Genomic DNA, 57,671 nt, shown 5'->3' on the forward strand with positions numbered 1-57,671 from the left:
ACGCGAGATCGAAGACCAACTCTCGGAGAAAATCCTCTTCGGCGAGATCGGCCCCGGCCAAACCGTCTACGTCGACGTCGAAGGCTGGGACGGCGTCGAGGATCCGGACGGTTCGGATGCGGCGACGTTCGTATTCCGCGTCAAGAGCCAGGAGATTTCACTGACCTGATTCCGCCGGAAACCGCCGCGCGACACCGGAGGTGTTGCGCGGCTCAGGCGTGTCATGTGCCGGTGCGAATTCCGCGGGGCCGGAAATTAATCTTGATTCTTCGCACTTTTGGTAGGGCTCGTATCATTGCCCAGATCAGTTCAAAAACATATAGTTAAAGGCATCGTTCCAACTAGTTCCACAGACGCTGGAGGTGTCTGGATTGAGCGCCATCAAAGAGACGTACGAATCACTGAACTTAGAACCGAAGCCGATCCGTCCGCATATCCTCGCCGCCGCGACCGTGGCATTCGGTGAGGATTACTACGCGGCACGGAAGGAGACGATCAACCTCTCCGGCTTCGTCCAACTGAACAAGTGGCCGATGCCCGGGTTCGAGCACCGTGTCGACGAAAGGGGTTACGCGGAGTTCGAGACCGAGTTGATCTCGGCACCCGAGGTCGGTATCAAGGGCTTCAGCTACGAGTTGGACGACCGCATCCAGGTGCTGTCCAACCCGTTCCTGCCCAACACCGGTCACGTACGGCAGATCACGCCCGGCAAGAACTTCCCCGCGGAGTTCAACATTCGCCGGTTCGGCATCCTGGAGTCCAGCACGCTGCGGCTGGCACACCGCAACGTGATCGACATCTACGGTGTGGTCGACCATATTCCGCCGTTCAAGAAGCCGCTGACCGGCCCGTACCTCGGCAAGCCGCGCGGTGACGGTCCGTTCGACGTGATCGTGGGGCCCAACGTGGTCCGTGGCACCACCCTGCCCGAGGCGTGGTACCCCGCCAACGACGAGAACGAGCCGGTGGGCATCACGCCGAGCATGTTCTTCATGCCGAGCGCCGGGCCGTGCATCTCCATGCTTGTCGACCCGTCGATGATCATGCAGGTGTCGTTGGAGGGCCAAGCCAAACTGGAGGTGGGCGGCAAGGAAGTCACCGTCGACCTGGCCGGCGACTACAAGAACGCGGCGGGCACGGAGATCCTGCTGTTCGGACCGGAGAAGCACGACGAGGGCTCCGGTGTGCTGGCACAGATCTCGCGCGTCGCGATCTCCGGCCACTGTGCCGAGCTCGGCGGACGCGTGATGCTCAGAGTGAGCTTCCCGCGTGTGTCCGGTGGCACCCTCGGCGAAGGCAGCGAAGACAGCCTGAGCCGCATCCGCTACCCGAGCGAGCTGCACATCGACACCGAGTTCGAGCTGGTCACCCCCGAGGCGACGCTGTACGCGACGAACCCGGTGCACGTGTTCGGCAAGCTGTCGAGCATGGAGGCCACGGGGACCGAGCTGCAGATGAACGGCACGGACACCGCGCTGGTCACCACGGCGGACGAGGTCAAGGCCAGGCTGACGGGTATCAATCTGGTCATGCGTGATTCGTTTGTCGGCGAGCACGCCGCCGTCAACGTGTAGGTGGGCTCTTCCGAGCGGTCGTCGCTTGACGTCGGCCGCTCGGGCGAGTTCCCTAGAGTTATCAATAGCGAAAGCTCGGCCCTGCTGGTCCCTTACCGCGTCGCACGGGAGGGACCAGCACCCACGACCGGAGGCAGGCATTGTGGATCCACTGATCCTTCTCATGCATCAGGTGATGCTCGCCGACCGGCCGAGGATGAACGCTTACGACCAGGCGCTCGAGCGGGCCGTCGAGCCCGGCTCGATCGTGATCGACGTGGGCGCAGGCACTTTGGCGCTGTCGCTACTGGCGCTGAAACACGGTGCCGAGCATGTGTACGCGATCGAGGCGGACCCGGACATGGCGGCGGTGGCCGAACGCATCATCGTGACCAACGACCTGAAGGACCAGCTCACCCTGATCCAGGGTGACGCGCGCGCGGTCCGGCTACCGCGCAAGGCCGACGTCATCGTCTCGGAGATGATGGGCAATCTCGGCCCGGAAGAGAACATGATGCGCGTGCTGGACAGTGTCGCTCGCAAAAACCTGAAGCCGGGCGGCCGCATCATCCCGCGCGAGCTGACCACCACGCTCGCAGCCATCGAATTCGACAACGAAGGCTGGGGACTGTGGGGGCAGGATTTCCACGGCTTCCGACTGGACGCGGTGCAGGAATTCGCCGAGCCACACGCGCAATTGCACTTCTTCCAGCGGGAACCGCGGCTGCTCAGCGCTGCCGTGCCCCTCGCGGAGCGCGTGACCATGCCCATCACCCAGTCGGGAAACTTGCACGCCGTCATGGGTTTCTTCACCGCCGACCTCATCGATGGCATCTCGCTGTCGAACTTTCCGTCCTATCTCGGATGTAACTGGGCGGTGTGGATCTGGCCGCTGCGGCACACCCCGGTGAGCGACGGCGATGCAGTCCGGGCGACGGTGCACCGACCATCCGGCTCCGCCCGATCCCGGGTGGCCACCGAATGGCGGCTGGACTGCGCTATTGCCCGGGGAGGGGAGGGGTGATGCCGATTTCTGTCGGCACAGTGCGCGACATCCCCGTGCGGGCGCTGAAGCTGTGCGGCTTGACCTGGTCGGGGGATCTGCTCTGGTTCTCCGAAGGTGTGCTCAACCAGATCATCGCGATCGACCCGGCGACGGGCGCTGTGCAACACCGAATCCCCTGTGCGGCAGTCCGTTCCGATCTCACCACGATGGGCGGCCATCTGATCCAGGTCGTCGGTGAAGACCGCGTCTTGCGCGTGATCGACCCAGCGACCGGGGATACGGTCACCGAGTTGCCGAATCCCCGTCCAGGCGAAGGATTGTCCGGACTCGAGGCCGCCCAGCACGGCGTGTGGCTGGGCTACGAGAATCGAAAGTCGATCGATCTGCGCACGGCCGACGGGCTCCGGCTGGTCGACACCATTCCCGTGCACGCGGCACCCGCCGGCGTCACCGTCTCCGACGACTATCTCGCCTACGCCGACTACCACGGCGCCATGATCAACCTCGTCGACCTGGAGACGCGTCGCGAGGTCGCTTCGTACAACGTCGCCGGAAACCCGACCGGACTGACCTGGGACGGCAGCCGGATCTGGTACTGCGACCACACCACCTTGCAGCTGCGCGCGATCATGGTGCCCGGCATCAGTGCCCAATAGTCGGTGACACCCTCGTCGCGTCCAGCTCGTGCTGCAGGTCGGCGGGCAGCAACTGTTGCCGGAGCAGGCGCAGATAGCGTTCGGCGACAGGCTGATTCGCCGGTTTCGCGTCCAGCCACGCGCCGACCAGTCGTGCTCCCTCGATGTAGGTGACCGTGTACGCCCGCCACAGCGGGTCGGTCAGGAAGCTCACCATGTGCTCGGCTCGGTCACGGGGAAGCAGCAGCCAACGTTCGAGATAGTCGGTGACGTCGTCGGCATCGGCACCCCGGTCGTGCAGCATGATCGCCGCGTCCTGGCGAGCGGGCAACAGCCGCTGGACCAGGGCCCGCACCCGCTCGACGAGCGCACCGTCGCTGGGTATGCCTTCTGCGGCAAGGATTCTCGCGGTCCATTCGCCCCACCCCTGGCCGAGGACGGCCACGTGCGCGAGTTCGGCCGTACCTTCGGAGATCAGGCATTGCGGAGTATTCACCAGCGAGATGAGCTGTTCGGCGTGTCCGTGCTCGCGCACGAGCCCGGCCTCCTTGAGGCAATGATCGGTGTGGTGGCCGGGATACGCTTCGTGGGTCACCAGGATCGGCAGGGCCGCGATCGCGCGCCCGGCCTCGTCGTTGAGCGCGACCTCGGAACGGAAGCCGCCCAGATACCGGTTGAAGGCGTTCCAGGGCTTGCCGTGCACCACCTCGTACTCGACGCGCTCGCCGACCGGCAAGCCGAACAGCGGTTGTGCGAGCACACGCAGTTCGTCGGAGACGGCCTGGACGGCTTGTTGCAAGCGGGCCGGTGGAATGCGATTGCGCTCGTAGTACGCGTCGAGCCGCTCCCGCAGGCCGCCGCTGCCCGGTAACAGCTCGGCGATCGACGCGTGGGCGTTCGCATAGCACTCGGGATCGCCGATGGCGATGTCGACGTCGAAGTACTGCCGAATCTCGTCCAGGAACGGTATGTCCTTGCCGGACAGCCGGTTTGCCACACACTCCAGCGCCGTGAGCTGCGCCGACAGATACCGCTGCCGCGGGTCGGGCAGCCCCGAGTCGGCGAGTTCGGCCCGCAGCCGGGCGGCGTGCCGGGCCAGCTCGGTGGGGGCAGCGGGCGGTTCCTCGTTCACGCGCGCCGCGAGCCGGGGATCGCCGAACCAGCAGTCGACGAAACCGTCGATCAGTCTGCCCAGGCGCAAACCCAACAGCAGATACTCGCGGACTACCGGCTCGTAGGCCGGTCTGTCGGGATCGGGGACGCTCATTCGCCGGTTTCGAGCCAGAGGTTGGACAGGTCGAACCAGCGATCGATGGTCGGCATGGCGATCGCGTTGCGCACGCGCGCGCCCCGGATATGCGGGATGGTCGGTGCGTGCACCAGGATCGGCACGATGGCCGCGTCCCGCATCACCTGCAGATCCACCGCGTGCCACGCCGCGTGCGCGTCGGCCGGGTCGGTCGCCGAGAGCGCCTGCTCGATCATGCGGTCGACCTCCGGGTTGCTGTAGCACCCATAGTTGCCGGTGCCGCGAACTTCGTTGGTCTGCAACATCGGTTGCAGGAAGGCGCGCCCGTTGTTGCCGAACCAATCCGGGGTCCACGCCGGGGTCGACAGGTCCCAGGCGCCTGCCCGCGCGTTGGCCGGGTCCCGGAGGAACGGGTAGAAGTCGGCGTGCCCCAGCGCGACCAGACGCAGCGTGATACCGATCTTGGCGAGGTCGGTGGCCAGTGCGTCGGCGACTTCGGGGTTCGCGTCCACATCGCGATGCACGACCGTCAGCGTCAGGCCCTCCGGATAACCCGCGGCGGCGAGCAGCGCACGCGCCTTCACCGGGTCACCTCGATCGCCCGGTGTCGCATAGAGATCGAAGTCCTCGTAGCCGTAGTTGCCCGGTGGAATGGCGGAGTGGGCGGGCCACATCACCGTACCGACGCTCAACTTGTCGAAGATGTCGACCATCGTCGTTTTGTCGATCGCATAGGAGATCGCCTGGCGCACTTCGACTTTGCCCATGGCGCCGTCGGCGTTCGGGCTGACCGTGTTGAACACGACGTAGGGATTCAGCGCGTAGCCGAGGTTGTTGCCGGGATCGGTGGGGTTCTCGTCGTAGGTTTCGGTGACGGGGGAGGCCCAGGACAGGTCCGCGTGCCCGGCTCTGATCCGCTGGCCGACCTGCTCCGGTGTCGCCTTCTCCATGACGACCTCGACGCCGTCGAGATACTGATGCCGCACCGGGTCGGTGTCCTGGCGCCACACCGGATTTCGTGCCATGCGTAGTTCCGCGCCGTGGCGGTAGTGGGTCAGCCGGTAAGGCCCCAGCGACCGGACGTTTCGACGGAATTCGGGGCTGTCGGGGACGAACTCGTCGTACTCCGCCGGGGCGGGTGAGGCGAACATCATCGAGATGATGTGCACGAAGTCCAGTGCGGGCCGGATCAACTCGAACACCAGGGTCCGATCGTCGACCGCGGTGATCCCCGGGATGTCGCGGGAGTTCTGGAACCGTGCCAGCTCGGCCGGCGTCGGATTCCGTTGCGGCACAGCGGCGGCGTAGTCGTCGCAGTATTCCGCTACTCCCTTGATGGTGCTGGTGTAGTAGTGGATCGCGCCGGCCCGGAGCACGGGGTTGCACATTCGCTTGAACCCACGGACGAAGTCCGCTGCGGTCACCTCGCGCGGCGGTGTGGTGTCCCAAAGGACCCCTGGGCGCAGGCGAACGGTATAGGTCAGGTGGTCGCGACTGAGGCCGCCGTTGTCGATCGTGGGTACCTCGAGCGCGACATCGGGGACCGGCGTCACTTGGCTCCAGTCGCGCAGGTGCGCCACCGGGCGATAGGTGAACAGCTGGCGGGTGAACAGTCTGATGATCTGCCCGGACAGCATGTAGTAGGAGCTCGCCGGGTCGACATGGTCCATGCTTCCCGGTCCGTACAGGCGCAAGGTGCCGCCGTACCTTGGCTGATCACCGCTCATTGCCGACCTCCTGGTTCGGACCGTGCCGAAAGATCCTCTAGATCACTATATGTAATGGAAGTATACTTTGGGGCGGATGCGGAAAGGCGGTGTGGCAGTGCGGGAAACAACTACTCGAACTGCTAGCCCTACCGAGCAGCAGTCGCCCCGGCGCGGCGGCACGCTCACCATGGTCGGGGCCGGCGACGTCGACTATCTCGACCCCGCGCTGGCGTACCACACGGCCACCCGCGGCATCGTCCGTGGCTACACCCGGCAGCTGGTCGGCTACGTCGCGAGCCGCGACCGCGCGGAGGCGGGGAGGATCGTCGCGGACCTGGCGACCGAGGTGCCGACCGTGGCGAACGGCCGGATCAGCGCGGACGGCACCCGATACCGGTTCACCCTCGCCGAAAATCTGCGGTGGAGCACGCCCTGGGGCATCCGCCCGCTGGTCGCCGGCGATGTCGTGCGCGGGATCAAGCGACTGGCCCACCCGCTCGCAAGCAGTCCCGGCCTGGCCTACTACCTGAGCACCATCGACGGGATGACCGAGTTCCGGGACGCGATGGCGGCCGCGCCACGCGACGCCCTCGCGGAAACCATGGAGCACACCGAGATTCGCGGTGTGCGCGCCGAAGGGGACCGGGAGATCCGGTTCACCACTCGGTATCCCACCTCCGACTTCTTGAACATGCTCGCAGTGCCGTTCGCCACGCCCGCACCGGTCGAGTACCTGGATTTCGTGCCCGGCAGTCGGGAGTTCAACCGCGTCCTTGCCTCGAACGGCCCCTACCGGGTGGCGAATTACGTTCCGGGAGAACGGATCGTGCTCGAGCGCAACCCCGCGTGGGACCCGAATTCCGATCGTCTGCGGGCCGCCTATGTGGACAGCATCGTCGTTCGCGAGGGGATGTCCGAGCGTGCGGCCCATGAATTGGTGGCCAGCGGTACGGCCGAGATGCTGTGGGACATCCAGCCGCTCACCGAGGAACTCCCGCCGCTGCTGCGTAACCATGACCCGCGACTGGAGGTGTACCCCGCCGGATTGTTCAGTCCCTATCTGGTGATCAACTTCGACAGGCCCGTCATGGCCAGGCGGAAGGTTCGAGTCGCGTTGCAGTATGCGGTCGACAAGGCCGAGGTGTCGCGAGTATGGGGCGGTCCGCGGCTGAACGACATTGCCGACCAGATCCTTCCACCGCTGTGCACCGCGCACCGCGAATTCCGCCCGTACGCAACCGAGGGCGGCCGCGGCGATCCGGAGCTGGCCGCAAAGCTGCTCGCCGAGGCCGGTTATCCGGACGGGCTCGCGCTGAGGTTGGTCTACCGCGACCGCGACATCCACCCCGAGACGGCCGAGGTGGTCAAGGCGGCGATGGCTCGGGCCGGTATCCGCGTCGAGCTGGTCGGCGTCTCGATCAACGAACTGTTCGCGGACTACTTCTGCGCGTCGGGCACGCCCAGGAGCTGGGACATCGCCCTCACCGGCTGGGAACCGGACTGGTACGGCAACAACGCCAGAACGTATCTGCAGCCGCTGTTCGACAGCAGGGGCGTGGTCGACAGCAGGGGCGTGGTCGAGCACGGCGACTGGGGCTCGAACTTCGGCCGCTATCGCAGTGCGAAGGTCAACGAGTTGCTCGGCGCCGCACTCACTTCGGCCGACGAGGCGCGGTCCGGCGAACTGTTCCGCCGGATGGAGGCCGAGGTGCTGCACGACGCCGCCGTGGTGCCCATCCTCTTCGCGCACCAGTACTGGTTCCATGCGACGACCGTGCGGAACTGGCTGCCCTATCCGGTTCTCAACGGAGATCTGACCAACCTGTGGCTCGACGGAAAGTGACCCTCACATGCTCGAATGCCCCACAACGACACCCATCCACCGTTACGGTGAATCCGAACCACTACCGAAAGAGTTACCGAATCCCCCTTAGCGAACAGGAGACACCATGGTTGCGCCGCAGCCGATCCAACCACCGTCCGTTGACCTCGGCATGCTCATCCGCCGCCCACCGCACGACGTCTTCGAAGCCCTGGCCGACCCCTCGATAACGTCCAAATTCTGGTACACGAAGAGCAGTGGCCGGATGGCGGAGGGTGCCGAACTCACCTGGGAATGGGAAATGTACGGCGTGGCGCGCACGATTCGGGTTCAGAAGTTCGACCCCGACAGCAGTATTCAATTCACTTGGGACAATTACAATCCCGACGAGCCGACCACCGTCGAGTTCTCGTTCACACCATATGAGAACGACGCCACGTATCTGCATATCACCGAGAGCGGGTACGGCGGCGATCTCCAAAACCAGATCGACGGCGTCCGGGATTCGACGGCCGGATTCGCCTACCTGATCGCCGCTTTGAAGGCGGCGCTCGAACACGACGTCACGCTTCGGCTGGTGCTGGACGAGAATCCACCGAACCTGCGGCGGTAACGCGCAGGTGAGGTAGTACGGGTAACGGGTGACGTCGTGATGCGGTCGCGGCCGTGGTGCCGGGGCCGATCGATTCGAGGCCGGGCAGCCGACCACGATCAGCTATGCAGCAGCATCGAAGTCAAAAGGATGAGCACCATGGAATTCACCTACACGACACGCATTGCGACGACACCCGAGCAGCTGTGGGCAGGATTGACCGAACCGGAATTCACCCGCCGATATTGGTTCGGCGTCGCGATGCAATCCGACTGGCGCGTGGGTTCGCCGGTGAAATGGCAGAACATGGCGGAGGAGGAATTCCAGGATCTGGGTCAGGTCGTGCTGGCAGCGGACCCGCCTCGGCTGCTTTCCTACAGTTGGCACCTTCTGCAACCCGCGCACGCCCAACTCTTCGGCTGGACGGACGAGGAATTCGCCGAGTACGCCAAGGAACCGCGCACCAAGGTGACCTTCGAGATCGAACCCGAGAGCGACGGCACGGTGCGGCTGACGGTGACCCACGACGGCTTCGAACCGGGCAGCGTCATGTATAGGGCGATCAGCGGCCAACTCGAAGGCAGCGGTGGCTGGCCGGGGCTGATGAACAATCTCAAAGCCCTGTTGGAAACCGGAACGGTTCTCGCCACCGTGCCGTCGGCCGCCCACACCGCACGCGGCGACGAATAGCCCGCGCGGTCCGATTCAGAAGGTGGCGAACCGATGACCACTATTGCTCGACAGCCGGCTCTTACTCCCGGCGGTATGCCGCTACTCGGCCACGGGCTCGAGATGAAGCGGCGTCCAGGCGAACTGCTGCTCTCCTTGCAGTCCGGCGACCCGGTGACCGTGATCCGGCTCGGCCGCAGGCCGATGTATGTGATCAACGACGCCGACCTGATGCGGCAGGTCATGCGCGCGCCGGAGATATTCGCCAGGGGCGGCCCGATCGCCGAACGGTTCCGCGTGATGTTCGGTAACGGCCTCGGGATCTCGGACGGCGATTTCCATCGGCGCCAGCGCCGACTGCTCCAGCCGGCCTTCCATCGCAAGCGGATCGTGCATTACTCCTCGCTGATCAGCGGATTGACCGTGGCGACGATGGAGTCCTGGTCCGAGGGGGAGACCCTTCGGGTCGAGCGGGAGATGGACGAACTCGCCCTGGCCAATGTGACCCAGGTGATCTTCGCGCCGGGTACCGCGCTGGACCAGCGTCGATTCATGGACGCCACCGGAGCCGTACTCGGCGGACTCTTCCGGAAGATGACCGACACCACCGGTCTGCTGACGAAGCTGCCGACCGCGGCGAATCGTCGATACCGGGAGTCGGAGGAGTATCTGCGGCGGACCATTCACGAGACGATCCGGGCGGGGCGGTCTGACGGCGTCGACCGCGGCGATTTGTTGTCGATGATGCTGCTCGCCAGAGACGACGACGGCTCGCCGAGCATGAGCGATCAGCAGATCCACGACGAGGTGCTGACCTTCTTCATCGCGGGCAGCAACACCATCAGCAATACCTTGGCGTGGGCCTTTCACGAGATCGCCACCCATCCGGAGGTCGAGCGGCGGCTGCACGAGGAAGTGGACCGCGTGCTCGCCGGTCGGGCCGCCGAGTACGACGACGTCGCTGCGCTGGAATACACCCGCCGGGTGCTCACCGAAACGCTGCGTCTGCGCACCCAAGGCTTCTTCCAGACCAGGACGACGACGCGGGATACCGAGCTCGGCGGCTACCGCATACCGGCCGACGAGGTGGTGCTCTACAGCTTCTACGCGCTCAACCACAATCCCGAAATCTTTGCCGACCCAAAGGTATTCGATCCCGATCGTTGGTTGCCCGAGCGGGTGACCGGTGTCCAGCGCAATGCGTTCATGCCATTCGGGGCAGGTGTCCACGGCTGCATCGGTGAGTCGTTCTCCTGGGCGGAGTTGATTATCGTGCTCGCGACGATCGCCGCGCGCTGGCGGTTGGTCTCCGTGCCGGGACACCAGCCCAAGCCGAAACCGGCTGTCACGATGCCGGTGGACGCGCTGCCGATGACGGTGCACCGCAGGGGCGTCGCGACGGCCTAGATTTTATGCCGAAAGTCCGGCCGGATGCGCATCCGGCCGGACTTTCGGCATAAAATCTAGCGGCTACAGTTCACCGGCGATATGATTTCCCCGCGCGGCCGGGTCGTCGCTCAAATAGAATTCCCTGGAAGCCTGGATGTATTCGTCCGTGGTGACGTAACCGTCGCCGTCGGCGTCCAAGAGCGAGAATGCTTTGTTGGTCTCCTGCTCGGACATGCCGCCTTTGAGTTGGGCCGCCATCATTTCCGGCGCGGAAATGCGCCCGTCCTTGTCTTTGTCCGCAGCCGCGAACACCGCCATGCTGAACGGTATCGCCGACGATTCGACGAATTGCCGGAATTCCGGATGGTCGCCCCATGTCAGCCATTCGTCGATGGTTATCTTCTTTATTCCGTCGGCGTCCACCGAGCCGGGCATATCCCGGAACATGCGGAGGGCCTGCCGATGAATTTTGTCCCACTCCGCCGAGCGCGGCGGCAGATCGTATGTGTCGCACCACATCTGGGCCAGCGCCGTGACATCCAGTTCGTCCATGACACCGTCCTGGTCGACATCGTATGCGCCGAACAACTTGCGGAGTTTACTTATTCTGAGTGCGCTGGTCATCGCGTTATCTCCGTGTATTCGAACCGGATGCGGGAGTGCTGCCGATACTCGATCAGCTACCAAATGCTATCATCTTATATATCTATCTGACTACAGGAGGCCGGAGTGACGATCCCAGAGTCCGGAAATCACTGTGATGTAGTGATCGTCGGCGGTGGCGCGGCGGGTTTGAGCGCCGCTCTGATGCTCGCCCGTGCGCGGTACACGGTCGTTGTCGTGGACAGCGGCGAGCCGCGCAATGCCACCGCCACACACATGCACGGGTTCCTGACTCGGGACGGCATGCCGCCGGGGGACTTACTGGTAGCGGGTCGCGCGGAGGTGCGGCAGTACGGCGTCGAGTTCGTCACCGGCGTGGCGACGGCGGTGTCGGCGTCGGACGGCCGTGTCCGCGTGGACGTCGTCGATGCCGGCACCATTCACGGACGCCGCCTGCTCGTCGCGACCGGCCTCACCGATAATCTGCCCGAGATCCCCGGACTGGCTGACCGGTGGGGACAGGATGTGCTGAATTGTCCCTTCTGCCATGGCTGGGAGGTACGCGATCAGGTCATCGGCGTGCTGTCCACCACCCCGATGTCCATGCACCAGGCCATGCTGTTCCGGCAGTGGTCGGCGCAGCTTCGTTTCCTGTCGCACACCGGGCCGACGCTGACCGACAGCGAGGTCGAGGAGCTCGCCGCTCGCGATATCGCGATCATCCCCGGCGAGGTCGAGGCTTTGCAGATCACCAATGATCGTTTGAGCGGTGTTCGGTTGGCCACCGGTCAGGTCGTCGAGCTGCAGGCGCTCGTGTGCGGGCCACGATTCTCCGCGCGCGGTGACCTGCTCGCCCCGCTCGGGCTGACCCCGACCCCGCACCCGAGCGGGATCGGCGACTACATCGCCACCGACGCCACCGGCCGCACCGCGGTGCCGGGTGTCTGGGCTGCGGGAAACGTGGCCGATCCGGCCAAACAGCTGATCGGCGCCGCGGCGATGGGTGCCGAGGTCGCGGCCGCGATGATCGACGACCTGATCTCGGACGAGGTGCGCGGCGCCGTCGACGCCCGGCGGGCAGCCGAAGGCTCGCGGTAACAGCGGACTCCGTGTCGGCAGGCCCGGCACCGGCGGCTGCAGCAGCCACCGGCGCCAGCTGTGCTCACGAAGCCGGCGCGTATGTCCGTCGACGCTCGATGACGACGGAAACGAATGCGGTGGCCAGCGCGAGTAGCGCGATGATCACGCCGACCCAGATGACATCGGCGATCGCCGCGTGCGAAATAACGACGCCACCGATCGCCGGACCGATCGCATTGCCGATATTGAAGGCGGACATGACAATTGCGACGGCAAGGGTCGGCGCCGCCACCGCGAAACCGATCACGCGCGAGCTGAGCGCGGCGGTCATCGAGAACGCGCACACGCCGAGGATGGTGATCGCGGCGGCCGCCGCGATCCCATGGTGCACGACGGCCCGCAGCACCAGCAGCATGACGATCATCGCCACCAGACTGCCGATGACGTTCTTCATGGCGTTCAACTGCGCCAGCCGGCCGCCGAGGGTGTTGCCGACGAACAACCCGATACCGAACAGGAACAGCACGATCGGCACCTGATGCACGCTGATACCGCTGGCGTCGATGAGCAGCGGCTGAACGTAGGCGTACACGCTGAACAGGGCCGTCTCGAACAGCACGATGGTGGTGAGTGCGACGAAGACCCGAACCTGGACCAGCGACCGCAGTTCGCGGGCGACCAGCGTGCCCAGCCCGACCGCGGGACCGTGGTCGCGCGGCAACCTCGGCACGAACAATGCGACGAGGATGGCACCGATAGCGCTCATCACGCCGATCAGCACGAAGATGACCTGCCAGCTGAACAGGGCGCCGACCAGGCTGCCGAGCGGTACGCCCGCCACATTCGCCAGCGTCATGCCGCCGAGGATCACCGCGATCGCCTGTGGCATCCGCCCTGGACCGGCCAGGGCGACGGCCATCACCTGGGCAACGGTCAGTGCGGTCGCGCAGGCCATGGCCGCGATCAACCGCATGGTGAACATGAGACCGAAGACCGGGATCACCGTCAGTAGATCCGCGACGCAGAAGACGGTCACGGCTACCAGGAGCACGGTCTTGCGGTCCCGGCCGAGGGTCAGCACGGCCATCAAGGGCGCGCCGATCAGCATGCCGATCGCGAACGCCGTGATGAGCTGGCCGACCTGGGGCACGGAGACCCCGAGCGACCCTGCGATCTGATCGACCAGCCCGGATACGATGAATTCCGAAGTGCCCAGGGCGAATACGCTGGCCCCGAGGACGTACACGCCGATCGGTAGGCGTTTGGAGGTGCGGGGTTCCCCGGTGGTGTGATCTTCCTGCGTAGTCGCTTTGTGCAGCCGCCGTCGGATCTCGGACACGCCCGATCACACTCCTTTTCATATAGTTGTGCCCGACCTTACGGCTTCCGGCACACGATGAGGTAGTAACCGATCTTTTCGCGACAGAGTTCGAACATCGTCGTTATGCCGGATTCGAAGTTGTGAATCCGGTCCTTTCCGTAGGCCGCGATCAAGTCGGCCCGTTGTTCGGCGAATCGGTGCAAGAAGGCGTCGTAGAACGGGCGCGCGTTGGCGCTGCAATCGAGTTCCTCGAGCACCTCGAATCCGGTCGCGACGGCCGGTGCCACGGCGGCGCTCATGCTGGTCGGCGGGTTCGGCACGGTGTTCGCCCTGAGTACTTCCCGTTGGGCCGGCGTCACCTCCGCGATCAGGGGGTATTCCGAGTAGATGAATCGGCTGCCCGGCCGGAGCACTCGATATATCTCGCCGAGCCATTTGTCCTTGTCCGGCGAGTTGGGCACCGAATCGAAGGCGATGGCGGCGTCGAACTCGTCGTTCGAAAAGGGGAGAGCGGCGGCATCGGCCCAGGTGATGGCGATTTTGTCGGACAGGCCCGCGCGCGCGACACTGGCGGTCGCCTCCTGGACTTCCCAGCCGCTCACCGTGATGCCGGTGACCGAGATGCCGAGTCGCCCGGCCAGTTGAATGGCCGGTTCGGCCACACCGCAACCCACATCGAGGAGGTGCTGGCCGGGGTGCAGCGGTAGTCGTTCGGCGATCATCCGGGTGAGCCTGGTCATGGCTTCGAGGAATGGCGTGTCGTCCTGGTCGTCGTCCCAGTATCCGAGGTGCAGGTTGCCCCCGACGACCTGCACCAGTTCACCGACACCGTCGTAGTACTCGCCGACCTCGTCGGTGGTGTCGGTTGCTTTCTCGGCCATGATGACCTCCGCGTTCTCGGACCGCTGTTCGATTGAGGCCGCAGCGTTCGGTCGACGTCCGCGAAGGATGCTCAGCCCGCCCTGTGATGCCTACGGATTAAATACTACTATAATCTATAGTTAGTCGTGATCCATCGCAGCGGATTGTGGCTGCGTGTGGGCGAATTGATTTGGGGCCCGGCCTGATTCGGTAGCGCAATTCGCGCCTCGTGCCGAGCCCCCGTATTCTCCAGGGCGGTCCGCCGTCGGCCGCATCCTGCTGGGAAATGGGCAGGCGGCCCGCGAATCTCGTGGCGCTGGTCGGCCCGCGGCTACTCCGCGTTGGCTTTGAGGACGTCCAGCTGCATTTTCCAGCCGCCCTTGTTTTCCTCGGCCCGCTTCGCCCGCTCATCGTCGGGCAGGGCCAGTGCGGCGAAGCCGCTCTCGATCACCCGCAGGCGGGTACCGCCGTCGCGCTCGGCGAGCCGGAACTCCACCAGGGTGGAATTGCCGTCACCGGGCAGCGCGCCGGGGAAGGCGGACGCCCACCGATAGGAGGCGTAGTCCGGCGGCCGCACCGTCTCGACCCGGACGGGAAAATCACCGTACTTCGGGTCCTCGATCACTTCGAAATCGCCTTCGCGCCTGCGACTCTGACCGGATCTGTCACCGTCGCCGACCCACCAGCCCGGCTCGGTCACCAGCTCCCACACCCGTGCGGCGGAAGCGTTGATGTCCACCTCGTGCTCGATCTTGTCGGCTGTGATCATCGGGAATCTCCTCTCCGGGCGGCAATACTGTGTGCGGCAGGATGTTCGCTGTGGCGATGGAGTGCAGTCCTAAGGTAGCGCGTTCGGTGCTCTGCCGAGCGGGAATCGGCCGCTGCGGCAGGTAGTGCTCAATGTCTTAGCGTCGGAGGGCTTTTGCGACGCCGACCGACTTCGCACGGCGAGAACCGAGAAGGTTGTTCGTATCCTCGTGATGTCGACGGAGACAGCGTGCTGCACAGGGGCCGACGTCATGACGGGACGACAACCCCCGTGCAGGTCGCGGATCTCGTGGCCGGTGCGACCTCTTACAGATGGCCTGCCAGTTGAGTTCCCGCGGCTTCGAGGTTGTCGCTGCCGAAGAATTCACGAAGGGCCGCGTCGTGCTCATCGGTAGTGATGTACCCGTCGCCGTCGCCGTCGAGCGCTTGAAACATCTTCAACGCGTCGACCTGGCTGACGCCGGAGATCGACTGGAGGGTCATCCACTCGCTCAATGACACATTGCCGTCACCGTCTACATCGCCGAGTTCGAAGGTGAGCTGAGCAAGGGGAATGGCGACCTCGTCCACGAAACGGGGATCTTCGTGCGCGGCGATCCATTCCTCGGTATTGATTACCTTGTCGCCGTTGGCATCCGCGTGCCCCTGCAGGTCCTGCCACAGTCGGTTGGCTCGCTTGATGGTGCTCCGCCATTTGTCGGAGCCGGGTGGAATATGGAAAGCGTCGCACCATCTGTTGATCAATGCGTCGATGTCGGACTGATCGATCTTGCCGTCTCTATCGGCATCGTAGCGCTCGAAGTGCTTCGCGAATTTCTGCTGCTGGGCTTTCGTGACCATGGGATTCCCTATCTCATCCAGTCTGCCAGTGTGCGGACCTCTACTATCCCTACTTTACTGCCGGGTCGGCGGCTCTTCAAGAGGTAATTATAGTTTAGTGAAGTTACTTTGGCGGCCGTCGGCAGCGAAAGTGAAGCGGGCGCATGTCTGAGTGGCGCGAGGGGAATGCGCGCGAACTTCGGGCGGTCGGCAGGGCGAACGGAGGCGTTGGTGCTCGGCACCGGGCCGGCACCGAGCTGCGCTTCCTACCATCGAGCGAGCATGAAAACGACAGACAGCACCGCCGTCACCACGCCGATGGTCAGTTTCACGAAGACTTCGACGAAGAAAGCTTTCGTCGCTTCGCCGATGAGCAGTCTCGCTGGTAGACCGACGTCCGCGGAACGCTCGATGGCCAAGGATCTGATGGTTTCGATGCGCCAGCCCAACGTCGACAACGCCACCGCCGACACGAATGCCGCGAGCGAGCACAGCAGCAGCGATTTCTGATTCGGCGGAGCGGGGACTGCTCCGTAGGCCTCGGTGAACGCGTTCGCCGCCAACGACAGCACCACCGCGCTGGCCAGGTAGAAGGCGCCGGGATGGACCTGACCGAGACTGGCGCTGATCCTACGAATCATCGAGTACCCTCGCCGATTCCGCCTCGAACAACTCCACTTCACGCGCAAGTTCGCCCAGGGCAACCACGTCGCACCTGGCCTTCGCCGCCGCCTCCAGTTCGATCAGTTTCTCGGCTCGCCGGGTCAATGCGGTGCGGCTGTTCACCGTCGGGTCGCGGCGCTTGGTGCCGCTACCGCTACGCAGTTGCTCCGAGAGTTGCTGTAATCCATTGATGCGACGGCGTAATTCGGTCTGTGCGGCGAGGGAAATGGAGGCGACTTCGTTTCTGGCCATTTCCCGACGTTGCCGATCCGACCCGGCGAGTAGGTCACTCACCGTGTCGATCAGATCTGTGGTGCCGTAGCCCTCTCGGTCGACGTCGCCTTTTATGACGATGTCGCCGACGCCGTACCGGAGCAGGATGTTCTTGGCGATCGCACCTTTCAATCGAGAGCCCGTGACCACCGCGCGCGGCAGATCGGGTCTGTTCCGAAGGATGTAGGACAAGACTTCGTAACCGGAGTAGTCGTCCTCATCGGTGAGGTTGAGGTCGATGAGTGCGCAGTCCACCTCGGGATGTTGGAGTTCATCGATCGCCGCATCGACTCTGGTCACGTGTCGTACCTCATGGCCGCGAAGTACGCGCTGCACCGCCCGAGCGAATTTGAGATTGTCCTCGAGCAACAATACGATCGCCATCTACGCCCTCCTGCAGATAGGCAGAACAACCAGCAGAGTCGCGCCAGGCGCGCGGTCGATGTCAACCGTGATCTGGCCGCCCAGGTCTGTACATATTTCGCGGGCTCGGGCCAAGCCGAGGCCACGTCCTTCGCCCTTCTTCGAGAACCCCAGTTGGAAAACACCTGCGACGTCCTCGGGCTTGATCCCAGGGCCTTCATCCGACACGGCGATGGAGACAGACCTGCCGGACACCGTCGCGCTCACCCGCACACGCCCCTTGCAGTCCATCGCCTCGATGGCGTTGTAGAGCAGGTTCTCAAACAGTGCGGTGATATCGCCTTTGACGCCACGGACGAGAACGCCGGCGATGTCATCGATATCGAGCTCGATGATGCTGTCCGGAAATTCGAGGCCGAGCCGATTTCGCAGGGCGGTGAGCACGCCGCGCACGCTGATTCGGGCAACCTTCTGGGCACGATGAAGTTCTGCCGGAGCGCGGGCCAGCTCGGTGCAGCCTTCGGTGATGTCGTCGATCCACTGCTCGAGTTCGCCATCCAGTTTCACGCCACGCAGCTCTAATTCCTCGCGTATCGCATGAACGTCACGCAGAATCGGATCCACCGCTTTGCGTATTCGATGAGCGAAGTCACCGTTGAGGCGTAACCTGGTCGCCTCCGCCCTCGACTCGGCCGCCTCCTCCCGCCGCCTGCGAACTTCGGCTGCGAGTCGCGCGCTCGCCAGCACGGCCGAGGACAGAACGGGTAGCGCGTCTCGCTCGAGTTGGGTGAAAGTATGCGGGGCAGGCACCCGGATCAAATGCAGTCCCAGGAACACGCCTTCGGCGTGCAGTGGAATCATGCCCACCGTGTCGAGCGGACCTTGGTGGGTGTCGAAGAGCTGCTTGAGCAGTCGATGTGGACGGGACCTGGAATCGTGCAGGATCGGCTTGGTGTTCGATCTGAACCACTCCAGCGCGCGACCGATGTCCAAGCCGGGCGGAACTCGCCAGCCGGTGCTCCGGAATACCTCGCTGAACTGCTCGCCCCGGCCTGCGAGCCACACACTCGACTCGGCCTGCACATTGATTGCCTGACGAACGAGCTCCACACCCAAGGCCAGCGCGGCGCGCTCGTCCTCGCCGGTGCCCGACAACGTCAGTGCGCCGACCAGGCGGCGCAGTTGCTCCGAGAGATCCTCTCTCGCAGCGCTTTCGCTGATGTGGATCGCTTCTTCGCGGGTTTTGGTGAGCCACACCGCGTCCTCGAGGGAAACATCTGTTACCTCGATGCCGGTCTCGGCGAGCAGATGTGAATTCGTGGACTTGTCGAAGAGTGGAAAACGAATCGTGAGTAGCAGTCGCTGGGAGCCGGAGAGTACGACGTCGTCTACCAGGTTCCGAATCACCGTGCCGGTTCGCACGATATTGTCGTGATCCGCTATTGCCTGGTCGCGTTCGAGCTTGTTCGTCAACAGATTGACGTAGCTCTCGCCGATGGCTTCGTCACCTGAATAGCCGTACAGACGCTCGGCGCCACGGGTCCAGAGCCTGATGGCGTAGTTGGCCTCCGGACCCGCTGCCGCCCACATGGATACCGAGGGGTTGGCCGCCATCACGGTGAGGAGACGCGCGTCGTGCTCATCCACTTCTTCTGTCCTTCACATCCACTTTTCGACGGCGTCCGCTCTCCCGGCCGGTAGGACGGTCAGCTCCGTCGAGGGTGGGTCGAGCCGCACGGTGGTCAGGTCGACCGTCAGACCGTGCGTGGGCAGCATGGCGGCGGCGCGAACGCGGCGGCCGACCGATTCCCGGGTGGTGGGAACCTGGAACAGCAGCGGCACGATCGGGGCGTCGGCCAGTGCGACGCGTTCGGCCTTGCGCCACAAGGCATCGGCCGATTCGCGGTCGGCCGCGGCGAGTGCCCGTTCGATCAGCGCGTCCACCTCGGGATTGCGGTAGCGGCCGAGGTTGGCGGGGGAGCCGGATTGCAGCAGCGGTTGCAGGAAGACGCGACCGTTGTTGTACAGCCAGGCGGGCGACCACGAGGCGAGCGCGATATCCCATTCGCCGGACTCCGCCCGTGCCGGGTCGGCCAGGAGATCGAGGTACGTCGACGCGGCGAATTCGACTGACTCGACGGCGATTCCGGCCGCGGCGAGGTCGGCGGTGTATCGGTGGGCGACCAGGCGGGCGCGATCGGTTGCCGGATGGATCGCGGTGACCCGCAGCCCGCCCGGGTGGCCCGCGGCGGCCAGCATTGCCGCACAGGTGGCGGGGTCGCCGCGATAGTCCGGCGTCGAGTAGGTGTGCAGGTCCTGGTGGCCGTCGTTGTTCGGCGGGACGACCGAGCCAGCGATGCGGATGACCGGATCGTCGCCCAGTGCGGCGATCTCCACCGCAATGGCGGCCTTGTCGATCGCGTGGGCGATCGCCTGGCGCACCCGTACCTTCCGCAATGCGCCCGCGGCGTTGGGGCTGCGAGTGTTGAACACCAGGTAGGGGTCCAGCGCGAAACCGAGATGGTGCTCGACCGGCGTTGCGGGATCGGCGATTCGGGTGCCCCACGCCAGATCCGCACGGTCCGTACGGATTCGGTGCGCCACCGCGTCTGCGGTGACCTGTTCGGAGATGACTTCGACGGCTTCCACGTGCTGACGCCGCACGGGGTCGGTCTCCGCGCGCCACGCCGGGTTTCGGGCCAGACGTAGTTCCCGCCCGGGGATGAAAACGACGGGCCGGTACGGGCCGTTCGACCTTATGTTGCGGCACAGCTCGGCGCTGCCCGGCACGAACAGGTCGTACTCGGCCGGCGCGGGCGAGGCGCAGGGCAACGCCAGCATGTTGATGAAATCCAGTGCAGGCCGGATCAATTCGAAGACTATTGTCTCCTCGTCGAGCACCAGCAGGCCCGGAATGTCATGGGAGTTCTGGTATTCGGCCAATTCGGGCCCGGTCGGCACGGCACCGGCGAACGCGGCGGCATAGTCGTCACAGAACTGCGCCATTCCCCTGATGGTGTCGGTGAAACAGGACAGCAAAGCGCTGCGGCGCAGTGGATTACCCATCCGCTTGAAGCCGCGCACCACGTCATGGGTGGTGACCGGACGCTCGGGGTCGCTGTCCCAGTACACGCCGGGACACAAATGGACCACGTAGCTCGTATGGCTCGTGCCCGTTCCGGCGTTGTACATGGAGGGCACCGCGGTCGCCAGATCGGGTGTCGGTGCCACGGTCTGCCAATTGCGCAGGTCGGTCTGCGTGCGGTAGGTGAACAGCTGCCGGGCGAACAACCGCACGACCCGGTCGATCGGAAACCTCGGGCAGCACACCGGATCCAACTGGTCGAGCACGCCGGGACCGTACAGGCGCAGGATCGTCGAGTCGGTCATGACATCTCTGCGGCGAGCCGGGCCATGATGTCGACGGCCCTCGCTATCTCGTCGTGGTCGTTGAAGATGTGGGTGGTGATGCGTGACGCGTAGTGCTGGTGTGGCGATCCGGCGACGTCGAACTCCGTCCACCTGGTGAAGAGCCGGTACTCGCGCTGTAGCCGCATGGTGTACTCGTGCACCTTCTTCACATTCCACGCGTCTTCCGGCCTGCGGAACGGGTGAAAGGCGATCAACGGTGACTGCAGCGTGGGATCCGCGCCGGGGGAGTACATCGCCTGGCGCCCGAAACGCTCGGTGATGAGGGCGCGCGCGTAGTCGGCCAGCAGCATGATCCGTCGCTCGATCCGATCCCGGCCGATCTCGTCCCACATTTCGCAGGCCGTGGCGAGCGCGGCCCCGCGGGCGATGCTGGCACTGCCCGCGCTCTGCACGTAGTCGGCGATGTTGTCGCTCTCGATCGAGGTCCGCGTCCGCGGCGGCGGGCTGCCCTTCATCGGGTACCAGGTGGAGATGATCGGCCAGAAGGTGGGCAGTGGCAGTGGATTGTGCTCCGGGTGAATCTTGTTGCGCATGTAGAGCAATCCGGTACCCAGCGGGCCGCACTGGAACTTGGACCCGGAGCAGGAGATGAAATCCGCGCCGATGGCCCGCATGTCGAGATCGAGCATGCCGGGCAGCAGCGCGCCGTCGATCACCGTGATCAGGCCGTGCCGGTGCGCGAGTTCGCACAGTGCGCGCATCGGGAGCTTGGTGCCGGTGAACAGCGTGATCCCCGCGAAGGCAAGCACTTTCGTGCGCGGGGTGATCGCCGCCTCGAACAGTTCGATGATCTGCTCGGCCCGCACGTCGTACCCGGTGGGGAGGGTGATCGTGGTGAGCTCGATGCCGAAACGGTTGCGCAACAGGTTGAAATTGGACAGCACGGAGTAGCACTCGTGCGTGGTGGTGAGAACCTCGTCGCCGGCGTGCAGATCCAGACCGTGGATGACCCGTGCGACGCCCTCGGTCGCATTGTGGGTGATCACCAGCTCGTCCTGATCGACCCCATAGGCCTTGGCGATGGTGGCTCGGTGGTCCTGGTACATCCCCGGCGGATAGACGTCGCCGAGACCGCCGGCCCACTGCCTGGTCACCCGGTCCACGGTGTCGAGCACGGCGTGCGGCATCGCGCCGACGGTGCCGGTGTTGAGATGGATGGCGCCGGGATCCAGCGCGAACAGGCCGCGGATCTCGGACCACTCCGCGGTGCGCAGGTTCGACGATCGCTCGGCGATCATCGTCGCCGCTCGGTGCGCTGGGATGGGATCGACGGCGCCGTTCATGGGAACCTCTTCCACGATGGGCTCGGCAGGTTGAGCCGTTCACCTCCGTCGCCGGGCCGCCCGATCTTCGGCTGTCCATCGCCTCCGCGCCTGCCCGACGTTCAACTAGCTATATGTTACATAAGTTTTCTCCATAATTTGCGGCTCTTGGCTTTTGTGGACCATGGCCCCTCGACGCCGCCTACGCCCCTGTGGGCTCTGTTTGCGGTCGGGCGGACGAGACCGTTCACTCGCCCTCGCCTAGTTTGCTTCAAAAAGCTATGGTTGATCTCGTGGAGGGCTTCCGGAGCCGAAGTCGGCCTCGTGGCGCACCGTCAGCTCGCGACCTGACGGAGCCGAGCGCCGCCGCGATGAGCGGCGACGAGAGTGTGGCGGCATTCCTCGCGACGCTGCCGAAGGTGGAGTTGCATGTGCACCTGTTGGGCTCGGCGGCGGTCGACACGGTAGCCGAATTGGCCGGAGCTCGACCGGATGTCGGGGTGCCCGCCGACCCGGCCGAGCTACGCCGGTACTACCGATTCACCGATTTCGCGCATTTCATCGAGGTGTACACCGCGGTCAACAGGTTGGTCACCAGCGGTCCCGCGATGGTGCGGCTGGTGACCGGCCTCGGCGACCAGCTCGCGCTGGACAACGTGCGATATGCCGAGGTGACCGTTACTCCGCTGTCGCATCTGCGCAGGGGTATCGCCGCCGCCGAACTAGCCGAGGCGCTGTCGATCGGTCGTCGTCTGGTTGCCGAACGCCATCGCATCCACCTGAATTGGATCTTCGATGTGTCGGCGGACGACGGTATCGCAGGCGCCTTCGCCACCCTGGACTGGATTCTTCGCTACCAGCCGGACGGGGCAGTCGGGTTCGGACTGGGCGGCCCGGAACTCGGTGCGCCGCGCCGGCTGTTCCGCGCCGCGTTCGACAAGGCAAGGGCCCATGGGCTGCACGCTGTTCCGCATGCGGGGGAGACCTCCGATGCCGGGGAAATCCTGTCTGCCGCCCGCGATCTGGGTGCGGTGCGGATCGGGCACGGCATCCGTGCGGTGACCGAACGTGGGGTGCTCGCTTACCTGGCGGATCGGAATATCACCCTGGAGGTCTGTCCGTCATCGAATGTCCGCACCGGTGCGGTGCGCGCGCTCGACGAGCATCCGCTGCCCGCGCTACTCGCCGCCGGTGTCCCGGTCACGCTCGGCTCCGATGATCCCGCGATGTTCGGCACCACACTGACCCGCGAATACCAGCTGTGCCACGACCTGCTCGGCATTTCGGTTGCCACGCTTGTCGATTCGGTGTCGGCGGGGATCGACGCGGCCTTCTGTCCGGCACCGCTGGCCAGGGAGCTGCGCCGCGACCTCGCGCAGGCGCGTCAGCGGTTCGATCGACGGCAGAGAACAGGGAGATGAGGCCATGCGAGCACGATTCGCGCTCACGCTGCGGGCGGTGCGCGTCACCGGCACCGTCGTCGCGGTAGCCGTCCCGGCGCTGGTCGGAGGCTCGATACGCCGGTTGCGGTACGACCGCGCAGCCGGTCGGCGGCATATCTATCAGCGGCTGGTCGTGCTGTTGATGGTGCTCGGGCCGACCTTCGTCAAGGCGGGGCAGGTGCTCGGTACCCGCCGCGACCTGCTGCCGCCCGCGCTGTGTGACGAACTGTCGCTGCTGCAGGATTCCGTCGCGCCGCTGGATGCGGCGCAGACCGCGGTCGCGCTGGCCGAGGCCTACGGCGCCGAGGTGGACGAGGTGTTCGCGTCGGTCGATCCCCGACCGGTCGCCTCCGGGAGTGTGGCGTCGGTGTATCGGGCGCGGTTGCGCTCGGGGCAGGATGTCGCGGTCAAACTGCGCAGGCCCGGTATCGAACGGACCATGTCCGAGGATCTCGCGCTGATCCGGGGCGGGGCGGCATTCGTCGCGCGGCTGCCGCTTTTTCGCGGCGTTCCGGTCGAGGAGGTCGTGGCGAATATGGCGGGCGCCATCCTCGGGCAGCTCGACTTCGAACGGGAGGCCGACAATCTGCGGCGGTTGCGCAAGAACCTCTCCGAGGTGCCGCGGGTCTGGGTGCCGAAGGTCTATCCGGAGGCCTGTCGGCCCCGGTGCATCGTGATGGAGTTCATCCCGGACCTGGCGGTGGGCACGGCCGATCAGTGTTCGCCGGTCACCCGTCGGCGCTTCGCGGCGTCCGGGATGGCGGCGATGTATCAGATGCTGTTCGTGGATGGCTTCGTGCACTGCGACATGCATCCCGGCAATCTCTACTTCACCCGCGGCGCCCAGGTCGTGGTGCTCGACGCGGGCTTCAGCGTCCAGCTCTCCGACCGGCTGCGTCGCCTGTTCGCCGAATTCTTCATGAACATGGCGATCGGACGCGGGCGCCATGCCGCCGAGATCGTGCTCCGGAGTGCGGCCAAAGTCGCCGAGGACGCGGATCTCGAGGGGTTCACCGTGCGGATGGCTGATCTCGTCGAGCGCAGCCATGGCCAGCCAGCCAGCGAGTTCAGCCTGATCGCCTTCGCCATGGAGATGTTCGACCTGCAGCGCCGCTTCGGCATCAACGCCGCGCCCGAGCTGATCTTCCCGCTGCTGTCGTTGCTGGTGATCGAGGGGACCATCCGGGAACTCGATCCGAACCTGGATTTCCAGGAGGCGGCCAAGCCGCAGCTCATGCGCGGCCTGTTCGGTACCGACGGCGGCCGTCCTACGCTCGGTTGACCAGCACCGAGTCGAGTTCGACGGCGCGAAGAGCGCGCGCGGGGAAGTCGCAGTACCAGAGGTGACGGCCGTCCCAGGTCATGCCGGTCGGGTGGCCGGGGACGCGGAACGCGCCGACTTCCGCACCGGTCTGCGCGTCCAGCGCGCGCACCATCGCCTCGCCGAAGTCGCCGTGCAGCACCATGCCGTCGACGTAGGTCAGGCCCGACGGGGACTCGCCGCCGACCGGGTATTCGCGTTCGATCTCCATGGTGGCGTAGTTCCGCAGCTGCACCACGGTCGGGCCGCGCAGGCACATCCACAGCCCCTCCGGGCCGAATTCGATCCCGGTCAGCCTGCCGCTGGAGGGAAGCACCGCCTTCTCGCCTGCGGACTCCCCGGTTTCCGGGTCGATGAGCAGGAGTCGTTTGGGGCGCCCGCCGACCTGGACCAGCCGGGTGCCGTCGTAGGCGAGGTCGGCACGGACGCGGGCACAGCGCCACGAGCGAGTGACCGTCCCGTCGGACGGGTCGATAGCGAAGATAGTCCCCGCGTCCTGGTCCGAATGCCACAGCATCGAGCCGTCCCAGGTGAGCCCGCACAGGTAGGCGGTGGGCGCGGGCAGCGTCTTGGCGACGGGTGCGGATTCGCAATAGGTCATCTCGGCCTCTCCTGACCTGGCGGCAATCTCACTTCAAGAATATATTGTGAACTAGGGGTGATGCTGATGGAAGCCGATCTGGCCGATCTTGCGCAGGCGTACGTCGATCGCCATCGGCCCTCGCACGGACACCGGATCGCCGCATCGCCGACATACGCGCTCGACTGGGACGAGGACTACTGCCGCCGGGTGGCCGCGTATTTCGAGCGGGCTCCTCGGCTGGCCTACGACGCGTCCCTCGCTCAGCGCTACGACCGGTTCAAGTGGGAGAACCTGCAGCAGTACCAGGTGGTCGTCGACGCGGGCATCGCGGTGCGGCCGTGGCTGGCGGCGGGGCAGCCCTACCGGAGCTCGGCCGAGTTGCGTGCGTCCGTCCGCAACGCCGGTGAGCTGTACGTCTACCTGACCAGTTCCGGCCACGGTCCGGTGCGGGACAAGGAGTTCCACCCCATGCTGGAACCGTCCGGCATCGTGGTCGACGGCACGGAGTTCAGCCACAACGACGTGTTCCGGGTGGTGCACGACGTCTTCGGGCATGTGCTGTCCGGGCGCGGGTTCTCCGCGCGCGGCGAGTTCGAAGCCGCCTTCTGTCACATGGGGATGTACTCCGCGGCGGTTCACCCGGTGCTGTTCACCGAGCAGATCGCCCAGATCTGCTGGTTCTTCTTCGGGCCGTGCGCGCACGAGCGCCGGTACCCGCCGCAGAAGGTGTTCGAGTTCCCCGCTCGCTACCTCGCCGAGTTCCGGAAACTGTTCGCGCTCTAGGCAAAGTAACTTCATTTAGATATGGTGATCTAATGACTGATCTGGTGAGTAACGGGGAGATCAGCACTTCGACCCTGGGGGAGTCGGTACGGCGGGACTTTCCCATCCTGGAGCGGCGCTTCGGCCCGAATCCGTTGGTCTACCTGGACAATGCGGCCACCTCGCAGAAGCCGCGCGCCGTGCTCGACGCCCTCGTGAATTACTACTGCGACGTCAACAGCAATATCGGCAGGGGCTACTACCAGCTCAGCATGGCGGCCACCGATGCCTATGAAGCGGCCCGCGCGACCATCCGACGTGCGATCAACGCGGAGCACGCCGACGAAGTGGTTTTCACCCCCGGCACGACCGCGGCGGTCAACCTCCTTGCCGATACCTTCGGCCGGTCCGTCGTGACGGCAGGCGACCAGATCGTCGTCACCGGCATGGAGCACAACTCCAACATGCTGCCGTGGCGAAGGCTGTGCGAGACCTCCGGCGCCGAGCTCGTCGTCGTCCCGGTCAGCGTCGGCGGACGCGTGGCGATCGACCGGTTCACCGAGGCGCTCGGACCTCGGGTCCGGCTCGCCGCCGTCGCGCACGTGTCCAACGTGCTCGGCACGGTCAACCCGGTCCGGGAGATGATCGGCGCGGCGCATCGGCACGGAGTTCCGGTGCTGGTCGACGGTGCCCAGGCGGTGCCGCACCGGCCGGTGGATGTGCGCGATCTCGACGCCGACTTCTACTGCTTCTCCGGGCACAAGGTCTACGGTCCGATGGGCATCGGCGTGCTGTACGGCAAGCGGGAGCTGCTGTCGCGGCTCGCGCCGTATCAAGTGGGCGGCGGCACCGTGAAAGGCGTGACCCTCGAAGAACCCGTCGCGTACGTTCCGGTGCCCGCTCGGCTGGAAGCGGGCACGCCGCACATCGCCGGAGCGATCGGACTCGCCGCGGCGTTCGAGTATGTCGAGGATCTCGGATGGGACTCGATCCGGCGCCACGACGACATGCTGGTGTACGCCGCCGTCGCAGCGCTGGAAAGCATTCCGCGAGTTCGTATTATCGGTGACCCGGCGGCTCAGCCGAGCGGGATCGTCTCCTTCGTCGTCGACGGCATCCACCCCTACGACGTCGGCGGCCATCTGGATCGGCACGGTGTGGCAGTGCGCAGCGGGGTGCATTGTGCCAACGTCTTCCTCGACTCCTTCGGCGAAGTCGGCACCGTTCGCCTGTCGTTCGCGGTGTACAACACCGAAGCCGAGGTCGATCTGGTGCGGCGCGCACTCACGACCGTGCAGCCCGGCTTCTGGACCGAGAAGCATCCCACCGAACGGTTCCTGGCGACCGATCCGGTTGCCCACAACCAGCATTGACGGGACAGGTGTCATGACGACTGCCGAGTTCGATCGGGTGAGCTTCAAGCGGACGCAACGCGGCAACTGGAACGCGATCAGCGCCGGTTGGATGTCCTGCTCAAACGACTTCGAAACGGGTGGCGCACCGGTGACCGCACGGTTGCTCGAACTCGCCGGCGTGCGGCCGGGTCACCGGGTGCTCGACGTCGGGACCGGCACCGGGGAACCGGCGCTGTCCGCCGCCGCGGTCGTCGGCGCGACCGGAGCGGTCACCGGGATCGACCTCGCTCCGGACATGATCGCCCGGGCCCGGGAGCGGGCACGCGGGGTCGGCAATATCGAATTCGTGGTCGGTGACGTCGAATCGCTGGACTTCCCCGCCGCGTCGTTCGATGTCGTGCTCAGCCGATGGGGCTTGATGTTCGCGGTCGATCACGTCGAGACGTTCCGGACCTTGGCGCGGGTGCTGGTGCCCGGCGGCACGCTGGCCGCCGCCGTATGGGCCGCGCCGGGGTCGGCAGCGCCCATGATGTCCCTCGGCTTCCAGGTGATCGCGGGTCGGCTCGAACTACCACCTCCGCAGCCGGGGGCACCGGGGCCGTTCAGCATGGGCGACCCGGCGCAGGTCGGTGCCGAGTTGACGGAGGCCGGTTTCCGCGAGGTCGCGGTTACCTCGTTCCGGGTGCCGTTCGTGCTCGACTCCCCGGAGCGCTTCGTCGAATTCAACAAGGTGGTCATTCCGCCCGGCCTGAAGACCATGCTGCGGGAGAAGTTCGGCAGTGCCGACGATCCGGAGACCTGGACCGCGGTGGGCGAGGCCGTCGAGCCCTACCGCACGCCCGACGGCACCGTCGCCCTGCCGAGCGAGGCCTTGCTGCTGCGCGCCGTCGCGCCGATCGGCTGATCGCCATGCGCTTCGATACCAGGCTCGTGCACAGCGGGCAGCGGCCGTCGCCCGGCACCGGTGACATCGTGCCGCCGATCCACGTCGCCACCACCTACGATCGCTTCGCGCAGGAACCACTGCGGCTCTTCTACTCCCGTGGCGAGAATCCGACCAGAGAAGCGTTGGAAGAATGCCTGGCTTCGCTGGAGGACGCGCGGTTCTGCGCGGTCTTCTCCTCGGGGCAGGCGGCCGCAACCACGATGCTGTCGGTCCTGACGGCCGGGCAGCGGGTGGTGTCCTCCGATGACGTCTACGGCGGCACCTACGCGTTGTTCGCGACGTTGGGCCGATTCGGGATCCGGGTCGACTACGCGGATCTGACCGATCCGGCCGAGGTACGGCGGGCGCTGGCGACGGACACCGCGATGGTGTGGGTGGAAACGCCGAGCAACCCGTTGCTGAAGATCACCGATGTGGCCGAGGTCAGCCGGTTGGCCCATGCGCAAGGTGCGGTGGTGGTCGTCGACAACACGTTCGCGAGCCCGGCCCTGCAACGCCCCCTGGAGCTGGGCGCGGATGTAAGCCTTTACAGCACAACCAAATTCATCGCCGGCCACGCCGACGTGCTCGGCGGTGCGCTGGTATGCGACGACGAGGCGCTGTATGCCGGATTCGTCGAACATCGGACGGTGACCGGCGGCGTCCCCGGCGGCCTGGACTGTTACCTGGTACATCGCGGCCTGAAGACACTGTCGCTGCGCGTGACTCGCCAGACCGCCACCGCGCGTGCGATCGCCGAGGAGCTGTGCGATCACCGCGCCGTCGCCGAAGTCTGCTATCCAGGTCTGCCGTCGCATCCCCAGCATCGCCTGGCCGGCCGGCAGATGTCGGGGCCAGGCTCGATCATCAGTTTCCGCTACCGCGACGATCCCGAGAAGCTGATGGCGCGAACACAGCTGTTCGCCTGCGCGGTGAGCCTCGGTGGCGTGCGATCGCTCATCGAGTGCCCGGCTCTGATGACGCATCGGCCGATACCGCGCGCCGTCAGGCACGCGGCCGGCATCACCGACGACCTGATCCGGCTTTCGATCGGGATCGAGGATCCGGCCGATCTGGTCGAGGATCTGACGACTGCGCTGGAAGGTGACTCATGACGAATTCCGCTGCTGCTCAAGGAGTCCAGCTGCTCGACGGTGGTAACGCGAGTGCGCTACAACGCGCGGGGTTGCCGGTGCGCGCGCCGTGGTGGACCTCCGCGGCTCTGCTCACCGACGCCAATCGGCGGGTGCTGCAGTCGGTGCACGAGGCGTATCTCGCCGCGGGCGCCCAGATCATCACGGCGAACACCTTCCGGGCTAACCTGCGTGCCCTGAGCCGGACCAAGCTCGATGACGCGGGCCGGGCGTGGATGGTGCACGCGGCCGTGGGGGTGGCCGAGGCAGCCCGGAAACAGGCAGGCGTGCCCGATGCGCGGATCGCCGGCTCGATCGGTCCCGTCGAAGACTGTTATCGACCGGATCTGGTGCCGTCGGACGAGGACCTGCGCGCCGAGCACGGCTGGCTGGTGCGCGAGCTGTCGCGGGCCGGTGTCGACCTGTTCCTGATCGAGACGATGAATACGATTCGAGAAGCCAGGATCGCGCTGGGCCAGGTGCTTTCCGCGGGCGGGCGGGCCTGGGTGTCGTTCGTCTGCGCCGACGATGCGACGCTGCTGTCCGGGGAGCCGCTCACCGGTGCGGTGCACGCGGTGTCCCGCGACGGTGCCGAGGCTGTGCTCGTCAACTGCACCTCGCCGCACGGAACCGAGGTTGCGCTGAAGGCGCTGTGCCGCGGCCGGTCGGGGCTGATCGGCGCTTATCCGAACATCGAGGACCGGACCGGCCTGCCTGCCTATGAGCACGTCGACCGCGCCCTGCCGTCGGCGTTCACCCCCGACGAGTTCGCGGACCTGCTCGCGCGGTGGTGTACCGACTACGGCCTGGACATCATCGGCGGGTGCTGCGGCACCTCTCCGGAGCACTTGGCGGCAGCGAAACGGTTGTTGGGTACGGCAGTCACGACGTGAGGATTCGCCGTCGAGATCTCGGCCGGATGCGTAGGTGTCTGCCGCGCGGCGTAGCGGAGATTACTATATTTTAAGATATTCTTACCGAATAGATGTGCTGCAGACTGTCGGTCGACGGTCGACGGGCAGGTCTGCGGCCGGGGCCGAGCGGCTCGGGCGGGTTCCGGCGCTGTCGGCTGCTCGCCCGCTGCTCCCAACGTCGAAGTGTTGTTTCCGGATGGCATCAGGTCCCACGAAGAGCGCTGCGACCGGTGCTGTGTCACCGGTGCCACATCGTTAGCTCGGCAGGTACTGACTCGCCGGTAGGCCAGGCGCAGCTACCCGAGAGAAACATTTACCGTAGTATCAATGTCACTAGTAAGTTGTAGTGACCCGAGATCCGAGGTGCTCACATGGGAACGAAGCGCTACGCGCAGATGTGTGCAGTCGCGGCTGCGCTCGACCTCGTCGGTGAGCGCTGGACCCTGCTGATAATCCGCGATCTCATGACCGGTCCGAAGCGGTACAACCAGCTACTCGAAGAGACGCTGGTCGGCATCGGACCGAACCTGCTCGCGGCGCGGCTGCAGATGCTCACCGAACACGGAGTAATCCAGCGTGAGTCCGTATCCGGTGACGGCCGTGGCGTCCAATATCGACTCACGGCCAGCGGTGAAGCGCTGCGGCCGGTGATCATCGGGTTGGCGTCGTGGGGTTTGTCGCATATCTCCTCCTACGAGCAGGACGGCCTCGTCCGCTCCGAGTGGGGACGATTGGCGCTGGAGGCGATGATCACCGTCGGGCCACCGCCCGAGGTCGACGAGTCGTACGAGTTCCGGATCGGCGACGAAGTGTTCCATGTGCGGTGCGAGAACCGCACCGCTCGGGTCGTCGACGGATCGCCGGAGGAGCCGGCCCTCGTCGTCACCGCCGACCCGGAGACGTTCATCCGGATCGGCACCGAGCAGCTCGGCATCCTCGACGCGATGCTGTCGGGAAACCTGACGGTCAGCGGTGATTCGACCTCGTTGTCGCGCTGCCTCCGACTGCTGGACCTCGAGCTCACCTCGACGACGCAGACGGCTCCCGAGGCCCACGCCGACGTCAGCTGATCGTCCATGATTCAGTCGGCGCGGCGACCGGCCAGCGTGCGCACGTCGCTGTCCAGGTAATACGGCTCCAGCGCGCGCCGCAGACTCTCCGGTACTCGGGTCGGCTCGACCCGAGTTCCGTTGCCGCGCATACACGCAACGCGTTGCCGACCCCGGGCCACCAGATGCTCGGTTCCGGCCCGGTCGTCGACGTCGAGGTAGGCGAAGGCGAATTCGATCTGCGTCTGGGTGAGGTCGACCAGTGTCATCCGGATGGTGAGCCGTTGGAACGCGGTCAGTTCGGCGAAGTATTCGCACTCGCATTTGATCGTGAAAAGCTTGAGATCCCGCTGGATCTCGTCGAGCACGTCGGGCGCGTGCTCCATCAGGAACATCTCCCGGCAGCGACCCTGCCAGCGAAAGTAGTTCACGAAGTAGACGTTGCCGACCAGATTGGTCTCCTCGAAGCCGACGATGTGGGAGATCTCGTAAGAGCGCACGTATCAACCTTTCTCGGTCACCGAGAACACCACCGGCTGCTGGGGTGCCGGCACCGCCAGGGTGGTGCTGAAGGACCAGACGATGTCGCTACCGTGCCGTAGGGCCAGCCAGCCGTCGGCCGCCGCACGGGTGTCCAGGGTCAGTCGTGGCCTGGTGACCGTGCCGCCGAATTTCGTGACGGCTTCGCGTGCGCTCCAGACCCGCGTCGCGGCGGTGGCGAACGACTCGCCGGTGGCTCGGCAACACAGCTGCGCGAGCGCGACACCCGAATTGCCGAGCAGGCCGGTCCATTGCGCCTGCGTGCGCTCCTGCACCGGTTCGATGTCGCAGCCGACCGGGCACGCGGCGACGACGGCGACGGTGAGACCGGCACCATGGGAGAAGCTCGCGTGCCCGTCCGGGATCTCCGGCCGCCCGTCGGGGCGATGCCGGATGACCACCGCGCGCCCGAGTGCGGCGGCCAGCGCGCGCCGGGTCGCTTCGCGGCGGCCCGACATCCGTGGGTTGCTGTCGCCGTCGGCCACGGCGGTGGGCGGTGGCTGCGGCCGTTCGCGCACGATCGCCAACTGCACCGGCGAAGCCAGCAGGGAATCGAGCCGCCGCTGCAGGTGCGGACCGAGCAGCTCGGGTACCCATCCGGACGGCGACGAGATCGGCGCGACCGCAATGAGTTCGAGGGCCTCCCAGATCGCGACGACTGTGCCGTTCTCGTCGCGCACTAGGAGGTCGTAGCTGTACGTCGATTGTTCGTGGGACCGTTCGCGCGCGGCCAGCACGACTGTCTGGACTCCAGGCGACATCGGGGTGGACAGCACGCGGGCGACTTTCGACGGCAGCAGCGTCGAGTCGGGCACGCAGACCTGAATGGCGTGCATGAACGCGTCGCGCGCCGCCGGATCGTCCAGCACCAGCGATTGCGGCAACATCGGGGAGAACCAGCGCCTGTCACCGACCCGAACTCGGGCGACGCACTGCCGGGCGGCCAGCTGATGATAGTCCTCGACCGACCGAAACATCGGTCCGTGGAACATGATTCGGTCGTAGAAGTCGGTGTCGACCGCCATGCCGAGGCCGGAAGTCGTCGTGGCGGCTGTGTGCGCGAATTCGGCCAGTCGTTGCAGCGGTTCGGTCGCCGACGTCGAGAGGGCGGCCGCGCTGCCGTCGTGTTGCGGTGCGGGCAGGCAGACGCCGCGGAAATGGTCGATCTGAAACGCGGTGGTGGCCGACCGAATCGCCACCCGGACAGTGTCGCCCGATCTCAGCGCGGCGATCCGGATCGTCGTCACGCCCTCCGGTGCCGCGACGATCGGCCGGAGAAATTCCAGATCATGCAACTGCACCGAGCACTGCGCACCGAACAAAGCGGTGGCGGCCTGCGCCATGGCCTCCATGCCCATCACCGCGGGGAACAACGCGTCGCGGGAGAACTGATGATCGGCGAGGTAGGGGTCGGTCGCCGTCGAAAGGTCGGCGTCGGCGAGCAACTCGATCCAGGGGACATGCAGGCGCGGACGCTCCAGAAACCGCAGCAGCGGAAGTTCGACCTCGTCGAATCGGATCGTGGGTAGGCCGCCGGTTCGACCGATCACCACCGCGCTGGTCGGGCAGGCCGGGGTGCGCAGCAGATCCAGCATGAGCTCGACGCCCACGTCGGTGGGGATCGGCTCGATCCCCTCGCGGACCAGCGAATCCAGCACACCGAGCCGTTCGCCCATCCCGGTACCCGCCCACACCGACCATTCGATGGTGAGGCATCGGCAGGTCGGCAGCTCGGCGGCGAGGGTATCGATGGCCGAGCGCAACCAGTCGTTGGCGATCGCGTAATGCGCCTCGCCGCGCAGGCCGGCCCGGCCGATGATGCTGCCGAAACCGACGACCAGGCGGAGCTCGGCAGGCCGGAGCGATGCGAGGAGGTTGCGTAGTCCGTCGACCTTGGGCGCGATAGTTCGCGCCACGTGGTCACCGGTCAATGATCCGATGGCCGCGGGGGTGTTGATGCCGGCGCCGTGCAGGATGCCGGTGATCGCACCGAGTTCGCGACGAATCGTGGCTGTCGTGTCGGCGACCTGGTTTCGGTCGGTCACGTCGGCGGTGAAATAGTGTGCGGCGATACCGGATTCGCGTAGCCGAGCCATATTCGTGGCGATATCGGGGTCGTCGGCGGGGCTTCGAGCGATGAGCGCGAGCACGCATCCGGTCTGCTTGGCAAGCGCGACAGCACATTCGATGGTGATGCCACGAACCCCGCCGGTTACCGCGACCACATCACCGGCGCCGAGCGGCAACTCGGCATCGGCCATCGGCAGCTCGCGAAGTACCGGCTCGGTCCGGTTGCCTGCGTTGTCGTAGTGGACTTCCCGGAAGGTGGTGGTCGCGGCGATATCGGCGCACGCCAGCAGTGCGACGTGCTCGGGAGCCAAATCGGTGGCTGGATGGACGACCGTCGTCCGGACGGCGGGCACCTCCAGATGCACCGTCTTGGCCAGCGCGGCCGCATCTCGGCCGTCATCGACAACGACCAAGCGCGAGCCGGTGTCGATCGCCGATCGGGCCGCGGAAAGCATACGGTCGATGGCGATTTCGGCGGGTTCGTCGGCACCGAGCTTCAGCAGCACACCGTCGCCGAGCCGGGCGGTGTCGAGCCGGTGCCCGATGGCCGCGGCGAACCGATCGTCCTGCGGCGCGAACACCCGCCACCGTCCCGGCTCGTCGCCGCGGTCGGTGACCGGCGGCACGGATGCGGCGACGAGGTCGACGGTGAACGGTCGTACCCAGAGATCGACGCCGGTCAGCTCGTCGGCCGACTGCGCCGGTGCGTCGTCGCGCGCCGTGTGCGCGAGGTCGTCGATCGCCTCGGCGAGCTGCGCGATCGTCGCGGTAGCGACGTTGGTGGTTGGTTCCGGTAGCTCGGCACCCAGCAGCGCGAGCGCATCCGCGACCAGTTGGGTGATGGTGATGCTGCTCAGATGTAGGTCGTCGAGCGGGTGGATCTCGGGGGTGATCTCCTCGATGGGGAGCTCGACCCGCTCGGCGATCAGCCGCTGCAACGTCGGCAAGGACGACGTGTCGTCAGCCCAGACCGGGTCGGCTTGCTCGGCGACGGTCGGCGGGGCCACCTCGTGTTCGATGGACCGCGCCCGGGGGAGGAACGAGTCGTTCGGTGCTTGCTCGCAAGGACTTTCGACGAAAACGAACTGCTTGTCGAGCGAGATCGCCCGGTTGAAGCGTTCCGCGGCGAGCCCGTCCAGGTCGGGGCGGGCGCCGAGGACATAGCAGGCGGCGAGGGTGCGCAGGATCCCGGCGACCGAGTCGCCGTCGGTTTCCATGGCGACGGTGGGAATTCCAGGGCAGACATCGGCGGCGAGGGCCGACAGCGTCGAACCGGGGCCGACCTCGACGAGCAGATCGCAGGTCTGCGCGAGCTGCGAGAGCGCGGCGGCGAACTGGACCGGTGCGTGCACCTGGCGCTCGAGCAGCTCGGCGACGGCGCAGCCCGGCTCCAGCGGGCCCGCGGTGACGGTCGAGAACAAACCGGCCCGCTTGACCTTGCCGAGGTCGATCTCGTCGAGGTAGCGGCGGAACGCGTGGGCGGCCGGTGCGACCAGCGGTGAGTGGAACGCGTGCGACACCGGCAGTGTGCGGCAGTGTATTCCGGCTGCGCGCGCGCTCACCAGCACCGCGTCGACGGCGTCGGTCGGTCCCGCGACCACGGTGTGTTTCGGACTGTTGTATCCGGCGATCACCACCGGGCTGCCGTTCAGCAGGGTGGTGACCTGTTCGGCGGCCGCGAAGATCGTCGCCATGGTGCCCGGCTCGGCCACGGCAGCGGTCTGTATCGCCTTGCCGCGGAACGCCGCTGTGCGCACGAGCTCGGTTTCGTCGAACACGCCCGCCCAGTAGAGCGCGGTCAATTCCCCCATGCTGTGCCCGACGCAGCCGACGACGTGCATGCCGACGGAGTCGAGCAGTCGCAAGCCGGCCAGCGAGGCCGTCACGATGCGCGGCTGGGCCTCCTCGGTGGCCGTACCTTCGGCGTGGACGCCCACCTGCTGGTACAGGTCGGCGATCACGGCGAAGCGGCGAGCGGGTGCGCCGCCGTCGCCGTGCCCGGGGGCGCCCTGCCCGGGAAACATCAGTCCGATGCGCGGAGCGGATCCGATACCCGCGCTGAGGAATTGGCCGGAGCCCGGAGCGAAGCGGTGCCGTTCACCGGCGGCGAGGGCGTCGGCCAGCTCGGTCAACCGGTCGGCGGACTGTCGTTGGCCCGCCGCGACCACCGCCGCTTTGCTCGGTAGTCGCGGGTCGATCCTGGTCAACTCGGTGGCGAGATCGCCGAGTTCGGCGAACGAGCAGCGCGCGGCGAGTGCGGCGACCCTGCGCAGCTCGGCTGCCAGCTCGAGTGGTGTCGCCGCCGACAGGACGAACAGTTCCGCATCCTGGGCGCTGCGTGCCAGGCGGGTACTGGCCGCGCGCGACAGCGTGCGCGGTGGCCGTCGGCTCTCCAGCACGACGTGGGCGTTGCTGCCGCCGAAACCCAGCGACGAGACGCCGGCCCGCCTGGGCGGCACGGTGTTCGGGTGGTGCGCGGCGGGTGTCGCGGACCGCTGCTCTGCGCCGAGGTCCGGCCATTCGAGTGCTCGGTCGGGGAGCCGGAGCCGATTCTTGACGTCGCTGAGCACCGGATGGGCCCGGTCGGTCCCGGTGATCGGCGGAATGATGCCGTGGTGCACGGCGAGCGCGGTTTTGATCAGCGCCGCGACGCCTGCCGCCGCCTTCGTATGACCGATGTTGCCCTTGATCGATCCGATCGCCACCGGTGGTCTGCCCGCACTTCGCGCGGCGACGGCCGTATTGAACACCTCGAGCTCGGTCCAGTCGCCGACCGCGGTTCCCGTGCCGTGGCCTTCGAGATAGTCGACGGTGTCCACCCCGAACCCCGCCATCCGGTACGCGCGTTCGATGGCCCGTAAGTGGCCGTTGTGTTCGGGCCGGGTGATGCCGCCGCGACCGTCCGAAGAGATGCCCCAGCCCGCGATCGTCGCGTATATCCGTGCGCCCCTGGCGATCGCGTCCTCCTCGCGCAGCAGCACGAGGACCCCGCAGCCCTCACCCGGCCAGAAGCCGTTCGAACGCCGGTCGTACACGCGCATTTCCGAGGTCGACAGTGCGCCGGTCTTCGCGAACCCGACCAATTCGAACGGGTCGATGGAGATGTCGACGCCGCCGACGACCGCGGCGTCGAGGTGACCGGCGAGCATGGCGTCACCGGCCTGTGCGATCGAGAGCAGCGACGACGAGCAGGCACCGTCGACGGTGAAACCGCCACCGCCGAAATCGAAGTGGTTGCAGATGCGCCCGGCGATGGTGTTCGCCAGGCCGCCGGCCAGGCTGTCCTCGGTGATCGGTGGGAACGGTGCCTTGTAGTCCGCCTCGTACTCGTCGAGAAAGGCGGCGATCCGCGCCGCGGGCCAGCCGTTGCGGTGCAGCGCGCCGGCCAGGGTGCGACGCACATACGGCCACCGCAGCCGCATGACCGACGCGCGGGTCATGTCGCCGGTCAGCGTGTTTCCGAGGATGACGCCGGTGCGCTTGCGGTCCAAGCCCTCGCCCGCGGGAAACCCCGCGTCGTCGAGCGCCGCCGCCGCGGTGTCCAAGGCGAGCCAGTGGACGATGTCGGTGGACCGAAAGGTGTTGGCGGCGACGCGATGTCTGGCCCGATTGAATGTCCAGCCTTCGATGACCGCCACGTGTGTCGCGTAATGGCGGTCCGCCGCCGCCGGATCACTCGCGTAGTAGTCGGCCGCGTTCAGCCTGGCGGCGGGGATCGGCCGGAATGCGCGCCTGCGGGCCAGGACGTTGTCCCACAGCTGAGCCGGGGTCGCGGCGTCGGGAAATCGGCACGCCATACCGACGATCGCTAGTCGAACCATCGGTCATGCTCGCTGGATGGTGGGGCCGGGGGACAGCACGGGCACGTGTTCGGTGCTTCGGCGTTCAGCGGCACGGGCTTTGGCAGCCTTCGTCCAGGAGGCAACCCAGGCATAGCTGCCCCGGATCGCGCAGACGATCGTGACGGCGAAGAACAAGGTGTAGACGACGTCGAAGACCATCAGCAGTCCGTACACGGTGGCGGCCGACGCGCCGAACATGAATTGGGCTCGGGCCGGGAACGGTGTCGTGCCGGGGTCGGTGATCATGTAGTTGGTGAACAGGATGAACGCGGTGCCGGTCATCGTGCCGAGCGCGGCGACCAGGGCGACGTCGAACAGTTCGTGCCGGACCAGGGCCTGGATCACGAACCCACCGAGCCAGCCGATGATCAGCGGCACGCGGCGCACCAGGGTTGCGTTGATCACCGTGCCCGCGACGAGCAAGACGAGCGGGACCGCTATCCGGAACATCGTGTTGATGTTCTCGCCGAATTCGTAGGGCGGCGCGATGCTGATCCAGGTGCTGAAGCACAGCAGCGCCACGGTTATCCCGAAGTTGGACGGGTTCATGAAATGGCGCATCCGTCCGGCGAACGGGGCCTGGAATACGTACTTGCTGGTGATCGCGACCGCTACGGCGAACAGGACCGGCCAGAATTGGTTATTGGCGTAGAGCAGCATGTTCACCGCCAGGGCGGTGATGTGGGCCGGTAGGAGGAACTCGTACACACCGCGGGCGCCGCGACCCAGGAATCGTGGTGACGTGTTGCGCGCCCACGCGGCGATCATCTCGAAAGCCAGGTCGATCGCGTACGCCGACAAGACCGCCAGAATCGGCCATAGCGGTGGCTGTTCGAAGCCGAGGATGGTGTAGCCGACGATATTGAGCACGGTGAGCGAGAGGGCAAAATTCCGCAGTGCCAGATAGCGCACATCTCTTTTGGCCGGTTCGGTGGGCGGCGGGGCACCGTTGGTGGTGGGCGGTGCGGTGGCGGTCGCGCCGTTGCCGCCGGGCGGTGCGCCCACGGTCGCGGACGGCTGATCGCGAAGGCTGTGTTTGCGGTTGAGCAGAGTCATGGTTTCGTGATCCCCTCGGCGATCTCGGTGGCCGTATCGGTCAGCATCAGCGCGTGCGTGCCAGGCGCCAGCTGGAGTGTCTGGATATGACGGGCACCGGCGGTGTCGAGCCACTCGATCTCGGCCGCGACCGGGGTGCTGGCGGCGCCGAGTCCGAAGTGCACGTCGAAGCTGCGTTTGCCGCTGTGGCCGCTGCCGCCGTCGAGCTGGCTGCGCGTGGTCCTGCCGTCGGCGGTGCGCACCGTGACGACCGCGTTGTAGGCAGGTTGTCCGGCGACGGTCGCGGTGGTATCGGCGGCGGGGTGGGCCGGTCGGTACAGCCGCAACGTCAACGAGTTGCCCAGGTGCGGTGATTGATTCGCGAAGAACGCGGGCGGCCCCCATTGGCGGGCGACGGCGAAATCGAGGGTGCCGGTGCCGGTGGTGTCGCCGATGGCCACCCCGCGCGTCGGTATCGGCGCGTTGGTGCCGACCTGATCGGTGATGTCGACGTACTTGCCATTGCCGCCCTTGGCGAACAGCGCCATCGGGTGCCCGCCGGCGATGTCGTCGCCGGGGGTGACCCTCGGCCACATCCCGGGGTCGTGCAGCACGACGTCGTTGGTGGTCGCGAGCTCCTGCAGCCACGCCCACCGGTTGCCGCCGTCGCCTTGCACGAACCCGGAGGTCTGCAGCACGTCGAGGGTTCCGGAGTTGCGCAGATCGGCGGCCTTCATGTCCCATCCCCAGCCCGTCCAGGCCAGTCCGAGCTGTTGGGCTTGCTGCGAGAACGGAGCGTGTCCGGCAGCGAGTTCGCGACGCATGTCCTCGGGCGTGCTCGTGTTGTTGCGCCAGACGAAGTTGCTTTCCTGAATACCCCACGGGGTGGTGATATTGCTGACCACCATGTCGAATTGCCCGCGATCGTACATATCGACGAAATCGACGCCCATGCCTTTGAACGAGTCGTGGCCGAGCACGAAAGATTTGGGGTCGGTCCAGGTTCGGTTGCCCGTTGCCTTGGTGAATCGGATAGTGCCCGGCGTCGACCGGTTGTACAGCAGATGATCGCGGCCGAAGTCGTTGCCGACATAGAGTTCGGGCAGCAGATCACCGGTCAGGTCACCTGCGCCGAGCGACAAGGTCCAGCCGGTACTGTCGCCGAACGGGATCGCGCCCTTCTGCTCGACGTATTCCGGGCGTCCGGCGGCATCGTTGCCGTGCCACCGGAATACTCGCTCGCCCGCGGCGTTCTTCGCATTCGACAGCGAGTCGTTCATGACGACATCGGGACGCCCGTTCGGATCGAGGACACCGGAGTTCGGGAAATAGTTCCCGAAGACGATGTCCGGATGGCCGTCGCCGTCGAAGTCGGCGATCGACACGGAATTGGTGTTCCACTGTTCGCCGTGGTACCGATCGCGCGTGTTCCCCGCCGGGATCACCTCGGTCGGTACATATTTCGGCGCCGGATCGGTGGCATCGGCCCGGTGCAGGAACATGATCGGTGTTCGTCCCCAGTAGTAGACGAGCAGATCCATTCCGCCGTCACCGTTGAAATCCCCTGGGGCGCAACCCATCGGTGCCATCGTCGAATCCATCGCGAGCGGGTCCGGCCGGAGCGCGAATGGCGTGAAGCGGTCGGCCTGCGGTGCGGTCGGGGTATAGGTGACGATCACCGAGTCGGTTCGGGTGTCGACGATGCACATGCCATCGGAGCGCCCGTTTCCGACCAGATCGTTGACGGCGATCGAAGCACCGACCGACGAGATCCAGGAGCGAATGTTCTGATAGGCCGGGTTCACCTCGCGCACGGATTTCATCGGCAATTGGTCGTATCCGGGCGGCATTGCGATCGCCATGGACTCGAGCTTGTAGTCCTGCGCCACTGTCTCCGGATCGTCGGTGGCGACCTGTGCCTGCGCGACCAGGAAGGCGGACACCAGCAGCACCACCGCGGCGATCGCGGGCGTCAGGGCTCTTATACGAGCGTTCATGATTCGGCCTTCGTGGTTGTTTCCGTGGCTGCGGAAGCGGTCGGGTCGGGCGGCTCGGCGGTCAGGCACCGTTGTCGAATCCGCTGTCGCCAGACCTCATAACCGGCGAGACCGTCGATCGTCGGCTCCGTCGGCCGAGTTTCGATCGCGATCTTGGCTGCGTCATCGACGGTCCTGCCGGTGAAAACATCTACGGCGGTAGCGGTATTCGGCTGCACGATCCGGGCGCGAGAGCGTGCTTCGGCGGCAAATATCGCGCCCTGACCGATGTCTTCGCGATAGGCCGAGGCATGCTCGCCCAACATGGCGAGTTCGCCCGCGGTGGCACCGCCCGCGTAGGTCGCCGCCAGGCCGAGGCCGGCGAACAGGTCCGCACGCCGGTCTGCGCGGAACTTGCCGATCATCGTGCACGCGGCTATCGGATCGGCGCCCGCGACGAACCACAGCGCGCGCCCGATCCCCTGATCGATCGCGTGCGGCACATAATCCGGGTGCCGAACCGACACGACGGGCGGGTTCGGATCCACATACTGCTGTTTCACGTAGCGATCGGTGTGGAAATAGGCCTGGTGAAACCCGTAGCCGTCCAAGGCGAGCCAGCTCAGCACCGGATCGGTCGCTCCGGTCAGCGCCGCTCGGTGCAGCGCTCGCGGGAGCCTGGCCAGTGCCCAGCCGACGCCGACATAGATCATGTAGAGGTGTTCGCCTGCCGCGGTGATGAAATCCGCTACGTGATGGCGGTGACCGATCGGCAGCCCGTCGCGAATCGCCATCGCCATTGCGGCGCCTTCAAACGCGAAACCTCTTCGCTTGCTTTCTATTTGAGATAAAATCGCCGCAGTCTCGGCGGCCGTGCCACGTTCAGCTCCTACCCCGAATCCTTCGATGAACGTCGCACCGGGCAGCTCCAGACACGCTGTGGCGTGTGGATTACGGGCAGGGAAGCCGCGAACCTGCAACGAAGCCTGCCGCGCGTCCGGCGTCAAGATCTTTCGGCGGAGCCCACCCAGAGCGGAGACCATCTGCAGCCCTCCTTCGCGAAACCTGTACTCAAGGTTCCCATCCGGCCGCGTCTGGGGCTTCTTCCTCGTTGCTCAATCTATAAAACGGAAGTATTCTACCGACCAGTTGCATAACATGAATCATGGTGGCGAACTGAGCCACCGTCGGGCACTCCGTTCGCCTGCCTCGCTGCATCGGGGCCATGGGGCTTGCGTCGGGGCTATGGATTAAGGGGGTACTCGGTAGTAATGCAACCGCCACTGCGGATTCGACGGCTGCACTCGCCGAGCGTTCATTCCGCAGTTGAGGGGCCACCGGCATTTCGTAATGACGCGCGGCCTTTGCGGCGACACCTGAATGGTTCGACCTCGGTGCCAGAGGCGGCCGGTCAGTTCCACATCAGCGGCAGCGGCCACGTTTCGTCGCACTAGCAAAGGCGCTATTTTGTAGCTATACCCGCAGCAGAACAGCTGCGGTTGGCTCATTTCTGCTGTCACCGGCTCAGGCATCGTGGATTGTTATGAGTTTGGGAGAGTTCGTGTCCGACCATATTGCTGACAGCATCAAGTACATGTGGGAAAACTGCGGGCAACAGGTTACCTTGGATGACCTCGCCGACGTCGCAAAATGCAGCAAGTTCTACTTCGTCAGACGGTTTCGCGCGGAAACCGGCTGGTCACCTGCCCGTTTCCTCGCCGCAATCCGTCTGGCGCGAAGCAAGAAGTTATTGGCGTCCACGTCGATGAGAGTTTCCGACATCTCCTATGCTGTCGGGTATCTCAGCTACGGTACGTTCACATCTCGGTTCACCGAAGCGGTCGGGCTGAGTCCTTCTCAGTATCGGCGCTACGTCCGCGGCGAGCAGGTCCCGTTGCGATGGTCCGAGCAGCATGAATGCGGCAGGGAACCTAGTATGCCGTTATTGTGTGGCAAACTGTCTGACCCGGCTGGATCAACAGGGAGCCGCAGGTACATGAGTATCTTCCCCGCAGCGAACCCGCTGACCTCGGCCGCTGCGTTATTGATTGTCGCAAACCAAGGAGCTTTCAGTTTGAGCTGCGTGCCACCCGGTAGATGGATTGCCCGTGCGATCGCGGTCTCGACCATCCGCGACGACAGAAATCGCCAGGTAACCCGAGACGTCCGCACAGGAATATGCGAGTTCCGGCTCCGGAAAAACGATCGACTCGAAATCGGTATCACCTTGACCGAGCGAACGATTCGGACCGCACCCTTCTTGCTTGCACTGCCGCAGCTTTGAATATCGGATTTTCACCGAGGTGAATTCAGCAACATCGTGCGTGCACGACCGTACGGCCCGGTCGTCACGGCCTCGATCAGCTCAACCATGCCGATACGCTATGACCACCGGCGTTTCGCGCCGTTTCGACTCCTCGACCGTGCGGGTCTCACTCCACCCCGCGGTTGTTACTCGTCGTGCCACCGCCGTTTTGGTACGCGGGTTCCGCTTTCATTTCATCCGCTGCCTGTGCGGTAAAGAACGGAGATATCCGTGTGTAGCCAAAGACATTTCGACTCATCGATCGAGCAATCCGGCGGCGGGCCTCGGAGGGCGCCTATTCGGCGGCGCACCCGCGCCTTCTGGTTCGGGCTCGCCGCAACAACTTTCGGCACCGCGCTGCACTTTCCGATGTACTGGGAGTCCAGGCACATGGGTTATCACATGGCCGACATGCCCATGGATACCTCGATGATCGTAGGCATGGTGCTGATCGTCGTCGGCCTCGCGGTCACCGCATACGGTCTCGTTCCTGTTGGGGCACAGCGTGATCAGGTGGCAAACCTGCGGGTGCGCGCGCTCGACGACGCCCCGATTAATCGCGTGCACGTGATTCTGCTGCTGGTGATGGCCGCGGCGATCACCATCGACGTCATGAAGCCGACCACGCTGGCGTTCGTCGTGCCCGGGGTCGCCAAGGAGTACGGCTTGCGGACCGCGACCAATCCCGACGGCGGTCTGCCCGCCGCGCTGCTGCCCCTCGCGGGCATCACCGGCACGGTGATCGGCTCGTTCATCTGGGGCTGGCTCAGCGACAAAATCGGCCGCAAGGCGGCGATTCTGCTGGCCGGGGTGTTCTTCGTGGCCACCTCGGTGTGCGGCGCGATGCCGAGTTTCGAGCTGAATCTGCTGATGTGCCTGATCATGGGCATGAGCGCGGGCGGCATGCTGCCGATCGCGTTCACCCTGCTCGCCGAGACGATTCCGGCCCGGCATCGCGGCTGGCTGATGGTGCTGATCGGTGGCGACATCGCCGGCGCCTACATCATCACCAGTTGGCTGTCGGCCACCGTCGGCGACAGCTACGGCTGGCGGGTGATGTGGTTGATCGGGTTCCCGACCGGTCTGCTGACCATTCTGCTCACCCGATGGATTCCGGAGTCGCCGCGCTTCCTGCTCGCGCTCGGCCGCCGCCGGGAGGCCGAGCAGGTGCTGCGGGTCTACAACGCGTCCATCACCGAGGTCGAAAATTCCGAGCTGACAATCGAATCCGGTGTCAAGGGGGGATACCGCCGCCTCGTGCAGGCGCCGTTCGGCGGGATCACCACCGTGCTGGTGTTGGTCGGTCTCGGCGTCGGCCTGGTTGTTTACGGCTTCCAGCTCTGGCTGCCGACCAACCTGCGCCAACTCGGGTACAGCGGCGTCTCGGCCGATCAGATCCTGCGCGACTCCGCGCTGATCGGCTTCCCGCTCAATTTTCTGGTCGCCTACTGCTATCACCGTTCGTCGAAATGGACGATGGTGATACTCAGTGCGCTGCTTGCGGTTTCACTGTTCGGGTTCGTCGCGCTCGGCGACGGCATCGCAGACAACAAGCTGCTGCTGTACGCGCTGCTCATCCCACCGATCTGGGGCGCGAGCTCGGTGGTCGCGGTACTCGTCGCCTACGGCGCCGAGGTGTATCCGACGCGAATACGTTCCCGCGGCACCGGTTTGGCGGCGGGCATGAGCAAGGCGGGCGGCATCATCGTGCTCGCGCTGGTGGTCCTCGCCGTTGCGGCGCCGTCGATTTCGATGACCGCGCTCGTCAGCGCCGTCCCGATGACCATCGCGGCCGCGGCGGGCATCGCCTTCCTGGTCGAGACGCGCCGCCGCTCGCTGGAGGAGATCACCGCCGAGGAACTACGTGTTATCGCCTGACGCGGTTACGGGTAGACGTGCAGCCAACCGACCCGCAACAGCCATGTTGCGACGCCGCAGAGCGCGACGTAGACGAGCAGCCAGGCGAGCATGGAGAGGTACCTTCTCATTCTGTCTCCCGTCCCGACGGCGAGTCAGCTCCGAATCGATGAAATCTGTCAGCTCATGCACCCAGCGCAGTGGACGCGACCGCGATTTTGTCGTGTGGCCAGATATGTTGTGGCACCGATGTATTGGACCTCTGCCGAGCGCAGAACATCGCGATGCCGATCAGGATAGCAACGGAGAACCGAGCTCACGACGGATTCGACTTCCCAGGTCCAACCGCCTGAACGGGGTGCAGACCGAGATCGCCTAGCTGAGCTGGTTCGCGGACCTCCGCGGCCATACCCAGATCCGCTGAGCCGACCACGCACGTTGCGCGGGAGAGGTTCGCATCGGAGAGTGGTGGTTGGCGCGCAAGAGTGACCGGGGTCGCCAAAGGTGCCGCCGCACTGTGTCTTCGAATCCAGGAGGAAGCGTGTGACAGCCTCGGCTCGGCTACACATCAGCGAAGAGTTCCCTGCGCTGCTGGAACGGATCGACGCGCTCGGTGCGTCCGTCGAAGCGAACGCCGAAGCGGCCGACGAACTCGGCAGACTCACCGCGGACACCGCGAAGTCGTTGCTGGGCGCGGGAATCGTCCGGGCGGGTCTGCCGGAGAATCTCGGCGGTTACGAATTCGCCCCGCGTCAGTTGATTCGCACGATCGAGCGGCTCAGCTACCACGACGCCTCGGCAGGCTGGACGATGATGGCGCTGCAGATGATGACCGGCACCACCGCGGCCTATCTCGGTGCCGTTGCGGCCGCTGATCTGTTCCCCGATGTCGCGAGCGGTGATCATGCCTTGCTGTCCGGCCACGGCACCCGACCCGGCCGGGCCGTCCCGGTGGACGGCGGCTACCTGGTCAGCGGGGAATGGCAGTTCGCCTCCGGCATGGCGCTGGCCACCCACATCCACAGTGCGATTCAGGTCGAGGGCACCGGCGAGGCCCGAATACTGACGATGCCCAAGTCGCAGGTGCATCTCGTCGACAATTGGGACGTGCTCGGCCTCCGCGCGACGAGCAGCATCGACTATCACTGCACCGATGTCTTCGTGCCGGAGCCGTACACCTATCGCGCGACCACGATGGACCCCGCCAACGGCGGCGCGATCTATCGCATCGGCATCGTGAACATGTCCGCGATCGTGCACACCGGCTGGGCGCTCGGTGTCGGCCGACGGCTGCTCGACGAATTGAAGCGCTACGCTTCGACGAGGTCGGGCACGTTCAATGCCGCCGTCGACACCGCGCAGTTCCACGCCGAGTACGCGGTCGCCGAAGCCAAGCTGCGCGCGGCCCGCGCGTGGGTGCTGCAGGCCTGGCAGGGCATCGAAGAAACGCTTGCCGCGGGTGAGTGGCTGAGCACCGAACAGGAGACCGTGATCCGGCTGGTGCTCAACCACACGACGTGGACCGTGCACGACATCGGCCGGACGGTGCACCGCTGGGCGGCGACGACCGCGATCCGGCGCGGTCCGATCGAACGGTTTCTGCGGGATCTCGGCACCGGCACCCAGCACATCACCTCGGGCCCGGTGGTCCTGCAGAATTGCGGGAAGTGGCTCAGTGGCGCACATCCCGAAGCGCACTGGGAGTTCCTCGACCTGGTGGAGTGAGCACCGGATCATGAGATCAAGGAGCGACACGTGGCCATCATGCTGGTGGGAACCTTCGACACCAAGGGGGAGGAGTATGCGTACGTCCGTGACCTGATTGCCGAGTGCGGCAAGGACGTGGTGCTGGTCGACACCGGCGTCCTGGGGGCCTCATCCCTCGTCGCCGACGTGGACGCGTCAGCGGTCGCCGCCGCGGCGGGCGCCGAGCTGGCGGAGCTCAGACGCCGGCGCGACCGTGGTGCCGCCCTTGAGGTGATGGCGGCCGGCGCCGCTACCATCGCAGAGCGCTTGTTCGCGCAGGGTCGGCTCAGCGGTGTGCTCGCCCTCGGTGGCAGCGGAGGTTCCGCGATCGCCGCGACGGTCATGCAAGCGTTGCCGGTCGGCCTGCCGAAGCTGCTGGTCTCGACCATGGCCGGTGGGGACGTCGCGCCCTATGTCGGGACGACCGACGTGACGCTGATGTACAGCGTCGTCGACGTGGCGGGGATCAACTCGATCTCCCGCCAGGTGCTGGGTAACGCCGCGGCTGCGATAGCGGGAATGGCCGGCGCTTACGCGAGCAGGCGGTCGAATCATGCTGGGGCACAGGACAAGCCGCTCATCGCCGCCACAATGTTCGGCGTCACCACCCCCGCCGTGGATGCCGCTCGACGCCGGTTGGCGGAGCTGGGGTACGAGGTGCTGGTATTTCATGCCACCGGCTCCGGCGGTCGCACCATGGAGAATCTGGTCGCCGACGGTCACTTCGTCGGTGTGCTCGACCTCACCACCACGGAGCTCGCCGACGAGCTCGTCGGCGGGGTGTTGTCCGCCGGGCCCGATCGGCTCACCGCGGCGGCGAAGGCGGGCATTCCGCAGGTCGTCAGCCTCGGTGCCTTGGACATGGTCAACTTCGGGCCGAAGGACACCGTGCCGGAGCGGTTCCGCGAGCGGAACTTGCTCGTGCACAACGAGACAGTCACGTTGCTGCGGACGAGCGCCGTCGAAGCGGCCCGGATAGGTGACGTGCTCGGCCGGAAGCTGGCGGCGGCAACCGGACCCACCGCGTTGTACGTCCCCCGCGGCGGACTGTCCGCGGTCGACGTGGACGGTGGGCCATTCTGGGATCCCGCGGCGGACGCGGCGTGCATCGACTCGATACTCGAAGCGGTGGCCGGAACCCAGGTCGAGGTGATCGACAGCGACCAGGACATCAACAGCCCGGCGTTCGCGACGGCGGCCGCCGAGCATCTGCACCGACTGATCAGGAGCGCACATCGTGAATCGTGAACAAGCTCTCGCCGGATTTCGCAGCCGACTCGAGGCCGGTCAGCCACTGATCGGCGCGGGCGCGGGCACCGGCCTGTCGGCCAAGTCCGCGGAGATGGGCGGGGCCGACCTCATCATCATCTACAACTCGGGACGGTTCAGGATGGCCGGTCGTGGCTCCCTGGCCGGCCTGATGCCCTATGGCGACGCCAACGCGATAGTGGTGGAGATGGCCGCCGAGGTGCTGCCCGTCGTGAAGCAGACCGCTGTCCTTGCCGGCGTCTGCGGCACCGATCCGTTCCGGCAGATGCCGCGGTTCCTCGATGAGATCCGCGCCATCGGATTCACCGGTGTACAGAACTTTCCCACCGTCGGTCTGATCGATGGTGTCTTCCGGGCGAATCTCGAGGAGACCGGTATGGGTTTCGATCTCGAAATCGAGATGATCCAGTTGGCAGCCGAGCGCGAGTTGCTCACCGCGCCGTACGTATTCGATGCGGAGCAAGCTACCGCGATGGCGCAGGCGGGCGCGGACCTCATCGTGCCGCACATGGGCCTGACGACCAAGGGCAGTATCGGCGCGACCACGGCGATCACGCTCGACGAGGCGGTGGTGCGGGTGCAGGAGATGCGTGATGCGGCCGCGGCCGTCGATCCCGGCATTCATGTGTTGTGTCACGGCGGTCCGATCGCGGAGCCCGACGACGTGCGCTACATCCTCGAGCGCACCAATGGCGTAGCGGGATTCTTCGGTGCGTCATCGATGGAGCGGCTGCCCACCGAGCGCGCCATCTCCGATCAGCTGCGCGCTTTCAAGGAAATCCCCACCAGCCACCAATGAATCGCGAAGTATCCCGTGCGGCCCGACCAAGGAGAGTCTTATGTACCGCGATCCGAACACTGTCGCGACAATGGTTTTCGGCTGGGGCTCGATCAAATGGCATGTCACGCCCGACACCGTCGACGGTGCGTCGTCGACGCTCGGCGAGGTGGTGATCAACCCGAACAAAGGCCATGATCGGCACGACCATCCCGACTCCGACGAAATTCTTTATGTCATCGACGGCGAGGGACGCCAAACTGTCGGTGACAGCGACGAATTCGCCATCAAGGCCGGCGACGCGGTATGGATTCCGCGCGGCACCTTGCACTCCACGTACAACACCGGGTGGCGCCCGCTACGGCTGGTGGCGACATACACTCCCGGCGGCGCCGAGGCCGCCCTGCGTGGTCTGCCGGATTTCGTCGAGCTCGCCCCGGGGGAGTTCCCGGTGTGGGCACAAGACTCGTGACCGCACGGCGGTAGGTTCGGGTCCGCCGATGGCCTGCGCCTAGCGTTCTGATCACCCACCGCTGCGTATCTGATTCGCGCCCATGGTTGCATGTGGGTGCGCAGGACGAGGTGGAGGATCATGGGATACGACTGCACATTGCATCTGGTTGACGAGGACGCGATCCGGGAGCAGTTCGTGCCCCGGCTGCTCGGGAGTGCCGCCGGGCCGACGGCGCTGGATCGGGTGCATTCGGGCGCGGAGGACCTCTGGCGGCAGGTACGGGAGCTGCTGCTGGGCACCGACGCGCGGGCGGCGGCGGAGGCCGTGTCCGTTGCGGCGGTGATGTTCAGCGCTTCGATGCTGCCGTATCGGTACGAGCGCGGGTTGGCGCTGAGCCTGGCGTTCGAAGCGGGGCGGGTGTTCCCCGACGCGGTGTTCGTACCGAAGGCCGAGTACGAGCCTGCCGGACTGTTCACCGAAGTTGTTGCGGCGCATCCGCAACTCGGCGGGCAGTTCTCGTCGGGATGGTTCAGCGGTAATTATTCGACGGGTCTGTATGTGCCCGCCAATCATGTCGCGGACGTGCTGGCGTGGGTGCAAGAGCAGCTCGGGCCGTTGACGAAAGGCGAGCAGCGTAAGTACCGGGGGATCGTGGCGACGCTGCGGGCGGCGGTCGACCGCAAGCTGGGGTATTGGGAGGCAACCGATCTCGCGGTGCCCGCGGCAGGTGAGTTCCCGGGAGATCCGGAGTTGATGTGGGCGCAGTACCTGGGCAACGATGGGACGCCGGCCGCCGCGGTAGAGACCGCGCCGCCCTCGCCGATCGCGAGCGTGCTCGATGACATCGTGGACGGATTCCTGCTGTCGCACAGCGATGGCCGGAATCCGCGGGTGGAGCTGTGGGATCTCGGGGTTTGGCCGCCGCGTTTGTCGTTGCAGCGCAACGAATTCTGGGTAGCGGCGGCCCGGTCGCCAGCCGGTGGATGGCTCGCGATGTCGACCGCCGACACGCAGGCGCGCCCGCGCGCGTTCGGGCCGATCCTGGTGGACGGCGCGGCGGATGCGCCGCGAGTGCTGCCGGCCAAGGGGCCGGGCGAGGCCGACCTCTACGCGCACGAGTGCCACTTCCTCGGCGCACGCCCCGTGGTGTTGCACGAGGTGAAGACGCATCTGCTGAGATTCGGCGGCTTGAATGTCGGTGACCCGCTGCCCGGTCCGCTGTGGCTCGCGGAATCGGGTGCGTGGGAGCAGATTCCCGGCATTCCGGATGCGGCGGTGGTGAAAAGTGTGCTCGGCGACGCCGCGCTTCCGATGACCGGGGCCGCTCGGCTGGCAGACGGCAGCACCGTATTGATCTGGAACGGAAACGGTTACGAGCTCGACGCGGGGGCCGCCGGCTGCGTCCGCACCTTCGAGATGGCCGCCGAGCGCTCGCACGTCGAGTTCACCTCGGTGCCCGCGGGGGACGACGGATTCTTTTATCTGTCCAATCGCGACCTGTACGAGATCCATCGCGGTGGTACGCCGATCCGGCACGTCGAAGCATGGACGAATGTGATGGCCGTGCGTCCGGGACCGGACGGCGGTCTGCTGCTGAAATTCGGTGAAAACGACGAGGGCGACGTCGGGGTTCTCTACTTTCCGGAGAACGGCACCTACATTTCGCTGCCGCCGGAGATGTTCGACGACAGGTCCAGCTACTCGGCGCTGTACTGGAGTCAGGCGGCGGACCGAATCGTGGTGGTCGGGGGCGGTTTTGTCGCCGTTTCGGTGGAAAGTGTGCTGGCGCGGCGGCGGTCGGCGGTGCCGGAGTAGTTTCGATCCTCGGATCCACCTAACGTGCGGCCGCCAATTGTTGCGATGGTCCGGCCGCGCTGATTCCGTGTGGTTTCAGGCTGGCCTTGACTCGGATTAACGAGACCTTACGCAGGTCGACCGTTTCGTTACCGGTCCCTACCCTTCGGTACTGATCGGTGGGTGGATCGATGCGGCTTCAACGCTGATCGGAAACGTGTACGGAGAATGGTGTACCTCCGTCGATTGTGCCAAATCCTCAGTGGGAGAAGCGGTGTCGATGAATTCAGGGTCGAATATGTGGCATAGGGTGCGGGCGTCTGCTGGTCGGCGGTCACGGGCGGTGTTGGGTGCGGTGTGTGTGGGCGCCGTCCTCGCGGGGAGTGCGCTGGCGGGTCCGGCGACCGCCGAACCGGACGAGCAGGCGACGGGGACCGTCGAGTCGCCGAATTGGCGTTTTCCGGTGAACTTGCGGTCAGGACCGAGCTTGCGGAGTTCGAAGGTCGGCCGGGTGCGCCACGGTGCGCGCGTGCGGATCGTGTGCACGACGCGTGGTGACCGGGTGACCGGCAGTTGGGGTGCTACCGACGTGTGGGATCGGCTCGACAGTGGTCGGTGGATCAGCGACGCTTTCGTCGACACCGGGACCGACGAGCCCGCGGCACCCGACTGTGCGGGCGGCGATCCCGAGCCCTCGAAGCCGGACGTGCCAACGAAACCGGAACCGGAGGAGCCGACAAAACCGGTCCCGGGCGAGGGCGCGACGGCCTGGGAGCAGCAGGTTCTCGACCTCACCAATGCCGAGCGAAGCAAGAAGGGGTGTCAGCCGCTACGACTGGATGAACGGCTGACCAAAGCCGCGCGCCTGCACAACCAGGAGATGCGAGACCGCAGGTATTTCAACCACATCAGTCCCGACCCCGGTCACCGCTACCCCGAGCACCGGGCCAAGGCACAGGGGTACCAGGCCGAGGTCACGGAAATCATTGCGCTGGGCGCGAGTTCGCCAAGGGAAGCCATGCAGGGCTGGATGAGCAGCTCGGGCCACCGCGAGGAACTGCTCAACTGCTCCTGGAAGTCGGTCGGCGTCGGTGCGCTACCAGGCACCGGTCGCGGCAATTCCTTGCTCGACACCGGGCCGTGGTGGACCCAGATGTTCGGGGCACGCTGAGCACCGCGGGTGCCCAGGTGCGAAGTACGCCAAGCCCGCGAACCGGCAGCCATCCTCGACAAGCTCACCTGAACCGCGGAGACCGCCGCCAGACCAGCACATCGGGTGGTGGCGGCTCGCCGGCGCCGCTTTGTCGCCCCCCGCCACGAGCACTCGCAGGATGCGAGTTTCCGCCCCGCCCTGAAAGACGAGGCGTCACGTCAGGTCCTCCGATAAAAACCGCCTGACTCAAGCAGGTCTCATGGTCGCCATCGTGCGCTCGATCTCCCAGAAGGCGCGCACGGCGAGGATCTTGCCCGCCTCATCGACCTTATAGATGAACACCCCCTCGGCGTCGATCACCTGACCGCCGGCATGGCTGCGGACCTTGCCGGTGTAGGCGACTTCGTTTCCGCAGGCGAAGGAGTCCTCGAACAGGAACTCGATCGACTCGTTGTGCGCGATGGCCTTGTCCCAGAACGCCGAGATGGCTTCGCGGCCCTGATGTCCGGCACCCGCCGGATCGAAATCCGAAGGGCCGACCGGGTCTTCGACGACGGCGTTCGCAGCGAACATATGCAGCCAGGCGTTCTTGTCCCGTGCCCGGACTGCGGCATGCAAGGCTTGGCTGGCGGTGCGCGCCGGGTGGGTTGCGGTGGTCATGGTGTCCTCCTGCTGTCGGGCGTCTCATGGGTGGTTGACCATGAGCGGCATAGTGGTTCGGGTGGTGTCACCACTGTGCAGGCTGTGCGAATAGCCCGCGTCGGTAGTTTTCGCCTATTCCCGCTGCCGAAGATGGCGTAGCAGGCAAAGATCGATACCACGACAGCGCCGCGCAAGAGCGACGCCAGAACAGTCGCCGATTATCGGTGCATGCCTGAAATCGCCTACGGCACTGCCCTATGTGGCTGTTGGTCGACGGCAGCATCATTGGTAACCACCGTGGCGGGTCCGTGCGACTCCCGCGTCGGTACTTCAGTTGAGGACCCGCGATGACTCGACAGCCGGAACGACTGCGCCGCAACGTAAATCGACTCAATAGACTTGTCACCCTGCTCCAGAAACGGGGTGTTGTTCTCTCGGACATGCACATCCTGAAGGTCGTCGGTCGACGCACCGGTGAGTTGCGTGAGGTGCCGGTCTCGGTGCTCCGGCTCGCCGGTGCACGGTATGTCTTCCAGGCGTATCCGAAGTCAGCCTGGGTGGCCAACGTCCGCGCCGCGTCGACGGTCACACTGGCCCGCGGCCGACGCTCTTCGATGGTGCGAATGGCGGAACTTCCTGTCGAAGAACGCCGTGCGCTACTGCGCGACCATGTCGCGAACAGCCCAACGAAACTCGACGAATGGTTCGTCAAGACCGGCCTGGTCGAGGAAGCCACACCAGCGGGCCTGGCCGCCGCAGCCGAGCGCATCGCCATCTTCCGCGTCGAACCCGCCTGACCGGGCGCCAAGACTGCGACGCCTCGGTAGGCCGATAATGCGTGCTTGTGAAGATCATCCTGTCTGTGCCGCAGGCCGGGGGTACGGCGGCGTTGCGGCTACGCCCATGGCGGTGCGACGACCTGCCGTCTTTGGTTGCCGCGCATCGTGATCCGGGTTTGCGCCGCTGGCTTGCCGGCCACCTGGTCGACGAAACCGCTGCCCGGAACTGGTTGGGCGCCCAAGCCGACGGGTGGATGGAGCGCACACGGTTCAGTTTTGCTGTAGTCATCGCCGATGACGATCACTCGCCTGTCGGCCATGTGGTGGTGAAAACGATTACCGCTGGGGTCGCCGAAGTCGGGTATTGGACCGCGGCCCACGCCCGCGGTCTGGGTATTGCTGCGCGTGCTGTCGAGACCGTGTCCCGGTGGGCCCTGGCCGAACAGAAAATGGTCCACCTGAACCAGTTGGAGCTGCTCCACGCACAGGGCAACCATGCCTCCTGCCGGGTAGCGAACAAGTGCGGCTTCACCTTGCAGGACGTGCTCCCCGCCGCACCACCCACCTTCCCCGGCGATGGGCATCGACACGTTCGTAAAGCAGATGAGCGCCCGAACTGTTAGCTGCCCAGCGCAGTCTCGCGCTGCTTCGGGGATACTGGTCCGCCTCGCCGGTCGTACCAGGCCTGAAATCCAGCGCCCAGCACCGCGACCACCCCGACCGGCAGGTAGTACGTGAAAGCGGCGAACACGGTATCGGTCGCGGGCAACGCGACGAGGGCACCGATCACCAGAACGCCGGCGACCACCCACGACAGACTGTGGGTGGCGCGCACCGCGGGCAGGACACAGAGCACAACCGGCACTGCCAGCAGCAAAGCCAGCCCGACTCCGTAGCGGGCGAATATCGACTCGCCGCATACGGTATCCATCTGCACGACCTCGCACGAAGAGATCTGGTGCAGCGGTTCGGACGCGACGAAGACCCCCCACGCAGCGGTCACTCCAGCCAGCAGCAACCAGACCACGCGCGACAGTCCCATGCGGCGATCATCGCATCAATTGACGGAATCCGAACGCCGACTCAGGCATCGGAGCTGTCGGTGGTCGCTGCACAAGCATGCGGGACAGAAAGGTGGTTGGCGCGTGGCTCGTCATCACCGTGCTGGACAGTCGTTTGTCGCCAGCCCTCCGCCGGGCTGATGTTCTTCGGGAGTCGGCGGAGGAATGCGCGAACTCGCGCTGCGGTGAAAGCGACTGCGGCGCGCGACTGGTGGGATGGATCGGTTGGACCATGGCGTTGGGGTGGATGTGTGGCCGGAACATTTGAGTGTGGGGGCGGTGCGCTTCGCCCGCCCTACGGCGCGGTTCGACGACGTGGCGACGTTCTATCGGGATGATCTCGGGCTGGCCGTGCTCGCGCAGTGGCGTGATCACGACGGATACGACGGGATCGTGTTCGGGCTGCCCGATGCTGAAGTGCAATTGGAGATCACACAGCACGGATCGCCACCGGTGATTCCGCCGCCGCATCCGGAGAATCAGTTGGTGCTGTATTTGCGGGGCGAACAGGCGCTGCGGGATGCGGTGGAACGGCTGAGTGGGCGCGGGCATCGGCCGGTCGTGCCCGCTAATCCGTATTGGGCGCGGGGCGGCGCGATACTGTTCGAGGATCCGGACGGGTGGCTTGTCGTGCTGACGCCGTGGGTATTCGGCGAAGGTCCGACGGCCGGGTGAGGCGTCGGCGAGTTCGTCGGTCTGCGCTGCGGACCGCAGTTCAGGCGTTGTTCCGTTGATCGACTTCTTGAAACGAGATGCACACCAACCCAATTCGGTAAACTGAATGTACCGTGTTCCACTCCTTTCGTACGACGGCTTGCCGCAGACGATCGAACTGCGGCGCCGATTGATGGGGTGACCGCACTACCGGCCGCACTGGCGCTCTGCCGGGCCGGATCAATCCGTGTTGGAGGTGCTCGTGGACCGTCGAAATTTCTTGCGGGTCAGCGTGATCGGCGGAGGGGGAGTGGCGCTCGGTGGGGCGGCGTGGCTCGAGGCCTTCAGTGCGGGCGCCGTCTCCGGCGAGTCGCCGTATGGTCCGCTGTCGAAGACGCCGGACGCCAACGGCGTATTCCTGCCCTCAGGCTTCACCAGCCGGATCGTCGCCCGCTCGGGACAGCGGGTGGCGGGATCGAGCTACACCTGGCATCCGGCCCCGGACGGCGGCGCCTGTTTCGCCGATGGCGCGGGGTGGATCTATGTGTCCAATAGCGAGGTCGACCGTACCGGCGGTGTCGGCGCGATCGTCTTCGGTGCGGACGGGGCGATCGTCGGCGCGCATCGCACGCTGTCGAATACCAACCGCAACTGCGCCGGCGGTGCCACGCCGTGGAATACGTGGCTGTCCTGCGAGGAGGTGGACAAGGGTGCGGTGTTCGAAACCGACCCGTGGGGTCGCAACACGGCTACCCGCAGACCGGCGATGGGACTGTTCACACACGAGGCGTGCGCGGCGGACCCGGATCGCAAGGTCATATATCTGACCGAGGACCGACGCGACGGCTGCTTCTACCGGTTCGTGCCGACCTCGTGGGGCGATCTGTCGAGCGGCAAACTCGAGGTGCTCGTCGAGACCTCGGGACAACTCAGCTGGAAACCGATCCCGGATCCGTCGGCACGATCCAGGCCGACTCGGCAGCAGGTGCGCGGGGCGAAGGTCTTCAACGGAGGCGAGGGGTGCTATTACGCCGCAGGTACGTGCTGGTTCACCACCAAAGGCGACAACAAGGTCTGGGCGTATGACGCGGCAGGCAACCAACTTTCGATCACCTACCAGCCTGGCAGCGGTGCACCACTGTCCGGGGTGGACAACGTGACCGGGGCGTCGAACAATGACCTGTTCATCGCCGAGGACGGTGGCGACATGCAGATCTGCCTCATCACCGCCGACGTCGTCGCCCCGTTCCTGCAAATCGCCGACTCGAGCGGATCGGAGATCGCAGGCCCCGCCTTCAACCCGGCAGGCGACCGACTCTATTTCTCCTCGCAGCGCGGCACCACGGGTTCGAGTAGCGGCGGCATCACCTACGAGGTGACCGGCCCCTTCCGCCGCTGAGCCCTGCTCGATCATGCGCGAAACCGGATCGGCTCGCGTCGATCCGGCGACGGGCTGTGATTTGTAGATCGCGGAGGCGACCAAACTCCTGCCAGCGTCGCGGTTCGCGAGTGGCCTCGGTTGAAGCCAAGGGCGGGGAGTCGCCCACCGTTCTCCGGGCGGACAGTGAAATTGGGCCGGTAGTGCGAAACAGATAGTGCGCCAAGCCTTATCGATTCAGACTACTTAGTGAACGTGCCTCCAGCGTAGGTGTTGCCGATCGGCAGAAGTGCACATGGCGATGCGGATTGCGTTGGTGGCCAATCAGTTCTGGAATCGCACTGGCACGGGAGGGATCTGGGCATGGACGAACTATCGGGAATGCGATTGCTACGAAGCGTGATTGGGCGAGTATCGAGCGGCTGGCCTGGCGCTACTGAAGGAGCTCGGTACGCCGCCGGGCAGGGCGATCCCGTGATCGCGGAGGCACCGCGTCGGTTACCTGTGCTGGGGCATCTGATTCCGCTGCTGCGCGATCCGCTGGGATTCATGGCGTCGCTGCCGGCCCACGGTGACCTGGTACGTATCGGACTCGGGCGGGCGACCGCGGTCGTGGTCTGCGATCCGGAACTGACGCGGCGAGTGCTGCTCAAGGACCGCATATTCGACAAGGGTGGGCCGCAATTCGACAGCGGGAGAGACCTGGTCGGCGAGGGTTTGGCGACGTGTCCGCATGCGAAACATCGCAGGCAGCGGCGTCTGCTGCAGCCGGCGTTTCACCCGAA

Annotated in this window: 49 protein-coding genes (1 of these 49 running past the window's edge); 29 read left to right on the forward strand and 20 right to left on the reverse strand. The window is 65.8% G+C overall.

Annotated features, from left to right (window positions below):
• Positions 1–362: 362 nt before the first annotated feature.
• From ACIHA7_RS07245 to ACIHA7_RS07255, 3 genes are all read left to right on the forward strand, one after another.
• The gene (locus tag ACIHA7_RS07245) at positions 363–1,574 is read left to right on the forward strand and encodes a DUF6004 family protein (RefSeq protein WP_397286601.1); all 1,212 of its coding nucleotides are present in this window, start codon (positions 363–365) and stop codon (positions 1,572–1,574) included.
• A 175-nt stretch (positions 1,575–1,749) separates the two neighbouring features.
• Positions 1,750–2,577 (forward strand): 50S ribosomal protein L11 methyltransferase, encoded by an 828-nt coding sequence (locus ACIHA7_RS07250; protein ID WP_397288673.1) that lies wholly within the window; start codon positions 1,750–1,752, stop codon positions 2,575–2,577.
• A complete protein-coding gene (locus ACIHA7_RS07255) occupies positions 2,577–3,215 on the forward strand; it encodes a hypothetical protein (RefSeq protein ID WP_397286603.1) in 639 nt (212 codons plus the stop codon). The genes ACIHA7_RS07250 and ACIHA7_RS07255 overlap by 1 nt, the downstream gene beginning before the upstream one ends.
• On the opposite strand, the gene ACIHA7_RS07260 is transcribed toward ACIHA7_RS07255, so the two are convergent.
• Together ACIHA7_RS07260 and ACIHA7_RS07265 are read right to left on the reverse strand one after the other, a co-directional pair.
• Entirely contained in the window at positions 3,202–4,461 is a 1,260-nt protein-coding gene (locus tag ACIHA7_RS07260) for a DUF885 domain-containing protein (protein WP_397286605.1), read from the reverse strand. The genes ACIHA7_RS07255 and ACIHA7_RS07260 overlap by 14 nt on opposite strands.
• Positions 4,458–6,170, reverse strand: coding sequence for an ABC transporter substrate-binding protein (locus ACIHA7_RS07265; RefSeq protein ID WP_397286607.1), 1,713 nt, complete (start codon positions 6,168–6,170; stop codon positions 4,458–4,460). Before ACIHA7_RS07265 ends, ACIHA7_RS07260 begins: the two co-directional genes overlap by 4 nt.
• A 76-nt stretch (positions 6,171–6,246) precedes the next feature.
• Here ACIHA7_RS07265 and ACIHA7_RS07270 point away from each other — a divergent pair, with 76 nt between their 5' ends.
• The 4 genes from ACIHA7_RS07270 (at position 6,247) to ACIHA7_RS07285 (ending at position 10,642) form a co-directional block, all read left to right on the forward strand.
• Positions 6,247–7,995 (forward strand): ABC transporter substrate-binding protein, encoded by a 1,749-nt coding sequence (locus tag ACIHA7_RS07270; protein ID WP_397286609.1) that lies wholly within the window; start codon positions 6,247–6,249, stop codon positions 7,993–7,995.
• 106 nt (positions 7,996–8,101) lie between these two features.
• Positions 8,102–8,587, forward strand: coding sequence for an SRPBCC family protein (locus tag ACIHA7_RS07275; RefSeq protein WP_397286611.1), 486 nt, complete (start codon positions 8,102–8,104; stop codon positions 8,585–8,587).
• Positions 8,588–8,725: 138 nt separating this feature from the next.
• The gene (locus tag ACIHA7_RS07280; RefSeq protein ID WP_397286613.1) at positions 8,726–9,256 is read left to right on the forward strand and encodes an SRPBCC family protein; all 531 of its coding nucleotides are present in this window, start codon (positions 8,726–8,728) and stop codon (positions 9,254–9,256) included.
• A gap of 33 nt (positions 9,257–9,289) precedes the next feature.
• Complete coding sequence (locus ACIHA7_RS07285; RefSeq protein ID WP_397286615.1) at positions 9,290–10,642, forward strand: cytochrome P450; 1,353 nt, start codon at positions 9,290–9,292, stop codon at positions 10,640–10,642.
• Positions 10,643–10,705: 63 nt separating this feature from the next.
• Here the strand turns inward: ACIHA7_RS07285 and ACIHA7_RS07290 are convergent, their stop codons facing one another.
• Positions 10,706–11,248: an EF-hand domain-containing protein gene (locus ACIHA7_RS07290; protein WP_397286617.1), complete on the reverse strand. Its 543-nt coding sequence runs from the start codon at positions 11,246–11,248 to the stop codon at positions 10,706–10,708.
• 105 nt (positions 11,249–11,353) lie between these two features.
• On the opposite strand from ACIHA7_RS07290, the gene ACIHA7_RS07295 reads away from it, so the two are divergent.
• Positions 11,354–12,325, forward strand: a complete 972-nt coding sequence (locus ACIHA7_RS07295) for an NAD(P)/FAD-dependent oxidoreductase (protein WP_397286619.1) — start codon at positions 11,354–11,356, stop codon at positions 12,323–12,325.
• Between the two features lie 64 nt (positions 12,326–12,389).
• Here the strand turns inward: ACIHA7_RS07295 and ACIHA7_RS07300 are convergent, their stop codons facing one another.
• The 9 genes from ACIHA7_RS07300 to ACIHA7_RS07340 all read right to left on the reverse strand — a co-directional run bounded on the left by ACIHA7_RS07300 (position 12,390) and on the right by ACIHA7_RS07340 (position 22,090).
• Positions 12,390–13,646 carry an MFS transporter gene (locus ACIHA7_RS07300; RefSeq protein WP_397286621.1) on the reverse strand — a complete coding sequence of 419 codons (1,257 nt, stop codon included), beginning with the start codon at positions 13,644–13,646 and terminating at the stop codon, positions 12,390–12,392.
• Positions 13,647–13,684: 38 nt separating this feature from the next.
• Positions 13,685–14,509: an SAM-dependent methyltransferase gene (locus ACIHA7_RS07305; RefSeq protein ID WP_397286623.1), complete on the reverse strand. Its 825-nt coding sequence runs from the start codon at positions 14,507–14,509 to the stop codon at positions 13,685–13,687.
• Between the two features lie 311 nt (positions 14,510–14,820).
• Entirely contained in the window at positions 14,821–15,258 is a 438-nt protein-coding gene (locus tag ACIHA7_RS07310; protein WP_397286625.1) for an SRPBCC domain-containing protein, read from the reverse strand.
• A gap of 305 nt (positions 15,259–15,563) precedes the next feature.
• On the reverse strand, positions 15,564–16,097 hold the full coding sequence (locus ACIHA7_RS07315; protein WP_397286627.1) for an EF-hand domain-containing protein: 534 nt from the start codon (positions 16,095–16,097) through the stop codon (positions 15,564–15,566).
• A gap of 245 nt (positions 16,098–16,342) precedes the next feature.
• Positions 16,343–16,717 (reverse strand): hypothetical protein, encoded by a 375-nt coding sequence (locus ACIHA7_RS07320; RefSeq protein ID WP_397286629.1) that lies wholly within the window; start codon positions 16,715–16,717, stop codon positions 16,343–16,345.
• Entirely contained in the window at positions 16,707–17,396 is a 690-nt protein-coding gene (locus ACIHA7_RS07325) for a response regulator (RefSeq protein ID WP_397286631.1), read from the reverse strand. Before ACIHA7_RS07325 ends, ACIHA7_RS07320 begins: the two co-directional genes overlap by 11 nt.
• The gene (locus tag ACIHA7_RS07330; RefSeq protein ID WP_397286633.1) at positions 17,397–19,022 is read right to left on the reverse strand and encodes a sensor histidine kinase; all 1,626 of its coding nucleotides are present in this window, start codon (positions 19,020–19,022) and stop codon (positions 17,397–17,399) included.
• A gap of 12 nt (positions 19,023–19,034) precedes the next feature.
• Positions 19,035–20,765: an ABC transporter substrate-binding protein gene (locus tag ACIHA7_RS07335; RefSeq protein ID WP_397286635.1), complete on the reverse strand. Its 1,731-nt coding sequence runs from the start codon at positions 20,763–20,765 to the stop codon at positions 19,035–19,037.
• Positions 20,762–22,090 carry an aminotransferase class V-fold PLP-dependent enzyme gene (locus ACIHA7_RS07340; RefSeq protein ID WP_397286637.1) on the reverse strand — a complete coding sequence of 443 codons (1,329 nt, stop codon included), beginning with the start codon at positions 22,088–22,090 and terminating at the stop codon, positions 20,762–20,764. The genes ACIHA7_RS07335 and ACIHA7_RS07340 overlap by 4 nt, the downstream gene beginning before the upstream one ends.
• Positions 22,091–22,440: 350 nt before the next feature.
• Between ACIHA7_RS07340 and add the strand changes: the two genes are divergently transcribed.
• Positions 22,441–23,490 carry an adenosine deaminase gene (gene add, locus ACIHA7_RS07345; protein ID WP_397286639.1) on the forward strand — a complete coding sequence of 350 codons (1,050 nt, stop codon included), beginning with the start codon at positions 22,441–22,443 and terminating at the stop codon, positions 23,488–23,490.
• A 4-nt stretch (positions 23,491–23,494) separates the two neighbouring features.
• On the forward strand, positions 23,495–24,793 hold the full coding sequence (locus tag ACIHA7_RS07350; RefSeq protein ID WP_397286641.1) for an ABC1 kinase family protein: 1,299 nt from the start codon (positions 23,495–23,497) through the stop codon (positions 24,791–24,793).
• Here ACIHA7_RS07350 and ACIHA7_RS07355 read toward each other — a convergent pair.
• Complete coding sequence (locus tag ACIHA7_RS07355) at positions 24,780–25,433, reverse strand: hypothetical protein (RefSeq protein WP_397286643.1); 654 nt, start codon at positions 25,431–25,433, stop codon at positions 24,780–24,782. The genes ACIHA7_RS07350 and ACIHA7_RS07355 overlap by 14 nt on opposite strands.
• Positions 25,434–25,499: 66 nt before the next feature.
• On the opposite strand from ACIHA7_RS07355, the gene ACIHA7_RS07360 reads away from it, so the two are divergent.
• From ACIHA7_RS07360 to ACIHA7_RS07385, 6 genes are all read left to right on the forward strand, one after another.
• Complete coding sequence (locus tag ACIHA7_RS07360) at positions 25,500–26,198, forward strand: crotonobetainyl-CoA--carnitine CoA-transferase (RefSeq protein ID WP_397286645.1); 699 nt, start codon at positions 25,500–25,502, stop codon at positions 26,196–26,198.
• Between the two features lie 32 nt (positions 26,199–26,230).
• A complete protein-coding gene (locus ACIHA7_RS07365; RefSeq protein WP_397286647.1) occupies positions 26,231–27,550 on the forward strand; it encodes an aminotransferase class V-fold PLP-dependent enzyme in 1,320 nt (439 codons plus the stop codon).
• A 13-nt stretch (positions 27,551–27,563) separates the two neighbouring features.
• Positions 27,564–28,436: a class I SAM-dependent methyltransferase gene (locus tag ACIHA7_RS07370; protein WP_397286649.1), complete on the forward strand. Its 873-nt coding sequence runs from the start codon at positions 27,564–27,566 to the stop codon at positions 28,434–28,436.
• Between the two features lie 5 nt (positions 28,437–28,441).
• Positions 28,442–29,572, forward strand: coding sequence for a trans-sulfuration enzyme family protein (locus tag ACIHA7_RS07375; RefSeq protein WP_397286651.1), 1,131 nt, complete (start codon positions 28,442–28,444; stop codon positions 29,570–29,572).
• A complete protein-coding gene (locus tag ACIHA7_RS07380; protein WP_397286653.1) occupies positions 29,569–30,483 on the forward strand; it encodes a homocysteine S-methyltransferase family protein in 915 nt (304 codons plus the stop codon). Before ACIHA7_RS07375 ends, ACIHA7_RS07380 begins: the two co-directional genes overlap by 4 nt.
• 392 nt (positions 30,484–30,875) lie before the next feature.
• The gene (locus ACIHA7_RS07385; protein ID WP_397286655.1) at positions 30,876–31,574 is read left to right on the forward strand and encodes a winged helix-turn-helix transcriptional regulator; all 699 of its coding nucleotides are present in this window, start codon (positions 30,876–30,878) and stop codon (positions 31,572–31,574) included.
• A gap of 11 nt (positions 31,575–31,585) precedes the next feature.
• Here ACIHA7_RS07385 and ACIHA7_RS07390 read toward each other — a convergent pair whose 3' ends face one another.
• From ACIHA7_RS07390 to ACIHA7_RS07410, 5 genes are read right to left on the reverse strand one after another with little or no spacing between them, the layout of a single operon-like run.
• Positions 31,586–32,053, reverse strand: coding sequence for an acyl-CoA thioesterase (locus ACIHA7_RS07390; protein ID WP_397286657.1), 468 nt, complete (start codon positions 32,051–32,053; stop codon positions 31,586–31,588).
• A 3-nt stretch (positions 32,054–32,056) separates the two neighbouring features.
• Positions 32,057–37,984, reverse strand: coding sequence for an SDR family NAD(P)-dependent oxidoreductase (locus ACIHA7_RS07395; protein ID WP_397286659.1), 5,928 nt, complete (start codon positions 37,982–37,984; stop codon positions 32,057–32,059).
• Between the two features lie 3 nt (positions 37,985–37,987).
• Positions 37,988–39,061 carry an enediyne biosynthesis protein gene (locus ACIHA7_RS07400; protein WP_397286661.1) on the reverse strand — a complete coding sequence of 358 codons (1,074 nt, stop codon included), beginning with the start codon at positions 39,059–39,061 and terminating at the stop codon, positions 37,988–37,990.
• On the reverse strand, positions 39,058–41,037 hold the full coding sequence (locus tag ACIHA7_RS07405) for a CRTAC1 family protein (protein ID WP_397286663.1): 1,980 nt from the start codon (positions 41,035–41,037) through the stop codon (positions 39,058–39,060). Before ACIHA7_RS07405 ends, ACIHA7_RS07400 begins: the two co-directional genes overlap by 4 nt.
• Entirely contained in the window at positions 41,034–42,059 is a 1,026-nt protein-coding gene (locus tag ACIHA7_RS07410) for a DUF1702 family protein (RefSeq protein ID WP_397286665.1), read from the reverse strand. The genes ACIHA7_RS07405 and ACIHA7_RS07410 overlap by 4 nt, the downstream gene beginning before the upstream one ends.
• 500 nt (positions 42,060–42,559) lie before the next feature.
• Between ACIHA7_RS07410 and ACIHA7_RS07415 the strand changes: the two genes are divergently transcribed.
• From ACIHA7_RS07415 to ACIHA7_RS07450, 8 genes are all read left to right on the forward strand, one after another.
• A complete protein-coding gene (locus tag ACIHA7_RS07415; protein ID WP_397286667.1) occupies positions 42,560–43,300 on the forward strand; it encodes a helix-turn-helix domain-containing protein in 741 nt (246 codons plus the stop codon).
• A 252-nt stretch (positions 43,301–43,552) separates the two neighbouring features.
• Positions 43,553–45,199, forward strand: coding sequence for an MFS transporter (locus tag ACIHA7_RS07420; RefSeq protein WP_397286669.1), 1,647 nt, complete (start codon positions 43,553–43,555; stop codon positions 45,197–45,199).
• Between the two features lie 522 nt (positions 45,200–45,721).
• Positions 45,722–46,903 carry an acyl-CoA dehydrogenase family protein gene (locus ACIHA7_RS07425; protein WP_397286671.1) on the forward strand — a complete coding sequence of 394 codons (1,182 nt, stop codon included), beginning with the start codon at positions 45,722–45,724 and terminating at the stop codon, positions 46,901–46,903.
• Positions 46,904–46,942: 39 nt separating this feature from the next.
• On the forward strand, positions 46,943–48,172 hold the full coding sequence (locus ACIHA7_RS07430) for a Tm-1-like ATP-binding domain-containing protein (RefSeq protein ID WP_397288675.1): 1,230 nt from the start codon (positions 46,943–46,945) through the stop codon (positions 48,170–48,172).
• On the forward strand, positions 48,162–48,992 hold the full coding sequence (locus ACIHA7_RS07435; RefSeq protein WP_397286673.1) for a phosphoenolpyruvate hydrolase family protein: 831 nt from the start codon (positions 48,162–48,164) through the stop codon (positions 48,990–48,992). The genes ACIHA7_RS07430 and ACIHA7_RS07435 overlap by 11 nt, the downstream gene beginning before the upstream one ends.
• 40 nt (positions 48,993–49,032) lie before the next feature.
• Positions 49,033–49,443 carry a cupin domain-containing protein gene (locus tag ACIHA7_RS07440; RefSeq protein WP_397286675.1) on the forward strand — a complete coding sequence of 137 codons (411 nt, stop codon included), beginning with the start codon at positions 49,033–49,035 and terminating at the stop codon, positions 49,441–49,443.
• Positions 49,444–49,563: 120 nt separating this feature from the next.
• Positions 49,564–51,240 (forward strand): hypothetical protein, encoded by a 1,677-nt coding sequence (locus tag ACIHA7_RS07445; RefSeq protein WP_397286677.1) that lies wholly within the window; start codon positions 49,564–49,566, stop codon positions 51,238–51,240.
• Between the two features lie 466 nt (positions 51,241–51,706).
• A complete protein-coding gene (locus ACIHA7_RS07450; protein ID WP_397286679.1) occupies positions 51,707–52,390 on the forward strand; it encodes a CAP domain-containing protein in 684 nt (227 codons plus the stop codon).
• A 228-nt stretch (positions 52,391–52,618) separates the two neighbouring features.
• On the opposite strand, the gene ACIHA7_RS07455 is transcribed toward ACIHA7_RS07450, so the two are convergent.
• Entirely contained in the window at positions 52,619–53,032 is a 414-nt protein-coding gene (locus ACIHA7_RS07455; protein ID WP_397286681.1) for a nuclear transport factor 2 family protein, read from the reverse strand.
• A gap of 422 nt (positions 53,033–53,454) precedes the next feature.
• On the opposite strand from ACIHA7_RS07455, the gene ACIHA7_RS07460 reads away from it, so the two are divergent.
• Together ACIHA7_RS07460 and ACIHA7_RS07465 are read left to right on the forward strand one after the other, a co-directional pair.
• The gene (locus ACIHA7_RS07460) at positions 53,455–53,811 is read left to right on the forward strand and encodes a nitroreductase/quinone reductase family protein (protein WP_397286683.1); all 357 of its coding nucleotides are present in this window, start codon (positions 53,455–53,457) and stop codon (positions 53,809–53,811) included.
• Positions 53,812–53,858: 47 nt separating this feature from the next.
• Positions 53,859–54,416 carry a GNAT family N-acetyltransferase gene (locus ACIHA7_RS07465; protein ID WP_397286685.1) on the forward strand — a complete coding sequence of 186 codons (558 nt, stop codon included), beginning with the start codon at positions 53,859–53,861 and terminating at the stop codon, positions 54,414–54,416.
• Here ACIHA7_RS07465 and ACIHA7_RS07470 read toward each other — a convergent pair.
• Positions 54,413–54,835, reverse strand: a complete 423-nt coding sequence (locus ACIHA7_RS07470; protein ID WP_397286687.1) for a hypothetical protein — start codon at positions 54,833–54,835, stop codon at positions 54,413–54,415. The genes ACIHA7_RS07465 and ACIHA7_RS07470 overlap by 4 nt on opposite strands.
• A 289-nt stretch (positions 54,836–55,124) precedes the next feature.
• On the opposite strand from ACIHA7_RS07470, the gene ACIHA7_RS07475 reads away from it, so the two are divergent.
• From ACIHA7_RS07475 to ACIHA7_RS07485, 3 genes are all read left to right on the forward strand, one after another.
• On the forward strand, positions 55,125–55,529 hold the full coding sequence (locus tag ACIHA7_RS07475; protein ID WP_397286689.1) for a VOC family protein: 405 nt from the start codon (positions 55,125–55,127) through the stop codon (positions 55,527–55,529).
• A gap of 241 nt (positions 55,530–55,770) precedes the next feature.
• The gene (locus ACIHA7_RS07480; protein ID WP_397286691.1) at positions 55,771–56,907 is read left to right on the forward strand and encodes an alkaline phosphatase PhoX; all 1,137 of its coding nucleotides are present in this window, start codon (positions 55,771–55,773) and stop codon (positions 56,905–56,907) included.
• Between the two features lie 453 nt (positions 56,908–57,360).
• On the forward strand, positions 57,361–57,671 hold the 5' portion of the coding sequence (locus tag ACIHA7_RS07485; RefSeq protein WP_397286693.1) for a cytochrome P450. It continues 1,042 nt past the right edge of the window; the window shows 311 of its 1,353 coding nt (coding positions 1–311); the start codon lies at positions 57,361–57,363; its stop codon lies beyond the right edge, outside the window.

The sequence above is a fragment of the Nocardia sp. NPDC052316 genome (assembly GCF_044547795.1).
Taxonomy (GTDB): domain Bacteria; phylum Actinomycetota; class Actinomycetes; order Mycobacteriales; family Mycobacteriaceae; genus Nocardia.

Coding starts and splice junctions, on each gene's coding strand:
- ACIHA7_RS07445 (WP_397286677.1), top strand. CDS start 49,564: ATGGGATACGACTGCACATTGCATCTGGTTGACGAGGACGCGATCCGG.
- ACIHA7_RS07250 (WP_397288673.1), top strand. CDS start 1,750: ATGCTCGCCGACCGGCCGAGGATGAACGCTTACGACCAGGCGCTCGAG.
- ACIHA7_RS07460 (WP_397286683.1), top strand. CDS start 53,455: ATGCACATCCTGAAGGTCGTCGGTCGACGCACCGGTGAGTTGCGTGAG.
- ACIHA7_RS07315 (WP_397286627.1), bottom strand. CDS start 16,097: ATGGTCACGAAAGCCCAGCAGCAGAAATTCGCGAAGCACTTCGAGCGC.
- ACIHA7_RS07255 (WP_397286603.1), top strand. CDS start 2,577: ATGCCGATTTCTGTCGGCACAGTGCGCGACATCCCCGTGCGGGCGCTG.
- ACIHA7_RS07260 (WP_397286605.1), bottom strand. CDS start 4,461: ATGAGCGTCCCCGATCCCGACAGACCGGCCTACGAGCCGGTAGTCCGC.
- ACIHA7_RS07290 (WP_397286617.1), bottom strand. CDS start 11,248: ATGACCAGCGCACTCAGAATAAGTAAACTCCGCAAGTTGTTCGGCGCA.
- ACIHA7_RS07410 (WP_397286665.1), bottom strand. CDS start 42,059: ATGGTCTCCGCTCTGGGTGGGCTCCGCCGAAAGATCTTGACGCCGGAC.
- ACIHA7_RS07395 (WP_397286659.1), bottom strand. CDS start 37,984: ATGGTTCGACTAGCGATCGTCGGTATGGCGTGCCGATTTCCCGACGCC.
- ACIHA7_RS07280 (WP_397286613.1), top strand. CDS start 8,726: ATGGAATTCACCTACACGACACGCATTGCGACGACACCCGAGCAGCTG.
- ACIHA7_RS07325 (WP_397286631.1), bottom strand. CDS start 17,396: ATGGCGATCGTATTGTTGCTCGAGGACAATCTCAAATTCGCTCGGGCG.
- ACIHA7_RS07430 (WP_397288675.1), top strand. CDS start 46,943: ATGCTGGTGGGAACCTTCGACACCAAGGGGGAGGAGTATGCGTACGTC.
- ACIHA7_RS07305 (WP_397286623.1), bottom strand. CDS start 14,509: ATGGCCGAGAAAGCAACCGACACCACCGACGAGGTCGGCGAGTACTAC.
- ACIHA7_RS07405 (WP_397286663.1), bottom strand. CDS start 41,037: ATGAACGCTCGTATAAGAGCCCTGACGCCCGCGATCGCCGCGGTGGTG.
- ACIHA7_RS07270 (WP_397286609.1), top strand. CDS start 6,247: ATGCGGAAAGGCGGTGTGGCAGTGCGGGAAACAACTACTCGAACTGCT.
- ACIHA7_RS07350 (WP_397286641.1), top strand. CDS start 23,495: ATGCGAGCACGATTCGCGCTCACGCTGCGGGCGGTGCGCGTCACCGGC.
- ACIHA7_RS07340 (WP_397286637.1), bottom strand. CDS start 22,090: ATGAACGGCGCCGTCGATCCCATCCCAGCGCACCGAGCGGCGACGATG.
- ACIHA7_RS07310 (WP_397286625.1), bottom strand. CDS start 15,258: ATGATCACAGCCGACAAGATCGAGCACGAGGTGGACATCAACGCTTCC.
- add (WP_397286639.1), top strand. CDS start 22,441: ATGAGCGGCGACGAGAGTGTGGCGGCATTCCTCGCGACGCTGCCGAAG.
- ACIHA7_RS07320 (WP_397286629.1), bottom strand. CDS start 16,717: ATGATTCGTAGGATCAGCGCCAGTCTCGGTCAGGTCCATCCCGGCGCC.
- ACIHA7_RS07375 (WP_397286651.1), top strand. CDS start 28,442: ATGCGCTTCGATACCAGGCTCGTGCACAGCGGGCAGCGGCCGTCGCCC.
- ACIHA7_RS07385 (WP_397286655.1), top strand. CDS start 30,876: ATGGGAACGAAGCGCTACGCGCAGATGTGTGCAGTCGCGGCTGCGCTC.
- ACIHA7_RS07380 (WP_397286653.1), top strand. CDS start 29,569: ATGACGAATTCCGCTGCTGCTCAAGGAGTCCAGCTGCTCGACGGTGGT.
- ACIHA7_RS07400 (WP_397286661.1), bottom strand. CDS start 39,061: ATGACTCTGCTCAACCGCAAACACAGCCTTCGCGATCAGCCGTCCGCG.
- ACIHA7_RS07415 (WP_397286667.1), top strand. CDS start 42,560: ATGAGTTTGGGAGAGTTCGTGTCCGACCATATTGCTGACAGCATCAAG.
- ACIHA7_RS07285 (WP_397286615.1), top strand. CDS start 9,290: ATGACCACTATTGCTCGACAGCCGGCTCTTACTCCCGGCGGTATGCCG.
- ACIHA7_RS07275 (WP_397286611.1), top strand. CDS start 8,102: ATGGTTGCGCCGCAGCCGATCCAACCACCGTCCGTTGACCTCGGCATG.
- ACIHA7_RS07355 (WP_397286643.1), bottom strand. CDS start 25,433: ATGACCTATTGCGAATCCGCACCCGTCGCCAAGACGCTGCCCGCGCCC.
- ACIHA7_RS07470 (WP_397286687.1), bottom strand. CDS start 54,835: ATGGGACTGTCGCGCGTGGTCTGGTTGCTGCTGGCTGGAGTGACCGCT.
- ACIHA7_RS07370 (WP_397286649.1), top strand. CDS start 27,564: ATGACGACTGCCGAGTTCGATCGGGTGAGCTTCAAGCGGACGCAACGC.
- ACIHA7_RS07335 (WP_397286635.1), bottom strand. CDS start 20,765: ATGACCGACTCGACGATCCTGCGCCTGTACGGTCCCGGCGTGCTCGAC.
- ACIHA7_RS07365 (WP_397286647.1), top strand. CDS start 26,231: ATGACTGATCTGGTGAGTAACGGGGAGATCAGCACTTCGACCCTGGGG.
- ACIHA7_RS07265 (WP_397286607.1), bottom strand. CDS start 6,170: ATGAGCGGTGATCAGCCAAGGTACGGCGGCACCTTGCGCCTGTACGGA.
- ACIHA7_RS07455 (WP_397286681.1), bottom strand. CDS start 53,032: ATGACCACCGCAACCCACCCGGCGCGCACCGCCAGCCAAGCCTTGCAT.
- ACIHA7_RS07360 (WP_397286645.1), top strand. CDS start 25,500: ATGGAAGCCGATCTGGCCGATCTTGCGCAGGCGTACGTCGATCGCCAT.
- ACIHA7_RS07440 (WP_397286675.1), top strand. CDS start 49,033: ATGTACCGCGATCCGAACACTGTCGCGACAATGGTTTTCGGCTGGGGC.